The 41,231-nt window shown below is 68.5% G+C and carries 40 protein-coding genes and 1 pseudogene (1 of these 41 running past the window's edge); 22 read left to right on the plus strand and 19 right to left on the minus strand.

Annotated elements, in window-relative coordinates; all coding sequences use genetic code 11:
- Both IEY58_RS25600 and IEY58_RS25605 read left to right on the plus strand, forming a co-directional pair.
- Positions 1–74 carry the final stretch of an NHL repeat-containing protein gene (locus IEY58_RS25600; protein WP_229743949.1) on the plus strand. 1,156 nt of this gene lie to the left of the window's left edge, so only the last 74 of its 1,230 coding nucleotides appear in the window; its start codon lies beyond the left edge, outside the window; it ends in the stop codon at positions 72–74.
- 203 nt (positions 75–277) lie between these two features.
- Positions 278–1,582, plus strand: a complete 1,305-nt coding sequence (locus tag IEY58_RS25605) for an MFS transporter (protein ID WP_189050991.1) — start codon at positions 278–280, stop codon at positions 1,580–1,582.
- A gap of 9 nt (positions 1,583–1,591) precedes the next feature.
- Here the strand turns inward: IEY58_RS25605 and IEY58_RS25610 are convergent, their stop codons facing one another.
- Positions 1,592–2,173: a hydrolase gene (locus IEY58_RS25610; RefSeq protein WP_189050992.1), complete on the minus strand. Its 582-nt coding sequence runs from the start codon at positions 2,171–2,173 to the stop codon at positions 1,592–1,594.
- Positions 2,174–2,255: 82 nt separating this feature from the next.
- Between IEY58_RS25610 and IEY58_RS34475 the strand changes: the two genes are divergently transcribed.
- The 3 genes from IEY58_RS34475 (at position 2,256) to IEY58_RS25625 (ending at position 4,120) form a co-directional block, all read left to right on the plus strand.
- Positions 2,256–2,867: a TetR/AcrR family transcriptional regulator gene (locus IEY58_RS34475; RefSeq protein WP_229743950.1), complete on the plus strand. Its 612-nt coding sequence runs from the start codon at positions 2,256–2,258 to the stop codon at positions 2,865–2,867.
- A gap of 100 nt (positions 2,868–2,967) precedes the next feature.
- Positions 2,968–3,513, plus strand: coding sequence for a hypothetical protein (locus IEY58_RS25620; RefSeq protein WP_189050993.1), 546 nt, complete (start codon positions 2,968–2,970; stop codon positions 3,511–3,513).
- 13 nt (positions 3,514–3,526) lie between these two features.
- Positions 3,527–4,120, plus strand: a complete 594-nt coding sequence (locus tag IEY58_RS25625; RefSeq protein WP_189050994.1) for a hypothetical protein — start codon at positions 3,527–3,529, stop codon at positions 4,118–4,120.
- Positions 4,121–4,133: 13 nt separating this feature from the next.
- Here the strand turns inward: IEY58_RS25625 and IEY58_RS25630 are convergent, their stop codons facing one another.
- Together IEY58_RS25630 and IEY58_RS25635 are read right to left on the minus strand one after the other, a co-directional pair.
- Positions 4,134–4,835, minus strand: coding sequence for a VIT1/CCC1 transporter family protein (locus tag IEY58_RS25630; protein WP_189050995.1), 702 nt, complete (start codon positions 4,833–4,835; stop codon positions 4,134–4,136).
- Positions 4,836–5,048: 213 nt separating this feature from the next.
- Complete coding sequence (locus tag IEY58_RS25635; protein ID WP_189050996.1) at positions 5,049–5,732, minus strand: GntR family transcriptional regulator; 684 nt, start codon at positions 5,730–5,732, stop codon at positions 5,049–5,051.
- Between the two features lie 77 nt (positions 5,733–5,809).
- On the opposite strand from IEY58_RS25635, the gene IEY58_RS25640 reads away from it, so the two are divergent.
- Entirely contained in the window at positions 5,810–6,994 is a 1,185-nt protein-coding gene (locus tag IEY58_RS25640; RefSeq protein ID WP_189050997.1) for a benzoate/H(+) symporter BenE family transporter, read from the plus strand.
- Positions 6,995–7,039: 45 nt separating this feature from the next.
- On the opposite strand, the gene IEY58_RS25645 is transcribed toward IEY58_RS25640, so the two are convergent.
- Complete coding sequence (locus IEY58_RS25645; protein ID WP_229743951.1) at positions 7,040–7,939, minus strand: LysR family transcriptional regulator; 900 nt, start codon at positions 7,937–7,939, stop codon at positions 7,040–7,042.
- 145 nt (positions 7,940–8,084) lie between these two features.
- Between IEY58_RS25645 and IEY58_RS25650 the strand changes: the two genes are divergently transcribed.
- Positions 8,085–9,272, plus strand: coding sequence for an MFS transporter (locus IEY58_RS25650; protein WP_189050999.1), 1,188 nt, complete (start codon positions 8,085–8,087; stop codon positions 9,270–9,272).
- A gap of 71 nt (positions 9,273–9,343) precedes the next feature.
- Positions 9,344–10,135 (plus strand): SDR family NAD(P)-dependent oxidoreductase, encoded by a 792-nt coding sequence (locus tag IEY58_RS25655; protein WP_189051000.1) that lies wholly within the window; start codon positions 9,344–9,346, stop codon positions 10,133–10,135.
- A gap of 6 nt (positions 10,136–10,141) precedes the next feature.
- Here IEY58_RS25655 and IEY58_RS25660 read toward each other — a convergent pair whose 3' ends face one another.
- The 4 genes from IEY58_RS25660 to IEY58_RS25675 form a co-directional block, all read right to left on the minus strand.
- The gene (locus tag IEY58_RS25660) at positions 10,142–11,422 is read right to left on the minus strand and encodes an amidase (RefSeq protein WP_189051001.1); all 1,281 of its coding nucleotides are present in this window, start codon (positions 11,420–11,422) and stop codon (positions 10,142–10,144) included.
- Between the two features lie 48 nt (positions 11,423–11,470).
- On the minus strand, positions 11,471–13,198 hold the full coding sequence (locus tag IEY58_RS25665; protein ID WP_229743952.1) for an ABC transporter permease: 1,728 nt from the start codon (positions 13,196–13,198) through the stop codon (positions 11,471–11,473).
- 106 nt (positions 13,199–13,304) lie between these two features.
- On the minus strand, positions 13,305–14,918 hold the full coding sequence (locus tag IEY58_RS25670; protein WP_189051002.1) for a M56 family metallopeptidase: 1,614 nt from the start codon (positions 14,916–14,918) through the stop codon (positions 13,305–13,307).
- Complete coding sequence (locus IEY58_RS25675) at positions 14,915–15,298, minus strand: BlaI/MecI/CopY family transcriptional regulator (RefSeq protein ID WP_189051003.1); 384 nt, start codon at positions 15,296–15,298, stop codon at positions 14,915–14,917. Before IEY58_RS25675 ends, IEY58_RS25670 begins: the two co-directional genes overlap by 4 nt.
- 397 nt (positions 15,299–15,695) lie before the next feature.
- On the opposite strand from IEY58_RS25675, the gene IEY58_RS25680 reads away from it, so the two are divergent.
- From IEY58_RS25680 to IEY58_RS25690, 3 genes are all read left to right on the plus strand, one after another.
- On the plus strand, positions 15,696–17,399 hold the full coding sequence (locus IEY58_RS25680; RefSeq protein WP_229743953.1) for a PHA/PHB synthase family protein: 1,704 nt from the start codon (positions 15,696–15,698) through the stop codon (positions 17,397–17,399).
- 40 nt (positions 17,400–17,439) lie between these two features.
- Positions 17,440–18,141, plus strand: a complete 702-nt coding sequence (locus IEY58_RS25685; RefSeq protein ID WP_189051005.1) for a DUF2270 domain-containing protein — start codon at positions 17,440–17,442, stop codon at positions 18,139–18,141.
- Between the two features lie 317 nt (positions 18,142–18,458).
- The gene (locus IEY58_RS25690) at positions 18,459–19,706 is read left to right on the plus strand and encodes a CynX/NimT family MFS transporter (protein WP_189051006.1); all 1,248 of its coding nucleotides are present in this window, start codon (positions 18,459–18,461) and stop codon (positions 19,704–19,706) included.
- A gap of 122 nt (positions 19,707–19,828) precedes the next feature.
- Here the strand turns inward: IEY58_RS25690 and IEY58_RS25695 are convergent, their stop codons facing one another.
- Entirely contained in the window at positions 19,829–20,575 is a 747-nt protein-coding gene (locus IEY58_RS25695; RefSeq protein ID WP_229743954.1) for a DUF1993 domain-containing protein, read from the minus strand.
- A 206-nt stretch (positions 20,576–20,781) separates the two neighbouring features.
- Here IEY58_RS25695 and IEY58_RS25700 point away from each other — a divergent pair, with 206 nt between their 5' ends.
- Positions 20,782–21,498: a 2-phosphosulfolactate phosphatase gene (locus IEY58_RS25700; protein ID WP_189051007.1), complete on the plus strand. Its 717-nt coding sequence runs from the start codon at positions 20,782–20,784 to the stop codon at positions 21,496–21,498.
- 55 nt (positions 21,499–21,553) lie between these two features.
- On the opposite strand, the gene IEY58_RS25705 is transcribed toward IEY58_RS25700, so the two are convergent.
- From IEY58_RS25705 to IEY58_RS25725, 5 genes are all read right to left on the minus strand, one after another.
- A complete protein-coding gene (locus IEY58_RS25705) occupies positions 21,554–22,417 on the minus strand; it encodes a DUF2189 domain-containing protein (protein WP_189051008.1) in 864 nt (287 codons plus the stop codon).
- Between the two features lie 197 nt (positions 22,418–22,614).
- Positions 22,615–23,259, minus strand: a complete 645-nt coding sequence (locus IEY58_RS25710; protein ID WP_189051009.1) for a hypothetical protein — start codon at positions 23,257–23,259, stop codon at positions 22,615–22,617.
- A 152-nt stretch (positions 23,260–23,411) separates the two neighbouring features.
- On the minus strand, positions 23,412–24,575 hold the full coding sequence (locus IEY58_RS25715; RefSeq protein ID WP_189051010.1) for a pentapeptide repeat-containing protein: 1,164 nt from the start codon (positions 24,573–24,575) through the stop codon (positions 23,412–23,414).
- A gap of 117 nt (positions 24,576–24,692) precedes the next feature.
- On the minus strand, positions 24,693–25,241 hold the full coding sequence (locus tag IEY58_RS25720) for an HNH endonuclease (protein ID WP_189051011.1): 549 nt from the start codon (positions 25,239–25,241) through the stop codon (positions 24,693–24,695).
- A 485-nt stretch (positions 25,242–25,726) separates the two neighbouring features.
- Positions 25,727–26,389, minus strand: coding sequence for an alpha/beta hydrolase (locus IEY58_RS25725; protein WP_189051012.1), 663 nt, complete (start codon positions 26,387–26,389; stop codon positions 25,727–25,729).
- 128 nt (positions 26,390–26,517) lie between these two features.
- Between IEY58_RS25725 and gluQRS the strand changes: the two genes are divergently transcribed.
- Positions 26,518–27,345 (plus strand): tRNA glutamyl-Q(34) synthetase GluQRS, encoded by an 828-nt coding sequence (gene gluQRS / locus IEY58_RS25730; protein ID WP_189051013.1) that lies wholly within the window; start codon positions 26,518–26,520, stop codon positions 27,343–27,345.
- 171 nt (positions 27,346–27,516) lie between these two features.
- Here gluQRS and IEY58_RS25735 read toward each other — a convergent pair whose 3' ends face one another.
- Positions 27,517–28,383 (minus strand): DUF4743 domain-containing protein, encoded by an 867-nt coding sequence (locus IEY58_RS25735; RefSeq protein WP_189051014.1) that lies wholly within the window; start codon positions 28,381–28,383, stop codon positions 27,517–27,519.
- Between the two features lie 63 nt (positions 28,384–28,446).
- Entirely contained in the window at positions 28,447–29,295 is an 849-nt protein-coding gene (locus IEY58_RS25740; RefSeq protein WP_189051015.1) for a hypothetical protein, read from the minus strand.
- A 126-nt stretch (positions 29,296–29,421) separates the two neighbouring features.
- Here IEY58_RS25740 and IEY58_RS25745 point away from each other — a divergent pair, with 126 nt between their 5' ends.
- The 3 genes from IEY58_RS25745 (at position 29,422) to IEY58_RS25755 (ending at position 32,057) form a co-directional block, all read left to right on the plus strand.
- Positions 29,422–30,390, plus strand: a complete 969-nt coding sequence (locus tag IEY58_RS25745) for a threonine/serine dehydratase (protein ID WP_189051016.1) — start codon at positions 29,422–29,424, stop codon at positions 30,388–30,390.
- A 37-nt stretch (positions 30,391–30,427) separates the two neighbouring features.
- Positions 30,428–30,715 carry a YciI family protein gene (locus IEY58_RS25750; RefSeq protein ID WP_189051017.1) on the plus strand — a complete coding sequence of 96 codons (288 nt, stop codon included), beginning with the start codon at positions 30,428–30,430 and terminating at the stop codon, positions 30,713–30,715.
- A gap of 145 nt (positions 30,716–30,860) precedes the next feature.
- Positions 30,861–32,057 carry a lactonase family protein gene (locus IEY58_RS25755; protein WP_189051018.1) on the plus strand — a complete coding sequence of 399 codons (1,197 nt, stop codon included), beginning with the start codon at positions 30,861–30,863 and terminating at the stop codon, positions 32,055–32,057.
- A 38-nt stretch (positions 32,058–32,095) separates the two neighbouring features.
- Here IEY58_RS25755 and IEY58_RS25760 read toward each other — a convergent pair whose 3' ends face one another.
- A complete protein-coding gene (locus tag IEY58_RS25760; RefSeq protein WP_189051019.1) occupies positions 32,096–34,144 on the minus strand; it encodes a protein meaA in 2,049 nt (682 codons plus the stop codon).
- Positions 34,145–34,467: 323 nt separating this feature from the next.
- Here IEY58_RS25760 and ccrA point away from each other — a divergent pair, with 323 nt between their 5' ends.
- Together ccrA and IEY58_RS25770 are read left to right on the plus strand one after the other, a co-directional pair.
- Positions 34,468–35,778 (plus strand): crotonyl-CoA carboxylase/reductase, encoded by a 1,311-nt coding sequence (ccrA, locus tag IEY58_RS25765; protein WP_189051020.1) that lies wholly within the window; start codon positions 34,468–34,470, stop codon positions 35,776–35,778.
- 122 nt (positions 35,779–35,900) lie between these two features.
- Positions 35,901–37,595 (plus strand): acyl-CoA dehydrogenase family protein, encoded by a 1,695-nt coding sequence (locus IEY58_RS25770; RefSeq protein ID WP_189051021.1) that lies wholly within the window; start codon positions 35,901–35,903, stop codon positions 37,593–37,595.
- A gap of 7 nt (positions 37,596–37,602) precedes the next feature.
- Here IEY58_RS25770 and IEY58_RS25775 read toward each other — a convergent pair whose 3' ends face one another.
- Both IEY58_RS25775 and IEY58_RS25780 read right to left on the minus strand, forming a co-directional pair.
- Entirely contained in the window at positions 37,603–37,833 is a 231-nt protein-coding gene (locus IEY58_RS25775) for a type II toxin-antitoxin system CcdA family antitoxin (RefSeq protein ID WP_189051022.1), read from the minus strand.
- A 193-nt stretch (positions 37,834–38,026) separates the two neighbouring features.
- Positions 38,027–38,581, minus strand: a complete 555-nt coding sequence (locus IEY58_RS25780; RefSeq protein ID WP_189051023.1) for a 2'-5' RNA ligase family protein — start codon at positions 38,579–38,581, stop codon at positions 38,027–38,029.
- A 226-nt stretch (positions 38,582–38,807) separates the two neighbouring features.
- On the opposite strand from IEY58_RS25780, the gene IEY58_RS25785 reads away from it, so the two are divergent.
- From IEY58_RS25785 to IEY58_RS25800, 4 genes and pseudogenes are all read left to right on the plus strand, one after another.
- Positions 38,808–38,999 carry a twin transmembrane helix small protein gene (locus IEY58_RS25785; protein WP_189051024.1) on the plus strand — a complete coding sequence of 64 codons (192 nt, stop codon included), beginning with the start codon at positions 38,808–38,810 and terminating at the stop codon, positions 38,997–38,999.
- Between the two features lie 37 nt (positions 39,000–39,036).
- Positions 39,037–39,606, plus strand: coding sequence for a cob(I)yrinic acid a,c-diamide adenosyltransferase (locus IEY58_RS25790; protein WP_189051025.1), 570 nt, complete (start codon positions 39,037–39,039; stop codon positions 39,604–39,606).
- Between the two features lie 325 nt (positions 39,607–39,931).
- Positions 39,932–40,681 carry an electron transfer flavoprotein subunit beta/FixA family protein gene (locus IEY58_RS25795; protein ID WP_189051026.1) on the plus strand — a complete coding sequence of 250 codons (750 nt, stop codon included), beginning with the start codon at positions 39,932–39,934 and terminating at the stop codon, positions 40,679–40,681.
- A pseudogene (locus tag IEY58_RS25800) lies at positions 40,681–41,231 on the plus strand (electron transfer flavoprotein subunit alpha/FixB family protein); the annotation flags it as partial. The gene IEY58_RS25795 and the pseudogene IEY58_RS25800, both read left to right, overlap by 1 nt.

A 41,231-nucleotide genomic window follows, 5' to 3' on the forward strand; every position in this document is an offset into this window, starting at 1 on the left:
GCCTGGTCGCCGTGGACGACGTCACGAACACCGTGCAGGTCTACCCGCTCTCGCCAGAAAACGCGAACCCGTGAGTCTCGGCTGAAAGCCGGCGGAGATCGATGCCGCTCGCCGGAAGGCGGCGACCGAATAGACCCGATGCCGCAGCCCCTCTCCTCTCCGCTTCCCGGAGAGAAAGCGGCAGCGGTAGCGCCGCCCTTGCGCCGCTCAGCCTGCCTGGCCTAGCCTGCCGGTCCCCGCCCGGACCCGCGGCACGCAATTTTCAGGCAAAACGAGCATGGCACAAGCGGCAGCGCCCGCCTCCCCCCGCGCCCGCAGCGCAACCCGGCTTTCCGCCGTCGATGTCGTCGCCGTCATTCTCGGCAACGCGCTCGAATTCTACGATTTCACGGTCTATGGCGCCTTCGCCGTCATGATCGGCAAGGCGTTCTTCCCGGCCGACGTGCCGGGCGGCAGCCTGCTGCTGTCGGTCGCGACGTTCGGCGTCGGCTTCGTCACGCGGCCCTTGGGCGGCATCATCATCGGCGCCTACGCCGACCGGCGCGGCCGCAAGGCGGCGATGACGCTCACGATCTGGCTGATGGCGCTCGGCAGCGGCATGGTCGCGATCCTGCCGGGCTATGCCACGATCGGCTGGGCCGCCCCGGCGCTCCTGGTCGTGGCCCGGCTCATCCAGGGTTTCTCGGCCGGCGGCGAGATGGGGCCGGCAACAACGTATCTGGTCGAGGCCGCACCAAGCCGGCGGCGCGCCTTCTATGGCGCCTGGCAATTGGCGAGCCAGAACGCCGGCGCGCTGCTCTCCGGCCTGTTCGGCTTCCTTCTGGCCGAGGCATTGCCCAAAGGGGCGCTCGAGGATTGGGCCTGGCGCGTGCCGTTCCTGATCGGCATCCTCATCGCGCCCGTCGGCCTGCGCATCCGCAACCGGCTCGACGAGACGCTCGACACCAAGACCGCGCATGCCAGCACCGGCGCGGTCCTGTCCGACCTGTTCCGCCACCACGTCCGGCCCCTGGCGCTGGGTTTCCTGCTCATTCCGGGCGGCACGGTCGCGCAATATTTCCTGGGCGGCTACACCGCGACCTATGCCATCACAACGCTGCATATGCCGACGAGCGTCGCCATGCTGGGCGGGCTCACCGTCGGCGTGAGCGGCGCCGTCTTCTCGATCGTGGGCGGCATGCTGGGCGACCGGTTCGGCGCCAAGGCGGTGGCGCTGTGGCCGCGCGTGCTCCTGACCCTACTGATATATCCGGCCGTCCTCCTGGTGGTGCGCGCGCCCAGCGCCGGCATGCTGCTCGGCGTCATGGCGCTGCTGATGGCGCTACAGGCGATGTCGGGCGCCATGGGCATCGTGCTCATCCCGCGCTCGCTGCCGGCGGCGGTGCGCACCGCCGGCCTGTCGATCGCCTATGCGCTGGCCGTGACACTGTTTGGCGGCACGGCGCAGGTCGTGTTCACCTGGGCGATCCAAAGCACGGGCGACCCGCTGTCGCCGCTCTGGTGGGTGATTGCCATCAACATCGTGACGATCCTCGCCACGCTCGCGCTCCGCCCGCTCCCCGATGAAGCCGGAGCACGCTGACCGCCAGCCTTAGGCTGGCTCGAGCGCGGCGAGGATCTCCGCCGTCTGACGCACGCGGCCGAGGCGCGGCAGGATGTTCTCGACGGAGAAGCGATGATGCTCGACGCTCTGGGCACTCATCGCATCCTCGGCGAGCACGAGCGCGTAGCCGAGTTCCCATGCCTGGCGCGCCGTCGATTCGACGCCGATGTTGGTCGAGATGCCACCCAGCACGATGGTCGTGACCCCGCGGCGGCGCAGTTGGAGATCGAGCTCCGTGCCGTAGAAGGCGCCCCATTGCCGCTTGGTGACGTGGATGTCGCTCCCGGCCGGCGCCAGTTCGTCCGGCAGGTCCCACCAATGGGCCGGCAGGCCATCGGCCGACAACTGCGGTGGCTGGTCGACCGGCTGCTTCAGCGCATCGCCGAAATCCGCCGACCAGCCGACCCGCACCAACACGACCGGGGCGCTGAGTGCACGGAAGCGGGCGGCGAGCGGCGCTGCCGCCGCGAGCACATCATTGCCGGAACGCCATCCGCGAGCGAACGGCAGGACGCCCCTCTGCAGGTCGATCAGCACGAGCGCGGTCGTCAGCGGATTGAGCTTGTCCATGGTATCGTCATCCTTCCGGAAATATGAGACAGTCCTCACATAGAGAAATATGAGCACATCCTCACAAAACGCAAGCCCGACAATGCGCGAGCCGCAGCGCGAGCGCGGGCGCGCCCGTGTTGCAGCCTTGCTGGCGGCAGCCGGCACCGTCTTCGCCGACAAGGGTTTCGATGCGGCAACCATGACCGAGATCGCGCGGCGCGCCGGCGCCTCGATCGGTTCGCTCTACCAATTCTTCCCGACCAAGGAGCTGCTGGCCGAGGCACTGATCGGCCATTACGCCGACGCGCTTCATGCCCGCCTCGCAGCGCTCGAGGCGATGGCGGCCGCGCTCGATACGGACACGCTCGCCCGCCGGCTGCTGCCGCTGCTGGTCGAGTTTCGCGTCGACCATCCGGCCTTTGCCACCCTGGCCGAGGCGCCCGGTGCGCAGGCGGTACGCGGCGGCGCGATCCGCGCCCGGCTGCGCCGCCAGATCCAGGCGATCCTGCGCCGCCAGGCACCCGACCTGCCCGAAGAGCGGGCGGAGCCGCTCGCCGTCGCGGTGCTGCAGATCATGAAGGCCGCGGTGGCGCTCAACACCGAACCCGGCCTCGCCGTGCGCGACGCGGCCCTCGGCGAACTCACCCTCATGCTGCGTCGCCATCTCGCAATGCAGCTCGGCGCCCAGCGCAAGGACTCGACGGCGTTGTAGGGTATTTTCATAAAATATTATTTTTCAAAGACTTGATCGCCGCCGGCCGGGTGAATACCTGGAGGCCCGACAAGCCAGAACTTTCATCTCCGAGGGCCCGTTGAGTCCGATCCCGCTGTTCTGGGCGATCGGGTTCGGCATCCTGTTGCTGATCCTGACGCCGCGCCTTCATCGCGTGCTGATCGAGGCCTTTTCGCGCCAGATCGGCATCGCCGAATCCAACCGGGATTCGAGCGACGCCATGACGGCGCTCAACGAAGCGCGGGCCCAGCTGGCGGCCGCCGAGACGGCATCGCGCGACCTCATGCGTGAGCACAGGCACCTGCGCGACAAGATCGCCGAATGCAAACGCGACATCGCCGCCCCGCGCCGCGAGCGGATCGACCTGGTGTTCGAATTGGGCACGCCGCGGCTCGAGGATGGCTGTTGCCTGTTCGCGGCCAACAGCCTGCCGATCCAGCCCCAATCGTCGGCTGGCAACAACCGCTTGCCCGACGGCGCGGTCTGGCGCCAGCCGCGGCTCGTCAGGGTCTGGGGCAAGAACGCCAGCCTGTGCCAGTCGATCGCCGAGCAGCGCTTCGGCTCCAAGCGCGATTTCGTGCTGGTCCATATCGAAGAGCGGCAACGCACCGAGCTCGGCCTATGAGGCTGGATTCGTGATGGACGATTCGACCTCCTCGTCGGCCTGGTCGGTGCTGCAGTCGTCCGGCACGCTGACCGGCGTGGCGCTGCTCGGCCTCATCGTCATTGCCATCGTGTTCGCAGCCCAGCTCGAGGCGCTCGTCAGCGCCTGCCGTAACCTCCTCGCTTATCGCCAGCAGTTGCAGCAGGCCCGGCGCAAGGTCGAACAGGAGACCGAGGCGGCGCTCGGCCAGGCCAAGAGCCTGCAGGACGAGCTGCCGCAGCTCCAGGCCTCGGTCGAGGCGCTGGCCCAGGAATATGAGAGGCTTGCAGGCGACGCGAGCCAGGCGCGCAAGCTGCACATTCGCGAAGTGGTGATGTCCGACATCTTCGTGACCCAGGGCGATCGGCCGTTCATCGCCACCGTCTGTCGGCCGAAACCGGACCCGGACGAACCGCTCGCCGAGCAATGGAAGGCAGGTCGCGACCATGTGCTCTACAGCAGCGACACCAAGACGGCCGCCCGCCGGTTCGCCCAGCGCTATCCGACCGAGCGCGGCTTCGCCGTAGGCCCGGTCAGCCCGTTCACCATCCCCAGGCCGTTGCCGCCGGAGCCGGAGAGCGACGCCTAGATGCGGAGCCTCGTCAGCCGCCCGAGACCAGACGAGCGATGACGAAGGCCGCAGCAGCGGCGAGGCCGCCGACCAATCCTGTCTGCAAGCCGGCACGCCACGCCGGCTGCCCCGTCAGCCAGCCCTTGACGGCGCCGAACAGCAGAAGCGCCAGCAGCGTCACGCCGACCGACAGGCGGAAGGCGTCGTCGATCCGGCCGACCAGCATGTAGGGCAGCAGTGGTACCAGGCCGCCCGCGATATAGGAGGCGCCGATCGTCGCGGCCGAAACGGGCGCCCGCTTCGGATCCGGCTCCTCGAGCCCGAGCTCGAAGCGCATCATGAAGCGCACCCATTTCTCCTTGTTGCGCGTGAGCGCCGCCACGATCGGTTCAGCCTCGGCGGGGCTGAGCCCGTGCTCGCGCAGGATCGCCGCCACCTCCTTCCGCTCCTCGTCGGGCAGTTCCTCGGTCTCGCGCCACTCCCGGCGATATTCGCTGCGGTAATGCTCGATGTCGGTGCGCGCTGCCAGATAGCCGCCCAGCCCCATGGCGATGGCGCCGGCCGCAATCTCGGCGAGGCCGGCAGTGACGACCACGGAACTGCGCGACAGCGCCGCCGACAGGCCCGCTGCCAGCGCGAACGGCACGGTCAGGCCGTCGGACATGCCGATGACAACGTCGCGCACCGCGTCGGACGCCATGAAATGGCGCTCGTGATGAGGGGTAGTCGGCATGTGCGGTGGCTCCGGCGGCGTTCTTTGAAAAGAGAGCCAACAAATACGATAAGAAAATTGAAAATCAAGAGTTCATTATTTTGTAATTACTTCCATGAGACGCATTCTCATTTCGCCGGAAAATGAAAATCATTATCTTGAAAAGAAATGAGATTGATTATCAGAAGAAGTCACAAGACATCGATACGAAGAAGTTTGCGCGCATAAAGCCGCTCAGCCCCGCTCGGCAAAGAAGGCGGCGATGGTCTCGGCTGCGACGGTCAGATGCCGGCGCAGCACCGCGACCGCCCGTTCGCCGTCGCCCGCCCGCGCCGCGGCCAGCATGGCGCGATGGTCGTCCTGGGACAGATGCTGGCGCCCCTTGACGGCCAGGTGGAAGCGCAGATAGCGGTCGAAGGCGGCGAGCTGGCTTTCGGCGAGCGCCAGCAGCTTCGGATGGCCGGCGGCGCCATAGAGCACCATGTGGAAGCGCCGGTTGAGCTCGCCCAGGCGCGCGTCGTCGGCCTCGCCATCCATCTCGTCGATGAGCTCCTCCGCGCGCGCCAGGTCCGCGGCCGTGAGGCGCGGGATCGAGAGCGCCAGCGCCGCCGGCTCGAGCGCCATGCGGATCGCATAGGTGTCGGCCGCATCGGCCGCCGAGATCTCCGTCACGACCGCGCCCTTGTGCGGCACGAAATCGACCAGTGCCTGGGCCTCGAGCTGGCGCAGCGCCTCGCGGATCGGCATGCGGCTGAGCCCGAAGGCCTCGGCCAGATCCTCCTGGCGCAAGGCCGTCCCGCCCGCGAGCCGGCCGGTCAGGATGGCCGTCCGCAAGGTCGCCTCGACATGGGCGGTCGCCGTGCGATGGCGCCCGCCGCTTTCGGCGATCAACCGGGTCAATGCAGTGAGCTCTGACATCCAATATCCATTTGATGATTGGATCCAATTTATGCCATAGATCGAACCTTCCCGCCACTCTCTCGGGCGCCCGAGCCATGCGCAGCTTCGTCCCGTCATCTGCATCACCGGACCAACCGTCGCTGATCCAGCCGGTCGCAGCGGGGCTGCTCGCCGCGATCGTCGGCTTCGCGAGCGCCTTCACCATCGTGCTCGAAGGGCTGGCCGGCGCCGGCGCCACGCCGGCCGAGGCGGCATCGGGCCTGCTGGCGCTCTCGGTCGGCCAAGGCCTGCTTGGCATCTTCCTGAGCTTGCAGACGCGCCAGCCGATCAGCATCGCCTGGTCGACGCCCGGTGCCGCCCTGCTCATGGGCGTCGGCGTGCCGCACGGCGGCTTCGGCGTTGCTGTCGCGGCCTTCCTGATGACGGCGGTGCTGATCGTGCTCGCCGGCCTGTGGCGCCCGCTCGGCCGGGCGATGGCAGCCATTCCGCTGTCGCTCGCGAGCGCCATGCTGGCCGGCGTGCTTATGGAGCTGTGCCTGGCGCCGGTGCACGCCATGGCGCAACTGCCGACGCTCGCGGCACCGATCCTGCTCGCCTGGGCGCTCGGCTGGCGCTTCGCCCGGCGCTATGCGGTGCCGATCGCGGTCGCGGTCACGGCCGTGATCGTGGCCGCAGCGACGCCGGTGCCGGCCGGCGCCTGGGCGCTTGCCTGGCCTCGTGCCCAATTCGTGGCACCGGTGTTCGACTGGCTGCCGGCGATCGGCATCGCGGTGCCGCTGTTCATCGTCACCATGGCGTCGCAGAACGTGCCAGGCTTGGCCGTGCTGCGCAGCAACGGCTACAAGGCGCCGGTCGGGCCGCTGTTCGTCTGGACCGGCTTCGGCAGCGCCGTCGTGGCATTGTTCGGCGGCCAGGGACTGAACCTGTCGGCGATCACGGCGGCGCTCTGCGCCGGACCCGAAGCCGGCCCCGATCCGACCAGGCGCTATCTCGCCTGCGTCGCGGCCGGCGCCGCCTATGTCGTGCTCGGCCTCGGCGCCGGGCTCGCCGCGGCTTTCATCGCCGCCTCGCCGCCCCTCCTGATCCAGGCGGTCGCCGGCCTGGCGCTGCTCGGCAGCCTGGCGGGAGCGCTCACCGCAGCGCTCGCCGACGAGCGGGGCCGGCTCGCCGCCGTTGTCACCTTCGTCGCCACGGCGTCCGGCATCACCGTCATGGGCATTGGCGCCGCCTTCTGGGGCCTGGCCGCCGGCGGCCTGCTGCTGGCCCTGGAGCGGCGGTAGAGGCGGATCCGCGCATTGGCTGGTTTCGGCCAATGCGATCGTACTCTACGGCGCTTCGAGTGACGGCGGCGGATTCCCGAGCTCGACGGTTGCCGCCAGGAAATCGATGAAGGCGCGGACGCGGGCCGGCAGCCGGCCGCCGTGGCCGACATAGACCGCGTGGATCGCCTCGACGTCACCCGGATTATAGGCCTCGAGCAGCGGTAGGAGCCGGCCGGCGGCGATGTCGCGGCCGATGTGGAAATGCGACAGGCGCGCGATGCCTTGGCCGGCCAACACCAGGCGGCGGGCGCTCTCGCCGTCGCCGATCAGCACGTCGCCGCGCGCCGGCCGGTTGAGGCGCTCGCCATCCAGCACGAACGGCCATTCGTCGCAGTACCGGGCGAAATTGAAGCCGATGCAGTTATGGCCGTCGAGCGCGTCAGGTGTCTCTGGCGTGCCCCGGCGGGTGAGATAGGCGGGTGAGGCGACGAGCGCCATACGGCTCTCGCCGAGCTTGCGCACCATCAGCTGGGACGGGCGCATGGGCCCGATGCGGATCGCGACGTCGGCCCGCTCGCTCATGAGGTCGATCACCTGGTCGGTCAGCACGACATCGAGCGTGACCTCCGGATGCGCCGCGGTGAAGCGCGGTACGAGCGGCAGCAGGTAATGCAGGCCGAACGGCACGGCCGAATTGACGCGCAGCACACCGCGCGGGATGGCGCAGGTCGCGACCGACCGCTCGGCCTCGTCAAGGTCGCTCAAGACGCGCACGGCACGGGCATGGAACGCCTCGCCCTCGGCCGTCAGCAGCAGCTTGCGCGTCGAGCGGTTGAGGAGCCGCGTGCCGAGGCGCGCCTCCAACCGGGCGACGAGCTTGCTGACGGCGGAGGGCGTCATGCGCAGGGTGCGCGCCGCGGTCGAGAAGCCGCCCTGCTCGACCACGCGGACAAACACTTCCATCTCGCCCGAACGATTGATCTCTAGTCGCGCCACGATGAATTCAACTCACAAATCATTGTCGCGCCGCCAGTCTAATTCACAGGCCGATCGGACTCCATCTCACTGGCGCCCGCCATCGCCCCTCGATAGCCCCTCGGGAGCCATCATGCCTATCGCCCTCTATGCCCTGACCGTCGGCGCCTTCGGCATCGGCGTCACCGAATTCGTCATCATGGGACTGCTGCTGCAGGTCTCGACCGACCTTCATGTCTCGGTCCCGACCGCGGGCCTGCTCATCACCGGCTACGCCTTGGGCGTGTTCGTCGGCGCGCCCGTGCTGACGCTCGCGACCCGCCATCTGCCGCAGAAGACGACGCTCCTGGTGCTGATGGCGATCTTCACGGTCGGCAACCTCGCCTGTGCGCTTGCCCCGGACTATGGGCTGCTGATGGCGGCGCGCGTGCTGACCTCGCTCGCCCACGGCACGTTCTTCGGTGTGGGCTCGCTCGTCGCCACCAGCCTGGTCGCCCCCGAGCGCAAGGCGTCCGCCATCGCCGTGATGTTCACCGGCTTGACGCTCGCGACGCTGCTCGGCGTGCCGTTCGGCTCCTGGCTCGGCGTGGCGCTCGGCTGGCGCGCGACCTTCTGGGCGGTGAGCGTCATCGGGCTTGCGGCCCTCGTCGTGCTGGCCCTGCTCGTGCCCAAGGCCGGCGAGCGGCCGGCGCCGGCGCCGCTCAAGGACGAACTCGCCGTGCTGACGCGGCCGCAGGTGCTCTTGAGCCTGCTCATGACCGTGCTGGGCTTCGGCGGCGTGTTCGCCGTGTTCACCTTCATCCAGCCGATCCTGGTGACACTGGCGGGGTTCGACAAGGCGAACGTCTCGCCGATCCTGCTCGTCGTCGGTGCCGGCCTCGTCGTCGGCAATATCCTGGGCGGGCGCTGGGCCGACCGGCACCTGTCGGGTGCGCTCGTCGGCACGCTCGTGCTGCTGACGCTGGTCCTCGTTGGCGCCGGCTTCGCCTTCCACGACCGCATCACGGCCGTCATCATCAGCTTCCTGTTCGGTGCCGCCGCGTTCGCCACGGTCGCCCCGCTGCAACTGCGCCTGCTGCACCAGGCGGGCGGCGCCGGCCAGGGGCTCGCTTCCAGCCTCAACATCGCTGCCTTCAACCTCGGCAACGCGCTGGGCGCCTGGCTCGGCGGCGTGGTGATCGACCAGGGCCCGGGCCTGGCAGCCGTGCCGCTCGTCGCGGCATTGGTGCCGCTCTCGGCCCTCGGCCTCGCGATGGTCAGCCTGGCGCTCGAGCGCCGGACCGCGGGCGCCATGGCCGGGTATGGGCAGGGCGCGGATTAAGTGCGATCCCTTCTGGAATGCGGCCCCGGCCGACCCCACACATTACGGCGACAAAAGAAAGGAACAGTCTGATGGATCTCGCTCTCAAGGGCCGCCGCGCGCTCGTCACCGGCAGCACGGCCGGCATCGGCCTCGCGATCGCGACCGGCCTCGCCCGGGAAGGCGCACAGGTTATTATCAACGGCCGGTCCCAACCGTCGGTGGACAAGGCCGTGGCCGAGCTCAGGGCCGAGACCGGCGGCGACGTGACGGGCTTCGCGGGCGACCTCTCGACCGCCGCCGCGGCCGAGGAACTGGCGCGGCGCCATCCGGACATCGAAATCCTGGTCAACAACCTCGGCATCTTCGAGCCGAAGCCGTTCGAGGAGATTCCGGACGAGGACTGGACCCGGTTCTTCGACGTGAACGTGCTGAGCGGTGTCCGCCTCGCCCGCCTGCTGCTGCCGGCCATGAAGCGTGCTGACTGGGGCCGCATCATCTTCATCTCGAGCGAGAGCGGCGTGCAGATCCCGGCCGAAATGATCCACTACGGCATGACCAAGAGCGCGCAGATCGCCGTCGCCCGCGGCCTGGCCGAGGCGGTCGCCGGCACCGGCATCACCGTCAACAGCGTGCTGCCCGGCCCGACCAAGTCGCGCGGCGTCGTCGATTTCGTCGGCCAGCTGAGCCAGGACAGCGGCAAGGGTTTCGAGGAATTCGAGACGGAATTCTTCGAGAAGGTCCGGCCGACCTCGCTCATCAAGCGCTTCGCCACGACGGACGAGGTCGCCTCGCTGGTGACTTATCTCGCGAGCCCGCTCGCCTCGGCGACCACGGGTGCTGCGGTCCGCGTCGACGGCGGCGTCATCAAGAGCGCGTTCTGAGGGCGCTTACCCGGCCAGCACCCGCTCGAGCCACGCCGCGGCCTCGATTGCCGCGGCGTCGTAGCCAACCGGCGCCAGCACCTGCACGCCGAGCGGCAGGCCGGCCGGGTCCCTGAGGCCCGGCACGTTGATGGCCGGCGTGCCGGCGAGCGTCCAGAGCCGGTTGAACTGCGGATCGCCCGTCCCGCCATCGCGGGGCGGCGCTACGCCAGCGGCACTCGGGCTGATCAGCACGTCGACGCTGGCGAAGACCTCGTCGAGCGCCGCGCGGAGCCGCGGGACCAGCGCCCGGTCGCGGGCATAGGTCTCACGCGAGAGCGCGCGGCCTTCGGTCAAGAGGCTCTGCAACCGGGGCGACAGGCTCGTCCAATGCGCCTCCGCCTCGAAGGCCAAGGCTCGGGCCGCCTCGAACGCCATGATGCGCATCTGTGTTGCGAGCGCCTCAGCCGCGATCGGTGGCAGTGCGCAGTCGACGACAGCAGCCCCCGCCGCCTCGAGCCGGGCCGGCAGTCCCAGGAACGCGGCCGTCATGTCGGGGGAGGCCTGGTCCCAGGCCGGCGAGCGGCAGAGCCCGATCCGGCGCGGCCGGCCCGCGCGCTCGGCGACTGCGACGAGACCGAGCCCGCTCACCGCCTCGACGAACAGCGCCGCGTCGGCGACCGTGGCGCCGAGCACGCCGATCGTGTCGAGCGTCACCGCGAGCGGCTTGACGCCCGCCGGATCGACCAGGCCGAAGCTCGGCTTATAGCCGACGACCCCACAGAACGCGGCCGGCCGCACAATCGAGCCCGCGGTCTGCGTACCGGTCGCAAGCGGCACCATGCCGGCGCCGACCGCCGCGGCCGAACCGCTCGACGAACCGCCGGGCGTGCGCGCCGGGTCATGCGGATTGACCGTCGGGCCCGGGTTGAAATGGGCGAATTCGGTCGTGACCGTCTTGCCGACCATGACCGCGCCGGCGCGCCGGGCAAGCGCCACGACGGCAGCGTCGAACGGCGGCTGCCAGTCGCGATAGATCGGCGAGCCGCAGCGCGTCGGCAGGTCATGGGTCGCCATGATGTCCTTGACGCCGAACGGCACACCGTGCAGCAGGCCGCGCTCCGGCCCGCGATCAAGGGCCTCAGCCGTAGCCAGCGCCTGGTCCTGGCCGAGAGCCACCCAGGCCCGGAGCGTCGGCTCGCGGGCGTCGATCCGCTCGAACGCCTCGCGCACGACCGTCTCGGCGGTGGCATGGCCCGACGCGATGCGGCGCCGGATGCCGACGGCAGAATGATCCTCGATCGTCATCGCGCTTTCCTTCTACAGCCTCTCGTTTGCAGTCAGTCTATCGCCGGCTCAGTCGAGCCGCCAATGCCGCTCGGCCACATTGTAGAGCGGCCGCCAGACGAGCCGGTTCGAGAGGGCGACGAAGCGCGACATTACGGCGATGCCGAGTGCCACCCGGCCGAGGTCGCCCGCCGCGGTCCAGTGGGCGATATAGGCGCCGAGCCCGTGCGCCTCGATCGTGAGATCGCCCCAGCTGACGAATTCCGCCACGATCGAAGCATTCCAGCAGGCGCCGGCCGCCGTCACGGCGCCGGTCAGGATATAGGGATAGATCCCGGGCAGCATGACCCGGCGCCACCACATGCCGCCGCGCATGCGGAACGCCCGCGCCGCCTCGCGCAGCTCGGCCGGAAAGGCGGCAGCGCCTGCAATGGCGTTGAAGGCGACGTACCATTGGCTGCCAAGGAGGAACAGGCCGGTCAGCCACAGATCGGGATCGAGCCGCCAGTGGACGATCGCCAGCGCCGCCGGCGGAAACAGCAGGTTGGCCGGGAATGATGCCAGCAGCTGGGCGACCGGCTGCGCCGCCCGGGCGAGGCGTGGTCGGAGCCCGATCGCCACACCGAGCGGCACCCACAGGACGAGGGCCGCGAGCGTGACCAGCGCCACCCGCATCGCCGTCCGGCCGCCGAGCAGGATGACCCACAGCACCTCGCCCCAGCCGAGATCCGCGGCGATGAGTTCGTAGGCCTGCCGGCCCACATTGACCAACACCGCGCCCAGGACCAGGTACCAGACGATATCGCCGGCCGCGACGCCGCCCACCCGCACCCTGGCCGGGCGCGCTGCCGGCCAGGGCAGGCGCAGCGCCAGACGGGCGGCGGCGGCGACCGGGCGTGCCGCCCAATTGGCGAGCCGGGCGCGGCGATAAAGATCGAGTGCCCAGGAACCGTGCCGCTGGGCGGCCGCGCTATGCTCCGCCTTGAAGCGCTCGGTCCAGGCGACGAGCGGCCGGAACAGCAGTTGGTCGAGTGTCAGGATGGCGGCACTCATGGCAAGCGCCGCCCAGCCGATCGCCACCAGATCCTGCCGGGCTATCGCGAGCGCCAGGTAGGAGCCGACGCCGGGCACGGCGATGCGCGTGTCGCCGACGGTGATCGCCTCGCTCGCCACGACGAAGAACCAACCTCCCGCCATGGACAGCATGGCGTTCCAGATCAGGCCCGGCATGGCGAACGGCAGCTCCAGCCGCCAGAACACGCGCCAGGCGTTGAAGCGGAACGCCCGCGCCGCCTCGCGGAGATCGGCCGGCACCGTCGTCAGCGATTGATGCAGGCTGAAGGCAAGGTTCCAGGCCTGGCTCGTGAAGAGGGCAAAGACGACCGCCAGCTCGGCGCCGATCTGGCGGTTCGGGAACAGCGCCAGGAAGAAGGTGATGAAGACGGCGACATAGCCCAGCACCGGCACTGACTGCAGCACGTCGAGGAGCGGGATGAGCACGCGCTCGGCGCGCCGGCTCTTGGCGGCTGCCGTGCCATAGACGAGCGCGAAGACGATCGACAGGACGAGCCCCACCACCATGCGCAAGGTCGTGCGCAGCGCGTATCCGACGAGCGGTCCCGGGGCGAGCGAGACCGCGGCGAAGCCGGTGTCGAGCGGCTCAGCGAGCCGCGTCGCCTGCCAGCCGAGGCTGAGCAGCACGGCCAGCACCAGCGGCACGACGATGAGATCGGCACGGCTGGCACCGAGACCGCGGGCGGCACCCGGCATGACGGCGGAAAGACCGGGAAAGCGCAAGATGCCGTGGACTCCGGGCTCGGACGGTCGCGACCCCTGTCATAGCGGATTCACCGGCGAGCGGCGAGCGCGCCCGCGGCCTGTCCGAGTCTCGCGGGAACCGGCGTCAGGGCTGCGGGCGGGCCGTCCCATCGGCCGAGGCCCGGTCGAGGAAGCGCTGCATCCGCAAGTCGCCGTCACGGGCGATGCGGGCCTGGTCGCGGCTGAGCCGGGCTTGTTCGGCCGAGAGCTTCCCCTGCTCGCGGCCGAGATGCGCCTGTTCGCGCCCGAGTTCCTTCTGCTGGTCGGCGAACTCCGCCATCTGCTCGTTAAACTCCTGCTCGATCTCGGATCGAGCCGTCTCCCTATCCTGGTCGTCGCGCACCGCCCCACTCGCCGCCAGTTGTGCGAACCGTTCGCCCTGCTGCCGGCCAAGCTCGCCGATCCGCCGGCCGAGTTCGCCTTGCTGGCGGCCAAGCGCCGCCTGCTCTTGGCCCAGTTCCCTCTGCTGCTCGCCAAGCGCGCGCTGCTGGGCCGCGAGGTCGCCCTGGGGCCGGAACAGGTCTGCCGCCTCCTCGACCCGCGTCGGGTCGGTCACGACATAGAGCCGGCCGTCGCGCACAAACAGGATCGCCTCGTCGCCGATCTGGTCGGGGGCCCGGTCGCGGGCCGCCAGCACCCGCAGCACATCCTCGCCGCGGCCGCTGACCATGGCATGCTGCCCAGGCAGCAGGATCGCGAAAGTGACACCACCGGGGACTGCCGGCGCAGCAGGGATCGCCGGCAACGCCGGGACCGCGGCGAGCGCTGGCACCTCTGCGGTCCGCGGATGCCAGGAGAGCCCGCCCAGCAGCAGCGCGCCCGGCACGAGGCTCGCGGCGAGCAGCACGCGCTGATGTGGCGCCAGCAGCGGCATCGGGACGGCATCGGACAGGATATGCTCGACCCGCTGGCGCAACAGGGCCGGCCGGGCCATGGCGATGCCCGCAGGCAGATCGCGGGCGCGGACCGCGATAGCGAGCAGGATCTCGGCATAGTCGACGCGGCTGCCTACGTGCCGGATGGCCGCCTCGTCGCTCGTCGTCTCGGCCAAGGCCGCGAGCCGGGCCTCGAGCCACCAGGCGAACGGGCTGAACCAGAACAGCGCGCTATGAAGCTGGCTCAGCACCTGGACCGTGAAATCATGATGGGCGACATGGGCGCCTTCGTGGCCCATCACCGCCCGGCGTTGCGCCGGCGACCAGGTGATGAAGCTGACGGGCACGAGGATGGTCTGCCCGAACGTTACCGGCGCCTTGATCCGTGCCGTCACCCGCACGTCGGCGCCGCGCGTCCAGTCGGCCCGGATCGGCCGCGCCGCACGCATGATCGCCCAAGTCCGGGCGAGCCCAATCAGCAGCCGGAGGACAAGCACGCATGCGACCGCGCCATAGGCGAACGGCAGCAGCGTCAGGAGGGAGCGATGTGTCTCGACGACCACAGGGCTGACGGGCACAGGCGGCCGCGGGACCGAGAAGTCCGACGCGGCGCCGACCATGACGTGCGGCAGCATGACGAGCGCCGTCGGCATCCGGACGATCGTCCATTGCATGAGGAGCGGCATGGCGAGGCCGGCCAGCAGCACGACGGTCCAGGCGGTCATCTCCACCTGGGGATGGCGCACCCGGGCGAGCCGGAGGCCGAGCCCGACGACGAGACCGAGGATGAGCGTCCGGACGGCCGCCTCAACCAGCAGCATCATTTCGCCCGCTCCTTCTTGGCCCGTTCGATCTGGGCGGCGAGCGCCCGGAGCTGCGCATCGTCCAGCATGGCCGAATCGACCATGCCGACCAGCACCTCTTCCATCGATCCGTTGCAGAACCAGTCGACGATACGCTTTACCGCCTTGGCCGCCACCTTCTGCCGCGCTTCGGTCGCGTGGAAGGTGAAGGTCCGCTGATCCACCGTGTGGCTCAAATAGCCCTTGTCCTCAAGCCGGCGCAGCACGGTGCGCACGGTCGAGTCCTTGAGCGGACGGGCAAGGCGCTCGCGCACCGTCTCCGCCGTCATCGGCCCTTCAGCCCAGATGAGCTGCATCGTCTCGAGCTCGAGATCGCCGAGATCCGGCGCGGTCGTCGCCATGGTTTCGTTACTCCCTGTAATGCTACGAACGGTAGCACTCGACGAGCGCCCCGGCAAGGCTTGTCACCGGGGCCCCGTTGCGAGCCAACCCTTGAGCGCGGGCGCAAACGGCGCCAGACTCTGGCAGAGCCCCAGAGGCGAAGACGCGCCCAGCGAAAGATCGTCGGCCATGAAGCACACGATCGCGACAGCGGCAGGCCGCGCACCGATAGTGTCGGTCGTCCCCCCGCCTAAAGCGCCCTCTCCCAAAGCGCCACGCTCCAAAGCACCACGCTCCAAAGCACCACACCGGGCCGAACGCCCCGGCCGCGATCTCGGCGCGGCCCCGCCGGACGCGATCGCGCCAGCCGCCGTGCCGGCTGAGCCATCCGCAGACGGTCTTCCCGGGGGTGAACTCTTGGCAGCAGCCGTCGATCTGCTGTCCGAAGCCAATCCGCTGCATCAGCTGCTGCCGATCGATTGGGGCGAGATCACCCGGGCCCTGTCGACGCTCGCGGCGCGGGCGCTGGCGCACCCGGTACCCGCGACGACGGCGGTCGCAAAATTGGGTCTGCAGCTGTGGTGGGATGCCTATGAGACATCTGCTCTCGCCGCATTACGCTGGCAGGGTGTCTCGGCGATGTCGAAGTCCCAGACGGCCGATCGGCGCTTCGATGCCCCCGAATGGGTGCAGCACCCGTTCTTCCGGTGGCTACAGCTAAGCTATCACGCGCTTTCCGGGCAGCTGCTCGAAGCCGCGGAGCAGCAGGCGCGCGACAGCGTCGAACGGCAACGGCTCGTCTTCCATCTCCGGCAGCTGATCGACGCAACGAGCCCGACCCTGTTCCTGCCGACCAACCCCGCGGCGCTGCGCAAGGCGTTCGAGACAGGCGGCAGCAGCCTCGCCGACGGCTGGCACAACCTGCTCGCGGATCTGTCCGCGGGCCGCCTCAGCATGACCGACGCCGATGCGTTCACGCTGGGCCGGGATCTCGCCGTGACGCCGGGCAAGGTCGTCTTCCGCAACCGCCTCATCGAGCTGATCCAATATGCGCCTCAGACCGCAGAGACGCATGAGGTCCCGCTGCTGATCGTCCCGCCCTGGATCAACAAGTTCTACATCCTCGACCTGCAGCCGAAGAACAGTCTCGTCCGCTTCCTGCTCGCCCAGGGCTTCACGGTGTTCATGATCAGCTGGAAGAACCCGGATGCCTCGATGGAGGGCATCACGTTCGAGGATTACATGACCGAGGGCCCGCTGGCCGCGAGCGAGGTGGCGCGCGAGATCACCGGGGCGGAGCAGGTCAATCCGATCGGCTATTGCATCGGCGGAACGCTGCTCGCCGTGACGCTCGCCTATCTGGCGGCTGAGCGGGACCGCCGGTTCGGGCCTGCGACCTTCATGGTGTCGTTGCTGGACTTTTCCGAGGTTGGCGACACGGCCGTGTTTATCGATGAGCCGCAGATCGAATACATGGAGGAGCGCATGCTCGAACGCGGCTATCTCGACAGCCGCGCCATGTCGAACATGTTCAACCTGCTGCGCTCCAATGACCTGATCTGGAGCACGGTGACGAACAATTACCTCATGGGGAACAAGCCGCCGGCCTTCGATCTCCTGTTCTGGAACAGCGACGGCACGAGGATGGCCCGGGCGGCGCACAGTTTCTATCTGCGCAATACCTACCTGGAGAACAACCTGATCCGCCCCGGCGGGGTCTCCCTTCTGGGGCAGCCGATCGATCTGCGGCGCATTCGCCAGCATGTCTACGCAGTCGGCGCGGAGAAGGATCATATCGTCCCCTGGCGTTCGGCCTGGCAGGTGACGCGGCTGACGGGTGCCAGGACCCGCTTCGTCCTCGCGGCGAGCGGGCATATCGCCGGAATGATCAATCCGCCCTCCCAGGGCAAGGGCGGGCATTGGACGAACGAGGCGCCGTCGCCGCCAAAGACGGTGGATGCGTGGCTGGCCGGTGCCGGACGGCATGACGGCAGCTGGTGGCCGGATTGGGCCGCGTGGCTGGCGGCCCGATCGGGTAGAATGGCTCCGGCGCCGTCCGTCGGCAGTGCCGCCCATCGCGCGATCTGCGATGCGCCGGGCACCTATGTTCTGGAGCGTTAGATCGGAGCCCGCCCCGGCGCCCAAGAACCTGGAGGCAGCCATGAGCAGCAGCAAGGAAGAAAACGCCCCCTTCAGCGTCGCAGAGATCGGGGCCTTGGCCCATCTCTATCGCGGCGAGGTCTATCGGAGCACCGTCTGGCGGACACGGCTCGATGCCTCGACCAATTGGGCCGTGGTGTCCACGGGGCTCGCCCTGTCGCTCACCTTCAGCAGTGCCGCCGCTTCGCCGCTGCCACTGGTCCTGGTCGGCCTGCTGGTCGCCGTCTTCCTCTACATCGAGGCGCGGCGCTATCGGTTCTTCGATTTCTGGCGGGTGCGGGCCCACATCCTCGAAACCCAGTTCTTCGGACCGATGCTGCTCGGGCAGGGCGTGCACACGGACAACGGCTGGAACAAGATCCTCTATGAGGACTATCGCACGCCACGCCTCCACATCACCTTTCTCGACGCCGTCGGCCGGCGCCTGCGCAAGAATTACGCCTGGATCTTCACCATCCAGGTGGTGGCCTATCTCGGCAAGCTCGCGATCCATCCGGTGCCGCTCAGCTCGTTCGACGAGCTGTGGGTGCGGGCGGCGATCGGGCCGTTCCCGGGACAGGTGGTCCTGCTCGCGGGCCTGGCATTTCATTCGACCTGGCTCGTGCTGGCGGTCATGACGTTGCACGCCGGACGGGGCAAGGGGCAGTCGAGGAGCCTGCCGACGAAGGACCGCGTCCTCGAGCTGGCCCGGCAAGCCGCGTAAAAGAGACGCGGCGAGGATCGCCTCCCGCCGCGTCGCGACCGCACGAGAGCTCAGACCGTCATGGGCCGAGATGCTGGCGCGATCCGCCCTGCTCAATCCGGCCCGAGGCCAACATGCGGCCCCGGTTTCGCCTCGCCATGCTGATAGGCGCAGGGTTCCCGGGAAACGCGAATCAACCCTGGAATGATCCCCGCTCGAGAGCCTCCCGGTCCGGTCGGGCCAGCCATGCGGTGCGGGCGCTCGACGATGCCAGCAGGCCGATCCCATGATGCCGATCCCATGATTGGGCGAAGCAGACCGGAGAGGAAACGGCGGGCATGAGTTCCGCACTCGACGTGCAGAGGCCGGTGCCCGCCCGCGTGCCGCGACGCCTCAGCGCCGGCCAGGCGATCGCAATGATGCTGGGCATGGTGCTGGTCGGCCTGAACCTGCGTCCGGCCCTGTCCGGTGTCGCCCCGATCCTGACCGAGATCCGCGGTCAACTGGGCCTTTCGACCGCGTTCGGCGGCTTGCTGACCACCGCACCCGTGCTCTGCCTCGGCCTGTTCGGACCGCTGGCGCCGCGCCTTGCCCGCCGCTTCGGCATCGAGCGCACGATCTTCGCCGTCATGATCCTGCTGGCCCTCGGCACGGCGCTGCGCAGCCTCGGCGGCGCGGCGCTGCTGTTTCTGGGAGAGATTATCGCCGGCGCCTCGATCGGCATCATCGGCGTGCTGTTGCCCGGCCTGGTCAAGCGCGACTTCCCCGATCGCATGGGCCTCGCGACCGGCGCGTATACCATGGCGCTCTGCTTCGGCGCCGCCGCCGCGGCCGGCCTGACGGCGCCGGCCGAACATTGGCTGGCCAACCTGGGCTTCGCCGGCGGCTGGCGGCCGGCGCTCGCAGTCTGGGCCGTGCCGGTGCTCGCAGCAGCGCTTGCCTGGTCGCCGCAGCTGGCACGCGCCGGTCGGCTGCCGCCGGCGCCGGTCCGGCCGCCGGTCAAGGGCCTGTGGCGCACGCCGCTCGCCTGGCAGGTCACCTTGTTCATGGGCCTGCAGTCCTCGCTCTCCTACTGCGTGTTCGGCTGGCTCGCCCCCATCCTGCAGGACCGCGGCCTGACGCCGGTCGAGAGCGGCCTCGTCGTCTCGGTCTCCGCCCTGGTGCAAGTCGTGAGCGCCATGGCAGCGCCCATGCTGACCGACAAGGGCCCGGACCAGCGCTGGATGGTGGTGGTGACGCTGGGCCTCGTCATCACCGGCCTGATGGGCGCTGTTGCGGCCCCACTCTCGACGCTGTGGCTCTGGGCGGTGGTCCTGGGCCTCGGCCAGGGCTCGGTCTTCGCAGTGGCGCTCATGCTGATCGTGCTGCGCACCGGCGATCCCGAGACTGCCGCGGCACTCTCGGGCATGGCCCAGAGCGTCGGCTACACGCTTGCCGCCATGGGCCCGTTCGCCGCCGGCCTGATCAAGGCGGTGACCGGCAGCTGGGATGCGGTGCAGCTGCTGTTCCTGGTGCTCACCGCCGCAGCCCTCGCCGCCGGGCTCGGCGCCGGGCGCAACCGGGCGATCGAGCTCGGCCGCCGATAGCGGTAAAGATCTAACGCACGCTGCCAAGCATCACGAGACCGGTTCGCCCCACCGCTGAAACAGGAATGGACGGAGGAAGCTGCCGCGCCGCAGAACGGTCGGACAGTCAATCGCCTCGGCGCCTACAGTGTGACGCCCGGGATCTGTCCGAGAAAGTCCCTTTTACCGAGGTCGACGCCAGCATGACGCAGAATGGCGTAAGTCGTTGCAACATGAAAATAGAAATGCGGAAACACCAGATGCAGCAGATAGTTCTGGCCCGTCAACCGCAGCTCTTTATCCTCGCGTTTCAGGACGATTTCGCGCTCCTCAGTTCCATCGATTTGGTCGTCGGTAAAAGCATTGACGAAATCGAGGGTTCTCGCAATCCGTGCCTTCAGCTCGTCAAATGTTGTTTCGGTGTCGGCATAGCTCGGCACCTCGACCCCTGCGAGCCGGGCGATCGCTCCCTTTGCTTGGTTGGTCGCGATCTGGATCTGCTGAGCTAGCGGAAACATGTCGGGTGCCAAGCGGTAGTTCACCAAGACCGCCGGGTCGATTTGCTTGGCCGTGGCGTGTGTCGCAGCCTTGTCGAGCAGGTTGGTCAGGCTGTTCAATAACTGGACGAAGGTTGGCACCGCTACCTGGGACAGTGAGATTGACATTGCGGATCCCCCCACTTGGTAACGACAGCAGAATAAGCGCGGCTTGCCACCAGCGGAGGCACACAGCCTGCCCCTGAGGATAAGCGCGGCGGCCGCATTGATACGCGAAATCGGAAATATTTTATAGTCGGAATTATTCCTCAGTCGGATGTTTTTTTGAATTTCGATGATCTGAAACCCTGCACCATGGAAATTGAGCTGATCGACCGGGGTCGGCCAGACCATGCAAGGAACTGCCGCATGGCACCGCGCGTGCATTCATCCGGCGCGGACGGTACAAAATCGATGTGAGCTTATCCGCCAGCGGTCGCCATGAAATCCTGGATCCGGTCATTCGTCTGCGCATGCAGCCGTCGCGCGACGGCCGGTCTCGCTCGTGCGATCGACCGTTTCGTCAACCGTTCGGGCCCCGACCCGGCGGTCAATTCGCAATGAGCGCGCGGGTGGGGGCCCATTGCGAATGGGGCCTGGCCGGCGTCGAGGCGCTCCGGGCGCGCGTCGCAGTCCTGGTGATCGTCGACGTGCTGTCCTTCTCGACGGCGGTCGACGTCGCCGTGTCGCTCGGCGCCTCGGTCATTCCGTTTCCACTCGGCGACGCGGCCGCGGCCCGCGCGGCGGCCGAGGCGGCCGGCGCCGTTCTCGCCACACCCCGGCGGGCAATCGGCGGGCAATACAGCCTGTCGCCGGCCAGCCTGGTCGGCATTCCGCCCGGCACGCGGCTGATGCTGCCGTCGCCGAACGGCGCGCGCCTGTCGCTCGCCGGCGGGACGACACCGGTCCTGGCCGGCTGCTTCCGGAATGCCGGCGCCGTGGCACAGCACGCCGAGGCGCTGGCCCAAGGCGGCGCCATCGGCGTGATTCCGGCAGGCGAGCGCTGGCCCGACGGCAGCCTGCGTCCGGCGATCGAGGATTGGCTCGGCGCCGGCGCCATCCTGGATGCGCTCGACCGCACGCTCTCGGCCGAAGCGCGCATCGCGCGCGACGCTTATCGCTCCGTCGGCATGGACCTGCCGACGCTCGTGCAGGAATCACTATCGGGCCGGGAGCTGATCCACGGCGGCTTCCCGGCGGACGTCGAGATCGCGCTCGATTTCGACATCAGCCAGACGGTGCCGGTCCTGGTGGACGGCGCCTATCGGGCGGGTTGAGCGGAACCGACCGCCAGCCCGCCCGAAGGGCCGCATTCGCCCGTGTCGCGCCTACTCAGTGCGAGACGAGCTTGCGATAGAGGTGCCAGGTTGCGTGGCCCAGCACCGGCATGATCACGATCAGGCCGACGAAGGCCGGGATCGAACCCACGAACAGGCCAACCGCGACGGTGAGACCCCAGAGCGCCATGGGCACCGGGTTCGCCATCATGGCGCGCATCGAGGTCCAGATCGCCGTGTCGACACCGACCGGGTGGTCGATCAGGAGCGGGAAGGCAATGGCGCCCAGGGCCAGGACCATGACCGCGAACAGGAAGCCGACACCCATGCCGACGCCGATCATGATCCAGCCGGCACCAGTCGTGAACATGTCATGCACGAAGGCCGTCATCGAGATCGGCGGCTCCGGCCCGAGCGTCACCATGTAGATCGTCTCGGCCGCGACCAGCCAGGCGATGTAAACCATCATGACCAGGAAGCCCAGCACGGCGATGGCGCCCCAGGAGGGTGAGGTGAACACGCCGAACGCATCGGACCAGCCGTTCGAAATGCCCTGCTCGCGCCGGCGGCTCATTTCGTAGAGCCCGACACCGGCGAACGGGCCGACGAGCGCGAAGCCGGCGGCCAGGGGGAACAGCAGCGGGATCAGGCCCGTGCCGAGGGCGGCCCGGGCGAGCACGACACCCAGGATCGGGTAGATGATGGACAGGAATACGACGTCGGTACGATAGGCTTTGAAGTCTTCGAAGCCGAGCCGGATCGCGTCCCTTAGATCGGCCGTCGTGATGTGGTGGATTTCCGTCCGGAGCGCGTCGAGATCTTCCGTCGGATGATAGACTGCGTGGCTGGCGTGCTCCACGATATCGGATGCGAGCTTGACCTGTGACATGCCCCATTCGACGGGGTTACGGATGGTCATGAGGCTTCCTCCCGAACCAGGGTTCGAGGGGTCGCGGAGGGGGCCGTTGGGACCGCTTTGGGTCCGGCGCCGGTCGCTTGTTACCGCAACCCAACACGAAAAAGCATACGCCGACCGCATCCCGCGTCAATCTTGGCGGGATGCGGCCGTTTTCGGGTCGGCTTCTGCGGGTCTTTTCGTCGGGTCTTGGGGCGGACTCAGGCCGGGCCGCGTCGGCCGACCGTGAACATCAGCTTCGGAATCGCCTCGCGCAGTGCTGCACGCAGCGCCGGCTCGTCGGCCGCGGCGGCTTCCGCCAGGATGCGGCGCGGCGCACGCTGGACGATGCGGGCGCGGGCCCGCCCGTCCGGGCCGGCGCCGATCTCGGCAAAGATCTCCGATGGCTTGGCGCCGCGGACCGCCCGCTGGAACTGCACCTGGCCGACGCCGTCGTCGAGGTCGTAGACCGGCAGCTGCGGCCCCTTGGCGTCGTCGGCGTGATCGGGCTCGACCGCCTGCTCGTGCGCCACGACGGCCCGATGACGGTTCAAGGTGAGGGACACGATCCGGTCGGGCGTGAGGTCGGTCTGGAACTGGATCTCCCAGGTCTCCCCGCTCGACGACAGTTCGGCGATCAGCGCGAACAGGTCGTCGCAGTCGCTCTCGTGCGAGCAGGTGACGAAGCCCAGGCGGCCGTCCTGGTCGACGACCCGGTCGTCTTCCTCCGGAAAGCCCAGCGCATCGAGCGCGTTGGACATGGCGCGGATCGAGGCGACGAGGACCGTGGTCACATGCAGTGGCGCCGGCGCGGCATCGGCCCCGGTCGAGCTATGGTCGGAATCGCCGTTCGTCATTTTCTTCATCTCGAGTTCAAGCAACGGAACAACCCGTGAAACCCGACCCTAGCCGAGCCGGGCCGCCAGTCCAATGGATTGATGTCCAACCGATTGATGCGGCGGGCATGCTCTCCTGCCCCACCCGTCGTTCACGCGCATGTGGGCCTATCCATGGGGGCCTATCGCCGCACGTCCACCATCGAGGCGGTCGTGAGGTCGACGTCGAGCAGGTCGGCACCGATCAGGTTGGCGCTGTCGAGCCGCGTGCCGGCGAGCTTCGCCCCCCGGAGCTTGGCCGCAAGGAAGTTGGCGGGCCAGTGCCGGCCAGTCGGCCGGCGTTTCGCATCGAGGATCTCGGCAGGCCCCGCGTCGGCATTCGAGAGATCGACGCCGCGTAGGTCGGCGGCCTTGAACATGGCGCCCTTGAGGATGGCGCCCGAGAGGTCGGCGCCGGCCAGCACGGCATCGGTGAAGTCGCAGAGCGTGAGCGTCGCCCCCTTGCACGGCACGCGCGTCAGGTTGGCGGCCTTGAATACGGCCGCCGACAGGTCGTAGCCGGTCAGATCGAGCGAACGCAGGTCGAGTCCGGTGAAATTGCCCTGGGTACCCTCGACACCGTTGGTCGCGACCCATTTGCGGTGATCTGCGATCATCCGGTTCACGTCGCGCTGCGCCTCGCTCTCGAGCCGGGCAATACTGCCGATCGTGCGCACCATGTTGGCGCCCTCGAGCTTCGAGTTCTCGAGCGCCGCATCGGTCAGGTTGGCACCCGCGAGATCGGCGCCGGTAAGATCGGCCCCGGTAAGGTCGGCGCCCGTAAGGTCGCTGTTGCGCAGGTCGGCCTTGCGGAAGTCGATGTTGCGCAGATTGGCGTTCGTCAGCGTGACGCCGCGGAACACCGAGCCTGCGGCATGCGCGTTGCTGAGGTCGGCGCTCTTCATGTCGGCACCCTCGCGGCTGCCGAACGGCCGGTTCATCTTCTCCTCTTGCGGGCCGCCGGCGTCGAACAACACTCCGCCCGAGAGATCGGCGTCGGTGAAGTCGGCCTCGACCAGCGTGGCGCCGCGGAAGCTCGAGCCGCGCAAGTCGGCCTTCTGGAACTTGGTACGCCGCAGCGTCGCCTGGTCGAAATCGGCGGCGAACAGGTCGGCTTCCGCGAAATTGCCGTCGGAAAAATCCGCCGCGACGAAACGGGAGCCCGGCAGGCGCGCCTTGCGGAAGTCGCAGTGGGCGAAGCGGATGCCGGAAAAATCAATCCACGGTTGATCGAGCCGAATGCCGCCGGTCCGCCGATTCAGCCAAAGCGCATGCGCCTTGAGCGCCTCAACCAAATTGCGCGCCATCCCCGTCCCGCTCGCCAATCCCGCTTGCCTGTGACGGCCGCGCCGCGGCCGATCGAGCAGCGAATACTAAGCGGTCAGGCGGCGTTTCGCACCATCGCTTTTTAAAAAAGGCGGCGGCTAATCGTCGAGCTCGCTGTCCCAGTAGAGATAGTCGAGCCAGCTGTGGTGGTAGTCGCGATAGCGCAGGTCCGGCGCCTTGCGGTTGAGCGCGGTCTTGGACGGGCGGACCGGCTCCTTCAAGAGCGGCATGCCGGCCTCGCGCGGCGTGCGGTTTGCCTTCACGTGGTTGCAGTGCCCGCAGGCGGCGACGACATTCTCCCAGCTCGTCCGCCCGCCGCGTGAGCGCGGGATGACATGGTCGAAAGTCAGCACCTCGGTCGGGAACTCGTCGCCGCAATATTGGCAGGTGAATTCGTCGCGCAGGTAGATGTTGTAGCGCGTGAAGGCCGGGAACCCGTCGATCTTCTTGTAGTGCTTCAAGGCCACCACGCTCGGCACCGACATGGCGCGGCTCGGCGAGCGGGCCTGCACGTCGTAGTTCGCGACCAGCGCCACCCGGTCGAGCATGAGGGCGGTCAGCGCGTCGCGCCACGACCACAACGACAGCGGATGATAGGACAACGGCCGATAATCCGCGTTCAGCACCAGCGTCTGCAGATTCATCATGCGCAGGCCTCCATCCCGAACGCCGTCATACCAACGCCCGATAAAAACAAAGCGGACAAAACAAAACGGCCAAACTCGCGTTTGGCCGTTGCAACAGACTGACGATGCCGCTCGCGACTAACGACGCGGACACTCGAACTCTCATGAAGACTTTGGACCGGCCGGAACGCCTGGTGAGAGCGGGCATGGGCGCCGTCGCGGATCTCGTGCCAGGAGGCAAGGCCGGCGATGGCGACGGCGGAGCCGGTGCGGAGCGAACGGAACCCTCTTCCCGCCCGTCTCGTCTTTACGTCGGGGTGAAGAGCCTGGCCGATCACTCTCTCGTCAAGCACCGTCGCGAACCTCTCCGCGCGCTGTCGCCACAACGGCTTCTTAGCACGGATTTGTGACGGTTTCATATGGGCCGATCGCTACCGGCGGCAAAAAAGCACAACCGACACACAAGAATTTGTCGTTGGGACGCAACCGACCCGCTAATTCTGCGATCAGCCCGGCTGCCGCAGATGACGGACGAGGAACTGGGCGGCGGCGTTGAAGCCCGGCCCGTCGATGCCGTGGCCGAGGCCGGGCCGGCGCAGCGTCTCGGCCGCGATGCCGGCGGTGGCAAGGCCGCTCGCCGCGGCGGCCATCGCCGGGAACGGCACGACCGGGTCGGCATCGCCATGAATGAGCAGCACGGGTGGGTTCGAGCGATGCTCGGCCGCGAGCCGTTCAGGCGCCACGAGTGCCCCTGAGAAACCCACGATCGCGGCCGGCCCGGGCGAGAGGCGCGGGCCGACATGGAGCGACATCATGGTGCCCTGGGAAAAACCCAGAAGGGCGAGCCGGCGCGCGTCGAGCCCGCGCGCCGCCAGCTCCGTCTCGAGGAACGCCGCCAGGACCGGCGCTGCCCGGTCGGCACCCGCCGCCATCACCGCCGGCGTGCGTTCCTGGAGCGAAAACCATTGATAGCCGTAGGGCGCCATGTCGCACGGCTCCGGCGCGTTCGGCGCGATGAAGGCCGTATCGGGCAGCAGCGGCGCCAGGTGATCGGCAAGCTCGATCAGGTCCTGCCCGTCGGCGCCGAGCCCGTGCAGCAGCACCACGAGCGACGTGGGCTTGCCGCCCGATGCAGGAGGGCGGCTCGGACCGGTCAGCGGCAGGGACATGGGGACGGGCTCCTCAAGGATGGGCTCTCCAGGGCATAGCCGACTTGGCCCGTGCCTGCCAACCCCGGGGGTGGGCAAGTCGGCGGGCAAGTTGCTGCGACCGTCCCCGCTCGGCTAAGGTCCGCCCCATGCCCACCACCCGCTTCGCGCCCAGCCCCACGGGCTTCCTTCATATCGGCCACGCGCTGTCGGCACTCTACACGCGCGAGCAGGCGGGACCCGGCGGGCGCATGCTGCTCCGGCTCGAGGATATCGACCAGACGCGCTGCCGGCCGGAATATGCCGCCGCGATCGAGGAGGACTTGGCCTGGCTCGGGCTCGACTGGCCCCGGCCGGTGCGCGTGCAGTCCCGGCATTTCGCAGACTATGCCGCCGTGTTGGCCGGCCTCCGCGCGCGCGGCCTCGTCTATCCGTGCTTCTGCACGCGCAGCACGACCCAGGCCGAGGCGGCAGGCGCCGTCGCGGCGCCGCATGGGTTGGGTCCGGTCTACGCCGGCACCTGCCGGCATCTGTCGGCAAGCGAGCAAGCCGACCGGATCGCCGCCGGCATACCGCACGCACTTCGGCTCGACGTGGCCAAGGCGCAGGCCGAAACCGGGCCGCTCACCTGGCGCGACCTCGACCGCGGCACGATCGCAGCCGCCCCGGAACGGCTCGGCGACGTGGTGCTGGCGCGCAAGGATTGCCCAACCAGCTATCACCTGTCGGTCACATGGGACGATGCGCTGCAGGGCGTCGAGCTGGTCACGCGCGGCGAGGACCTGATCGAGGCGACCCATGTCCATCGGCTGCTGCAGGCGCTGCTGGGCCTGCCCGTGCCGGTCTGGCGCCACCATCCTCTGCTGCTCGACGCCCACGGCAAGCGCTTCGCCAAGCGCGACAAGGCGCCGACGCTCCGCGCGATGCGCGAGGCCGGCAAGACGCCCGCCGAGGTACGGGCGCTCGCGGGGTTCTGAGCACTATTAACAGCCCCTCTCCGCCCCGGCGGAGAGGCAGGGTGAGGTGGGGAACGCGCGAATTCAGCGGTGGTCGAACGGCTGCTCGATTGGGGTTCTCGAAGGCGAAAGCGCTGGAATCCCCCGCCTCACCCAACCTCTCCACCCCCGGGGGTGGAGAGGGGAATCACTTCACTGCCCGCCTTTGACCAGCCCGCCGCGCAGGCCCTCAATCAGGGCCAGGTAATCCTTGTCCTCGGGCACGATCAGGCCGTGGCGGAGGCCGAAGTCGATCAGCACGAGGTTGACGTTGAACTTGAACGCGTCGGTCTCGCGCACGAGGCGCAGGCATTCCGAGACCGGGAGCACGCGGAAATCCTCGATCTCGCCGTCGGTGTTGCGCGGGGTGAACTCGGCCGGCGTCTCGATATCGTAGAGGAACAGCACGTCGTCGCGCATGCCCTCGGGCAGCTCCATGCGGTAGCGCACGGCGCCGACCGCGCGCGCCCGGGCGATGAGCGCCGCCGGCATATCCGCCTCCTCGGCCGCTTCCTTGACGAGCGTCTCCCAGGCGCCATAGCCCGAGCCCATGCCGCCCGCGACCAGATTGTCGAGCTGGCCCGGCGCGATCTTCTTGTCCTTGGCGCGCTTGCCGATCCAGAGCTTAGGCCCATCCGTACCGGGTCGCCAGCCGTTCAGATGCACGCCGTAGGACCGTGTGCCGAAGAACGGGATGGCGCCGCGGTCGAGCTCGAACAGGAGCGGCCCGCCCCAGCCGTCGGTGATCGCGAACAGCTCATCGCGCCGCTTGTCGGCATGGCCCGCGCGGATGAGCTCGTCTGTCACCTCATGGAGCGCCGCCGTGCGGCCGGCCGGCGTCACGAGCGTCTCGGCGAAGGCGATGCCGTCGGCGGTGACGTGGAAGATGCGCGGGAAGGCCGCGAGCGCATTCGCGCGGTCGCGGCGCACGAAGCCGACGCGGCGGCCGTCGAGCATCAGGGGCAGGAAACGGGTGGGGTCGAAGCGGTTGCAGGCTTCGAGATGACGCAGATAACTCATGGCCGGCGAGACTAGCCGCTCATCCGGCCGGGTCAAGCGACCTTACGCCCCTGCCGTCCCGGCCTAGAAATACAGCCGCGTGCCGAGCAGGAAGGCGAGCCCGACCGCGGCGGCGCACGGCAGCGCCGCGGCGAAGAGCAGGGCAAGCGGCCGGGTCGGCTTCTTGCGGGCGAGCCGGCCCAGCGCCGGCAGCCGATCCGCGATCTCGGGCGCCCAGAAGGCGAGCGGCAGCGGCAGGAGCGCCCAGGGCGCATGGAGCGCGCCGCGCGCTTCAGCGACCATCAGTCCGGTAAAGCCTGTCGCCAGCACGGCAATGGTCGCCGGGCCGACGCCCGCCCGGCCGAGCGGCCAGGCCCAGACGAGGCTGCCGAGGCAGGCGCCGGCGAGTGCCAGCGCCAGATCGCTCGTTCCGGCGGCATGGCCGAACAGGGCGACGAAGGCGAGTGCCAGTGCTGCGAGGCCGGTGACCGCAATGGGCGTCGCTCCGGGGCCGAGCGCCGCTAGCCTGAGCGCCGCAGCAGCGGCGATCGCGCCATAGACGACGATCGTCAGGAGTTCCTCGACGGTCGGCGCCATCAGCTGCCGCCAGCCCGTGAGCCAGACGACGGCGAACAGCGCGCCTGCGAGGCCGAGGAATTTCGTAAAGCCGGGCCCGGCGCCGACGAGGGCCGTGATGAGCCCGACGCCCAGCGCCAGCGCCACCGCCTCGCCCAGCTGGTGATAGGCGACGTTGCCGAGGAACGGCAGGCCGCCGGTCACCGCCCAGAAGCCGGCGAGGAAGCCGATGCCGAGCCCAGCCTCGGCCAGCCGCATGTCGCCCTTCTTGCCGCGCAGCGTGCGGATCAGCCCGGTGGCGCCGCACGCGGTGAGCGCCGGCAGGGCGAGGGCCGAGACAACCGGCGAAAGCAGCATGGGGGGCTCGAATCCCGACTAGCGATAAAGGCCTGAGCGGCATAGCCTGTCGCTCGGCGTGGCGAAAGATGTCATCGCCCGACCGATCGTTTTGGTTCCGAAACAGCCCTCGGGAAATCAGTTACCATGACCGCAAGCGCAACGCCTGTCCGGGTCCGCGACATCGAGGCGGCGGCCGGCCGGATTGCGGGCCATGTCCGCGAGACACCGATCCTCGCCCTCGAATCGGGCGCCTTCGACATCGCGGCGCCGATCGTACTCAAGCTCGAATCGCTGCAGCATTCCGGCTCGTTCAAGGTGCGTGGCGCGTTCAACAGCCTGCTCACGCTCGGCGTGCCCGCGGCCGGCGTCATCGCCGCGTCCGGCGGCAATCATGGTGCTGCCGTCGCCTATGCCGCGGGCCGGCTCGGCCATCGGGCCGAGATCTTCGTGCCCGAGATCTCCTCGCCGGTGAAGGTTGCGCGCCTCAAGGACTATGGCGCAATCGTCCACCAGACGGGCGCCAACTATGGCGAGGCGCTGGCGGCTTCGCGCCGGCGGGTCGAGGAGACCGGTGCGCTCACCATCCACGCCTACGACCAGGCGGAAGTGCTGGCTGGCCAAGGCACGGTCGCGCGCGAGTTCGAGCGCCAGGCGACGGCTATCGGCGGCGTCGACACGCTGCTGGTCGCGGTCGGCGGCGGCGGGCTGATCGGCGGCATGGCGGCCTGGACCGGCGGCCGCATGAGCGGGCCGCGGCTGAAGCTGGTCGCAGTCGAGCCCGAGCGCTGCCCGACGCTGCATGCCGCGTTTGCCGCCGGCTCGCCGGTCGATGTCGAGGTCGGCGGCCTCGCCGCCGATTCCCTGGGCGCCACGCGCGTCGGCACGCTCATGTTCCCGATCGCCCAGCGCGCGGTCGACGATGTCGTGCTGGTTCCGGACGAGGCGATCAGACAAGCACAATTGGCGCTCTGGAGCCGGCTGCGCCTCGCAGTCGAGCCGGGTGGCGCCACGGCGCTCGCGGCGCTCCTCGCCGGCCGTTACCAGCCCGCGCGCGGCGAGCGCGTCGGCGTGCTGCTGTGCGGCGGCAACGTCGACCCCGCGACGCTCGCCTGAACCCTATCCCCCTCCCCAACCCTGAAGGAGCGTCCCCATGTTCGCCGTCATCCTGAGCTATGTCCGCCCGCTCGAAGAAGTCGACCAGGCGCTGGCCGCTCATCGCGCCTTCCTCGCCGATTTCTACGCCGCCGGCTTCGGCATCGCGTCCGGCCGCCAGGTGGGCCGCACCGGCGGCGTGATCATCGCGACGGCGCCGAGCCGGGCGGCGCTCGAGGCTGAGCTCGAGAAGGATCCGTTCAAGGTCAAGGGCCTGGCGCAATACGACATCTACGAATTCACGCCGACCATGACCCATCCGGCTCTGAAGGGCGTCGTCAACTGACCCGATAATTCCCCTGGGTCGGCCGCTGCCGGCGCACGCCGGTAGCGGCGCCCGAATCAACGAGGTACCCTGATGTCGTACAAGCTGCCGTTGCGGCAGCGGGGCGGCCGTTGCGGCCGAACGATAAAATCAGGGGAGGACCTCGATGCCCGCCTTTGCGAAGGCCGCGGCCGTGCTCGGCCTCGGCGCGCTGCTCTTGGCGCCTGTTGCCGCTCGGGCGCAATTGCTCGTCGTCGGCAATGACGAGAAGCTGGTCTGGGACGATGCCGGCAAGGCGGTCAACAAGCCGCCCGGCAACGATACCGTGACCATCCTCGACATCGCCAAGCCGACGACACCCGCGACCATCGCCACGCTCAAGCTCGAGAACACCGTGGTCGGGCCGCCGACCAACCTCATGATCACGCCGGACGAGCGGCTGGCGCTGGTCGCGAATTCACTCCACTGGGTCGACGACGGCAATGGCGGCTGGAAGGGCGTGCCCGACACCAAGCTCTATGTCATCGACCTCAAGGCAAAGCCGATCGCGCTCATCGCCACGGTGGACGTCGGCAAGCAGCCCTCGGGCCTCGCGATCAGCCGCAAGGGCGACCTGTGCCTGATCGCCAACCGCGCCGACAATACGGTGAGCGTGCTGTCGATCGCCGGCTCCGAGGTCAAGCTGATCGACACGGTGGCGCTGGCACCGGCCGGTGCGCCCAACCAGCAGCTTTCCGCCGTCGCGATCACGCCCGACGGCAAGCAGGCGCTGGTCGTCAAGTCCGCGGCCAACAGCGTGGCGCTGCTCAAGATCGACGGGCAGAAGGTCAGTTACACGAACTACGACATGACCGTCGGCGTCTTTCCGTACAACGTCCAGATTCCGCCGGGCGGCCATATCGGCATCGTCAACGTCAACGGCGGCAGCGGCGCGTCGGACGGCCAGGTCGACACGGCGGCGATCATCGACATGGAGGCGGCCCCGCCGCGGGTCATCGATCAGGTCGTGATCGGCGACGGGCCGGAGGGCCTGGCCGTCAGCCCCTCCGGCAAGCTCGCGATTTCCGTCATCCTGAACGGCAACGGCAATGTGCCGAAGGCCGCCTTCTTCCACCACGACCATGCCTATCTCGCCATCCTCAAGATCGACGGCAAGAAAGTGACGAAGGTCGGCGAGGCGCCGGTCGGCCAATTGGCCGAGGGCATCGCCTTCAGCCCGGACGGCAAATATCTCTATGTCGGCAACTACCTCGACACCGATCTCGCGGTGTTCCGGGTCGACGGCACGAAGCTCACCAAGGTCGGCGCCAACATCAAGACGCCGGGACAGCACCCCGCCTCGATGCGCGGCAGCACGCCGTAGCGGCCCTCATCATGACGTCAGAGTGTTGAGGCATCTCCTCACGCCGCGAGCTCGCCGGTCTCGTCGATGAGCTCGACGATGTCGGCGATGATGCGGGTGAGATCGTAGTCCTTGGGCGTGTAGACCCGGGCGACGCCGGCGGCCTTGAGTGTCGCCGCGTCCTCGGGCGGGATGATGCCGCCGACCACGACCGGCACGTCGTCGATGCCGGCCGCCTCGAGGCCCTTCATCACCTCGCCGACCAGCGCCACGTGGCTGCCGGACAGGATCGACAGGCCCACGACATGGACGCTTTCCTCGAGCGCCGCATTGACGATCTGGGCCGGCGTGAGGCGGATGCCCTCGTAGACGACCTCGAAGCCGGCATCGCGCGCCTTGAGCGCGATCTGCTCGGCGCCGTTCGAATGGCCGTCGAGCCCGGGCTTGCCGACCAGCATCTTCAAGCGCCGGCCGAACCGGTCCGACACGGCGGCGACCCGCTCGCGCACCGGCTTCAGCGCGTCCTTGGGCGCCGCGGCGCCGCCGGTCGCGGACGCCGCGGCGACGCCGGTCGCCGCCCGATATTCGCCGAACACCAGACGCAGCGTTCCGGCCCATTCGCCGGTCGTGACACCCGCCCGGGCCGCCGCGATCGACGGTTCCATGATGTTGCCGCCGTCCGCCGCAACCTGGCGCAAACGATCGAGCGCCGCCTGGACCGCCTGGCCGTCGCGCGCCGCGCGCCAGGCCGCGAGCCGCCCGATCTGCTCCTGCTCGACCGCCGCATCGACCGTCAGGATGCCGGCATCGCCCTCGGCGACCAGCGGCGAAGGGGCGGTCTCGGTGAAGCAATTGACGCCGATCACCGACTGCTCGCCGCTCTCGATCGCAGTGAGGCGCCGGGCGTTCGATTCGACGAGGCGCTGCTTCATGTAGCCGCTCTCGATCGCGGCGACGGCGCCGCCCATGGCCTGCAGCCGGTCGAACTCGGCCATCGCCTCGCGCGCCAGTTCCTCGACCTTGGCCGCAACCACGGGTGAGCCGTCGAACAGGTCGCCATATTCGAGCAGGTCAGTCTCGTGGGCCACGATCTGCTGCAGGCGCAGGCTCCATTGCTGGTCCCAGGGCCGGGGCAGGCCCAGCGCCTCGTTCCAGGCCGGCAGCTGCACGGCGCGGGCACGGGCGTTCTTCGAGAGCACGACCGCCAGCATCTCGAGCAGGATGCGATAGACGTTGTTCTCCGGCTGCTGCTCGGTCAGGCCCAGCGAATTCACCTGCACGCCGTAGCGGAAGCGGCGGAAGCGCTCGTCGGCGATGCCGTAGCGCTCACGAGCGAGCCGGTCCCAAAGCTCGGTGAACGCGCGCATCTTGCACATCTCGGTCACGAACCGGATGCCGGCATTGACGAAGAAGCTGATGCGGCCCACGACCTGGCCGAATTCCGAGTCCGGCACCTGGCCCGAGGCCTTGACCGCGTCCAAGACGGCGGCCGCGTTGGCGAGCGCATAGGCCAACTCCTGCACCGGCGTGGCACCCGCCTCCTGCAGGTGGTAGGAGCAGACGTTCATCGGGTTCCATTTCGGCAGTTCCCGATAGGTAAACGCGATCACGTCGCCGGTCAGCTTGAGGCTCGGCCCCGGCGGGAAGATGTAGGTGCCGCGCGAGAGATATTCCTTGAGGATGTCGTTCTGCGTCGTGCCCTGCAGCGCCGCCCGCTTCGCCCCCTGCTCCTCGGCGCAGGCGATGTAGAGCGCCAAGAGCCAGGGCGCCGTCGCATTGATCGTCATCGACGTGTTCATGCGCTCGAGCGGGATGCCGTCGAACAAGGCCCGCATGTCGCCCAGATGGCCGACCGGCACGCCGACCTTACCGACCTCGCCCTGCGCCAGCACATGGTCGGCGTCGTAGCCGGTCTGGGTCGGCAGGTCGAACGCGACCGAGAGGCCGGTCTGGCCGCGTTGCAGATTCGTGCGATAGAGCGCGTTCGATGCGGCCGCCGAGGAATGGCCGGAATATGTCCGGATCAGCCAGGGCTGCTCCCGCCCAGCCTGAGCTGCGTTCTGAGCTGCGTTCTGTGCTGCATTCGGTCCGCACTTGTCCTCGCTCATCCGGCCCTCCCCTCGACCTTGCAACCTATTGTGGCGACGCGGGTTTTATATTGTCACACGACTGCTCGACGTTGCTGCCTGCCGCAATTTCCTGTAACGGCGCAATTTTAGTAATAAAAGAACCCACAGCAGGAACCATGAGTAATATTCCGTCGTTTTGTGCATTGCAAACAGATTTCAGTCCGGGCAGGATGCGTTGCAACGAGACAGCGATCAACGGACAAACACCGGGAAAAACCCAAGGTTTCCCGATGGTCGCCAGGAAAAATTCTTGAGAGCGCCTCAAGCGGCGCGACCAGGGTCGAGGAATCGGGAGAAGAGCGATGAGCGGCACGGCCGAAGTCATCAAGCTGCACAATGGCGGGCCTGAAAATGGCACGAGTGCGCAACAAGTGACAAAGGATCTCTACGAAATCGGCGAGATTCCGCCGCTCGGTCACGTGCCGTCGCGCATGTATGCCTGGGCCATCCGGCGCGAGCGCCATGGCGAACCGGAGACCGCGATGCAGGTCGAGGTCGTGCCGACTCCGTCGATCGGCCCGGACGAGGTGCTGGTCATGGTGATGGCCGCCGGCGTCAACTACAATGGCGTCTGGGCCGCTTTGGGCAGGCCGATCTCGCCGTTCGACGTGCACAAGGCGGAATTCCACGTCGCCGGCTCCGACGCGTCGGGCATCGTCTGGGCCGTGGGCTCCAAGGTCAAGCGCTGGAAGGTCGGCGACGAGGTCGTGGTCCATTGCAACCAGGACGATGGCGACGACGAGGAGTGCAACGGCGGCGACCCGATGAACTCGCCCTCGCAGCGCATCTGGGGCTACGAGACGCCCGACGGCTCCTTCGCCCAGTTCGCCCGCGTCCAGGGCCGGCAGCTGATGGATCGGCCGCGCCATCTCACCTGGGAGGAGAGCGGCTGCTACGTGCTGACGCTCGCGACCGCCTATCGCATGCTGTTCGGCCATCGCCCGCATATCTTGCGCCCCGGCGACCATGTGCTGGTCTGGGGTGCGGCGGGCGGCCTCGGCTCCATGGCGATCCAGCTGATCGCGACGGCCGGCGCCAACCCGATCGCCGTCATCTCGGAGGACGACAAGCGCGACTTCGTGATGCAGCTGGGCGCCAAGGGCGTCATCAACCGCAAGAAATTCGACTGCTGGGGCCAGCTGCCCGACGTGGACGACCCGGCGGCCTATGCCGAATACATGAAGAAGTGCCGCGCCTTCGGCAAGGCGATCTGGGATATTACCGGCAAGGGCAACGACGTCGATTTCGTGTTCGAGCACCCGGGCGAGCAGACCTTCCCCGTGAGCTGCTTCGTGGTGAAGCGCGGCGGCATGGTCGTGTTCTGCGCGGGCACCACCGGCTACAACCTGACCTTCGACGCGCGCTTCGTCTGGATGCGCCAGAAGCGCATCCAGGGCAGCCATTTCGCAAACTTGCTGCAGGCGAGCCAGGCGAACCGGCTGGTGGTCGAGCGGCGCATCGATCCCTGCATGTCGGAAGTCTTCTCCTGGGCCGACATCCCGCGCGCCCACACCAAGATGCGCCGCAACGAGCACAAGCCCGGCAACATGGCCGTGCTGGTCCAGGCGAAGCATCCGGGCCTGAAGACGCTCGACGACGCCATCCACGCCTGAGAGGCTTCGAAGCAGCGCCACCCTCACCCCGACCCTCTCCCGCAAGCGGGAGAGGGAGGGACCCGCGGCACGCGGGAGGGTGAGGGTCGTGCCGCCTGTGAACCTGCAAGAGACTGACGCTGATGACCGCAGCCGTTCCCCGTCCTGATTCAACCCCCATTCTGCTGCCCGACCTGCTGGCCCTGACCGCTGCCGCAGTCGATGCGGCCGACCGGCTGGTCCAGGCCGGGCGGCGTGGCGTGGCCTCGCTCGTGGCCCCCGGCGGCGCGGTCGATGCCGACCTGTTGGAGCGGCAGCAGTACGCAGCACACGGCCTCGCCTGGGTCGCCACATACGGCCGGGCGCTCACGGAGATGCGCGCCTGGGCGCTCCGCCTCGAGGCGACTGGGCGCTTCGGCGAACTCGAGGCCCTCATGCTCGAAGCGGCGTTCGGCGAATATCTGGCCCAGCTCGAGGGCGGCGTGCCGCTGAGCCAGGTCGAGATGATCCGCCCGGCCGACCTCGGCATCGCGGAGGACGAGGTCGCCGCTTTCCGCACGCCCGCGGTCAAGGCGCTGATCGCGGCCGGCACCACGGCGCCGGTGCGGCTGCGCATCGCCGAACTGATCCGCGACGGGCTCGACGGCGGCGGCTTCGGCGACGCGGCGCTCGACGACGAGACACTCGGCATGATCCGCGACCAGTTCCGCCGCTTCGGCGCCGAGGCGGTCGAGCCTCACGCCCATGACTGGCACCTGAAGGACGAGCTGATCCCGATCGAGGTGGTGGACCAGATGGCGGAACTGGGCGTGTTCGGCCTCACCGTCCCCGAGGAATACGGCGGCCTCGGCCTCGGCAAGCTCGCCATGTGCGTCGTCACCGAGGAGCTGTCGCGTGCCTATATTGGCGTGGGCTCGCTTGGCACCCGGTCCGAGATCGCGGCCGAGCTCATTCGGCTTGGCGGCACGGAAGAGCAGAAGACCCATTGGTTGCCGAAGATCGCATCGGGCGAGATCCTGCCGACCGCGGTCTTTACCGAGCCCAACACCGGCTCCGACCTGGGTTCGCTCCGGACGCGCGCCCAGCGCAACGGCGATACCTACAAGATCACCGGCAACAAGACCTGGATCACCCACGCGAGCCGGTCGGACCTCATGACGCTCTTGGCCCGCACGGACGCCGGCGAGGCCGGCTATCGCGGCCTCTCGATGTTCCTCGCCGAAAAGCCGCGCGGCACGGGGACGGACCCGTTCCCCGCCCCGGGCATGACCGGCGGCGAGATCAAGGTGCTGGGCTATCGCGGCATGAAGGAATACGAGCTGGGCTTCGACGGCTTCGCCGTGCCGGCCGCCAATTTGCTGGGCGGCATCGAGGGCCAGGGCTTCAAGCAGCTGATGGCGACGTTCGAGAGCGCCCGCGTGCAGACCGCGGCGCGCGCCGTCGGCGTCGCCCAGAACGCGCTCGAGATCGGGCTCAGATACGCGCTCGACCGTATCCAGTTCGGCAAGGCGCTCATCCATTTCCCGCGCGTCGCCGGCAAGCTTGCCTGGATGGCGGTCGAGACCATGGTGGCGCGGCAGCTCACGTATTTCGCGGCACGCGAGAAGGACAGCGACCGGCGCTGCGATATCGAGGCCGGCATGGCGAAGCTCTTGGCCGCGCGCGTCGCCTGGGCCAATGCCGACAACGCGCTGCAGATCCACGGCGGCAACGGCTACGCGCTCGAATACAAGATCAGCCGCGTGCTGTGCGACGCCCGCATCCTCAACATCTTCGAGGGCGCCGCCGAGATCCAGGCCCAGGTCATCGCCCGCGGGCTGTTGGCGGGACGGAATTGAGGTGTCTTCAGAGGTCGATGTGTTCGTCGACAACCGAACCGGTTTTCGCTTCGTACTCGTTCCAGCTCTCTATCGCCTGGTCTACCGCGGCCTCTCGTTCCTTCAGGAATTCGGCCAGCATACGTTCGACGACCCCGGACAGATCCTTGTCAAACACCGTCACCTTGGACACGAGGTCGCCGTTGAGCGATAGCGTGATCGCTCGCTTGGGTGCGTCAGCCCGATAGCCGAATGCCATGTCTCACCTCAGAGCGCATTATAAGCGTGTGATCGGCAGCTGTCTGCCGGCGCCCCTCACACCCTCACTCTCCCAGCCTCGCGGCTGGGCCCCGCCCTCTCCCGCAAGCGGGCGAGGGAAGTCTGTGCTCCTTCTCCCGCTTGCGGGAGAGGGTCGGGGTGAAGGTGCCGAAACCGGAAAGGCTCGCGCCGACCTAAAACACCCCCGCCCCCAGCATCGAGAGATGCAGCGTTTCGAGTGGGTCGTAGCTGATCACACGCAGCGCCGGCAGTTGGGCGTCGATCGGCGCGAAGCCGGGGGCGAGCGCCTCGACGGCGCCGGCCAGGCTGAGCCCATCCAGGTTCTGGGCGAGCGCCACATGCGGGATCCAGTTGCCGGTCTCGTAGAACGGCCAGCGGTGCGGTGCCAGGTCGGCGAAAGCCATATGGAACCGCTCGTGCAACGCCAAGAGGGCGGGGCCGACGATCGGCGCCAGGTAGAGAGTGCCGCTCGGGCCGCCGAACACGCCCAGGCTGCCGAGCCGGATCGTCGGCGGCACTTCGGCCGCAGCCCAACGGTCGAGCCGGGGCGCCAGATCCGCGAGATAGACCGTCTCATAAGCGGCGAGCGCCATGTGCGGGCCGAGACCGGCTTGGCTATAGGTCTGGCGATAGCTCGGCAGCCCGGCGCTGTGCTCGAGCGTGCCGGCGAGCCAGTCCAGCACAGTGGCGGCACTCGGATCGAGATCGAGGACGACAGCGACGGTCACGGAATGCCCCGGTCAGCGTCGCAGCATGGCGGCGGGAAGCCGGAAAGGTTCGACGGACGGCAAACGCATCGGCAAGGCTCGGTCGCTGCTTCGGGCGGGCGCACCAGCATAGGGCGAAGCCCCGCCCGCGCAAAGCGCCAGAGCACTATGGACCAGAGCACTGTGGACCAGAGCACGATGGAGAGCACTATGGGCGCGGGCGGTGCACGCGACTATAGTCCGCCGGATGCACACGATTCTTGTTTTCGGCATCATCCTTGCCGCCCTCGCCACCCTGGCCGTGCTCGTCCGGGGGATCATCCAGATGTTCCGCGGCAACGACCCGCGGCGCTCGAACAAGTACATGCAGATGCGCGTGGTGCTGCAGTTCCTGGCGCTGATCCTGGTCGTGCTGTTCATGACCCTGTTCCGGCAATGAGTTCGATGGGCGGGAGTTCGATGGGCGGAAGCATGCCATGGTCACGCTGAATCGCATCTACACGCGCGGCGGCGACAAGGGCGAGACTTCGCTCGGCGACGGTCGGCGCGTACCGAAGCACGCGACCCGGGTCGAGGCCTACGGCACGGTCGACGAGGCCAATGCCGCGATCGGCCTTGCCCGGCTCCATGCGGCGGAGCACCCGGAGGCGGACGCCATGCTGGCGCGCATCCAGAACGACCTGTTCGATCTGGGCGCCGATCTCTGCACGCCGGAGGACGGGCGGAAAAGCGCGGGCGCGCTCCGCATCGTGGCGGCCCAGGTCGACCGGCTCGAGCGCGAGATCGATGCCATGAATGCGAAGCTCGCCCCCCTCAAATCCTTCATCCTGCCGGGCGGCACGCCGCTCGCCGCCACTCTGCACCTGGCGCGCACGGTGACGCGCCGGGCCGAGCGACTGGTGACCGAGCTTGCAGAGGCCGAGCCGGTCAATCCTGAGGCGGTCAAGTACTTGAACCGCTTGAGCGATCACCTGTTCGTGCTGAGCCGCCACGCCAACGACGACGGCGCCCGCGATGTCCTGTGGGTGCCGGGCGGCAACCGATGACGTCAGATTCTTTTCCCCCGTCATCCCCGCGCAGGCGGGGATCCAGGGTTGCCGCAATGACTGTTGCCGCCAGACGCAGTTCGTCGCTCGCCCTGGATTCCCACCTGCGCGGGAATGACGGAAGGGGTGGGCGCCCTGAATTGACTCGCCCCCACCCTCTCCCTATCGTCCGCGGGCCAGAGATGACCCGCGCGATCGGGTTTCGGCCGGCACCCGGCCGGGCCCGCGCGTTCTCAGAGCCGTCGGGGTTCTCCCCGATCAACGATAACCAGCCGCAAGGCCGGGCCGCCTCGCCCTGAGGGCCGCGTCCGGTCGGAGTGAACCGATGAAAGTTCTCGTCGCCGTCAAGCGGGTGGTCGACTTCAACGTCAAGGTCCGGGTGAAGGCGGACCAGACGGGGGTCGAGACCGCCAACGTCAAGTTCTCGATGAATCCGTTCGACGAGATCGCCGTCGAAGAGGCGGTGCGCCTCAAGGAGGCCGGCAAGGCGACCGAGGTGGTCGCGGTCTCGATGGGCCCGGCCCAGGCGCAGGAGACGATCCGCACGGCGCTCGCCATGGGCGCCGACCGCGGCATCCATGTCCAGAGCGATGCCGAGCTGCAGCCGCTCGCCGTCGCGAAGCTCCTGAAGGCGATCGTCGACAAGGAGAGCCCGACCTTGGTCATCGTCGGCAAGCAGGCGATCGACGACGACAGCAACCAGACCGGCCAGATGCTGGCGGCGCTCTTGGGCTGGGCCCAGGGCACGTTCGCGTCCAGGGTCGATCTCAAGGACGGCACGGTCGCGGTCACCCGCGAAGTGGACGGCGGCCTCGAGACCGTCGATCTCAAGCTGCCGGCGCTGGTCACGACCGACCTGCGCCTCAATGAGCCGCGCTATGCCTCGCTGCCGAACATCATGAAGGCGAAGAAGAAGCCGATCGACGCGCTGACGCCCGACGCGCTCGGCGTCGACGTGACGCCGCGCCTCACGACGCTCAAGGTCGAGGAACCGCCGAAGCGCCAGGGCGGCAAGAAGGTGGGCTCGGTCGCCGAGCTCGTGGACAAGCTGAAGAACGAGGCGAGGGTCATCTGATGGCAATTCTGGTCATTGCCGAGCACGCGAACTCGGAACTGAAGCCCGCGACCCTCAACACGGTCGCGGCCGCCACTGCCATCGGCGGCGAGATCCATGTGCTGGTCGCAGGCTCTGCCGCCAGGCCCGCGGCCGACGCCGCCGCCCAGATCGCCGGTGTCGCGAAGGTGCTGCTGGCCGAGGCACCCATCTACGAGCATCGCCTGGCCGAGGACCTGGCCGCCCTCGTCGTCAAGCTCGCGCCCGGCTACAGCCATGTGCTGGCGCCGGCGACCACGTCGGGCAAGAACTTCATGCCGCGCGTGGCCGCCCTCCTCGACGTGGCGCAGGTCTCGGACATCTCGGCCGTCGTCTCGCCCGACACGTTCGTCCGGCCGATCTATGCCGGCAATGCGCTGGCGACCGTGCAGTCGAAGGATGCGGTCAAGATCATCACCGTGCGCACCACCGGCTTCCCGGCGGCGATTGCCTCCGGCGGCAGTGCCGCGGTCGAGCCGATCGAGGCCGCGCCCACGACCGGGCTCTCGCGCTTCGTCGGCCAGGAGCTCTC

The sequence above is a fragment of the Aliidongia dinghuensis genome, from assembly GCF_014643535.1.
Classification (GTDB): Bacteria; Pseudomonadota; Alphaproteobacteria; order ATCC43930; family CGMCC-115725; genus Aliidongia; species Aliidongia dinghuensis.

Coding starts and splice junctions, on each gene's coding strand:
- IEY58_RS25635 (WP_189050996.1), bottom strand. CDS start 5,732: ATGTCAGAGCTCACTGCATTGACCCGGTTGATCGCCGAAAGCGGCGGG.
- IEY58_RS25650 (WP_189050999.1), top strand. CDS start 8,085: ATGCCTATCGCCCTCTATGCCCTGACCGTCGGCGCCTTCGGCATCGGC.
- gluQRS (WP_189051013.1), top strand. CDS start 26,518: ATGCCCACCACCCGCTTCGCGCCCAGCCCCACGGGCTTCCTTCATATC.
- IEY58_RS25605 (WP_189050991.1), top strand. CDS start 278: ATGGCACAAGCGGCAGCGCCCGCCTCCCCCCGCGCCCGCAGCGCAACC.
- IEY58_RS25755 (WP_189051018.1), top strand. CDS start 30,861: ATGCCCGCCTTTGCGAAGGCCGCGGCCGTGCTCGGCCTCGGCGCGCTG.
- IEY58_RS25715 (WP_189051010.1), bottom strand. CDS start 24,575: ATGGCGCGCAATTTGGTTGAGGCGCTCAAGGCGCATGCGCTTTGGCTG.
- IEY58_RS25610 (WP_189050992.1), bottom strand. CDS start 2,173: ATGGACAAGCTCAATCCGCTGACGACCGCGCTCGTGCTGATCGACCTG.
- IEY58_RS25760 (WP_189051019.1), bottom strand. CDS start 34,144: ATGAGCGAGGACAAGTGCGGACCGAATGCAGCACAGAACGCAGCTCAG.
- IEY58_RS25695 (WP_229743954.1), bottom strand. CDS start 20,575: ATGGTCTGGCCGACCCCGGTCGATCAGCTCAATTTCCATGGTGCAGGG.
- IEY58_RS25735 (WP_189051014.1), bottom strand. CDS start 28,383: ATGAGTTATCTGCGTCATCTCGAAGCCTGCAACCGCTTCGACCCCACC.
- IEY58_RS25775 (WP_189051022.1), bottom strand. CDS start 37,833: ATGGCATTCGGCTATCGGGCTGACGCACCCAAGCGAGCGATCACGCTA.
- IEY58_RS25725 (WP_189051012.1), bottom strand. CDS start 26,389: ATGTCCCTGCCGCTGACCGGTCCGAGCCGCCCTCCTGCATCGGGCGGC.
- IEY58_RS25625 (WP_189050994.1), top strand. CDS start 3,527: ATGGACGATTCGACCTCCTCGTCGGCCTGGTCGGTGCTGCAGTCGTCC.
- IEY58_RS25675 (WP_189051003.1), bottom strand. CDS start 15,298: ATGGCGACGACCGCGCCGGATCTCGGCGATCTCGAGCTCGAGACGATG.
- ccrA (WP_189051020.1), top strand. CDS start 34,468: ATGAGCGGCACGGCCGAAGTCATCAAGCTGCACAATGGCGGGCCTGAA.
- IEY58_RS25770 (WP_189051021.1), top strand. CDS start 35,901: ATGACCGCAGCCGTTCCCCGTCCTGATTCAACCCCCATTCTGCTGCCC.
- IEY58_RS25720 (WP_189051011.1), bottom strand. CDS start 25,241: ATGATGAATCTGCAGACGCTGGTGCTGAACGCGGATTATCGGCCGTTG.
- IEY58_RS25630 (WP_189050995.1), bottom strand. CDS start 4,835: ATGCCGACTACCCCTCATCACGAGCGCCATTTCATGGCGTCCGACGCG.
- IEY58_RS25700 (WP_189051007.1), top strand. CDS start 20,782: ATGAGCGCGCGGGTGGGGGCCCATTGCGAATGGGGCCTGGCCGGCGTC.
- IEY58_RS25670 (WP_189051002.1), bottom strand. CDS start 14,918: ATGATGCTGCTGGTTGAGGCGGCCGTCCGGACGCTCATCCTCGGTCTC.
- IEY58_RS25710 (WP_189051009.1), bottom strand. CDS start 23,259: ATGAAGAAAATGACGAACGGCGATTCCGACCATAGCTCGACCGGGGCC.
- IEY58_RS25640 (WP_189050997.1), top strand. CDS start 5,810: ATGCGCAGCTTCGTCCCGTCATCTGCATCACCGGACCAACCGTCGCTG.
- IEY58_RS25655 (WP_189051000.1), top strand. CDS start 9,344: ATGGATCTCGCTCTCAAGGGCCGCCGCGCGCTCGTCACCGGCAGCACG.
- IEY58_RS25790 (WP_189051025.1), top strand. CDS start 39,037: ATGGTCACGCTGAATCGCATCTACACGCGCGGCGGCGACAAGGGCGAG.
- IEY58_RS25750 (WP_189051017.1), top strand. CDS start 30,428: ATGTTCGCCGTCATCCTGAGCTATGTCCGCCCGCTCGAAGAAGTCGAC.
- IEY58_RS34475 (WP_229743950.1), top strand. CDS start 2,256: ATGCGCGAGCCGCAGCGCGAGCGCGGGCGCGCCCGTGTTGCAGCCTTG.
- IEY58_RS25785 (WP_189051024.1), top strand. CDS start 38,808: ATGCACACGATTCTTGTTTTCGGCATCATCCTTGCCGCCCTCGCCACC.
- IEY58_RS25740 (WP_189051015.1), bottom strand. CDS start 29,295: ATGCTGCTTTCGCCGGTTGTCTCGGCCCTCGCCCTGCCGGCGCTCACC.
- IEY58_RS25660 (WP_189051001.1), bottom strand. CDS start 11,422: ATGACGATCGAGGATCATTCTGCCGTCGGCATCCGGCGCCGCATCGCG.
- IEY58_RS25705 (WP_189051008.1), bottom strand. CDS start 22,417: ATGACCATCCGTAACCCCGTCGAATGGGGCATGTCACAGGTCAAGCTC.
- IEY58_RS25690 (WP_189051006.1), top strand. CDS start 18,459: ATGAGTTCCGCACTCGACGTGCAGAGGCCGGTGCCCGCCCGCGTGCCG.
- IEY58_RS25685 (WP_189051005.1), top strand. CDS start 17,440: ATGAGCAGCAGCAAGGAAGAAAACGCCCCCTTCAGCGTCGCAGAGATC.
- IEY58_RS25645 (WP_229743951.1), bottom strand. CDS start 7,939: ATGGAAGTGTTTGTCCGCGTGGTCGAGCAGGGCGGCTTCTCGACCGCG.
- IEY58_RS25795 (WP_189051026.1), top strand. CDS start 39,932: ATGAAAGTTCTCGTCGCCGTCAAGCGGGTGGTCGACTTCAACGTCAAG.
- IEY58_RS25745 (WP_189051016.1), top strand. CDS start 29,422: ATGACCGCAAGCGCAACGCCTGTCCGGGTCCGCGACATCGAGGCGGCG.